We start from the raw sequence: 57,671 nt of genomic DNA, 5'->3' as shown, positions 1-57,671 counted from the left end.
CGCTTCCACCTTTCCTTTAATATCAAGGAGATTTCTGAGCTTACGGTTACCTATGAAGTCTGGATAGATGCAGATGACGGCACCTTAGGTGGCTGGAGGCAGTGCGAAGCTGGCGAATTGAATTAACTACTAAAATTAACTGGGCATGCCGAGGTATTTCTGCATGGCCAAGTTAGCAGGAGCTAACACTGCATGACTGTCGATCTTTTGTAGGCCTAAAGATCGATAGCCTATTTTTACTGCGGCAATGTTTTACTCTACTTGTTTCTCAAGAATTCGAATTAGAGACAGCACCTTAAAAGCTCGTTTGTTTCCACTCATTTACTGTGTCTAGAGTAAATTTCTGGTCGGTGTCATTGTTGTTGCGCTGATAAATCTGTAGTTGTTCCCCGTAATCAGCGTTGGCCACGGGAGTGTCAATACAGTATTTCCAGTTTTTGTCTCGATTTTGAATAATACCGCTTTCCAGCACCTGCAATTTTTCTGAGTTCCCTCCATCACAGTCCCAAAGGTGCATCTTGTTACCGCCAACTGCGGTACCGGAGTTGAAGTCCATACAGTACTTATTGTTGCCTTGAGATCTCAACTGGCCCTCAGTCATATAAACGAATTGTTGTTCGTTGCTTGAATTACAGTTGGTCGGGGGCAGGTTTGAGCCATTGCTGTAACCTTGGGGGACATTCACACGCAGATTGCATTTTTCTGTGGGGTGGATGCGGAAATAGCGAAGCAGGCTTCACCTGACACCAATAACGAGAATATCCTTACAGGAAAAATCCAGGCATAGGAAGGCGTGCGAGGTGTAGTTATTCAGCCTGATTCCATACAGATATTCATACTGCTACGCTGTTCACTGGCAAGTATGACCATTGTGACTTTTGTGCGGTGCTTAAGTATTTCGGACCATGTTTTCCAGTATGGCTATTCATATTTTTTTTCATAAATCCATTGTTTTTGAATTTCTCTCTTTTATTTGTGAAGTTATTAAAACTTTCAGGTTTTTTTTTTGCTCTGTTTATTTTTCTGTTGAATGGTCGACTTTTGTTGTGTAGCTTTGCGTCGCAGTTGTAGACTAAGCGGTAGTATAAATGGATTTTTATCAGTCCAAAAAGGACGTGGATGCGGGGTTGTTCGCATTTCTATTGGTGGTACGTATCTATCAGATTCCCGTCAACACTGAACAGTTGTACCATTTATTTTGGTGTGGGGGTTTAATCTTTTCTGAGGTAGAAGTTGTTCAGCCAACAAGACATCTGGAGCTAAAGGCGCAAACTTTCAATACGTTTTTAGATAAGCTTTCCAGTCCCTCTTTACTCAGCATTTATTTATTTGAAAGTGGAGCTTTCATCAGGTTTGATGGAGGCAAAGAAGTAAAATCTCTATTTATTCCAGGCGTGAAAGCTAACCAACTGAAAGAAAGAATAACCCATTCTTTTCTTTACGAGGTGGTGACGTTATTTTGGTTTTAAAGCGAGCATAGCTTCGATGAGGAGAGGAAATATTTGGAGGTAGTCAATTTTTCGAATTATACCTGTCGTGCTCTTTGCAGGAATTTTTCTATAAGTATCTTTTTGATATCTGAGTTTAGTTTTTCTAGAGTTAATTTTGTGAATATGGCTCGTCGGTCTTTTCGAGGGCTGTAAAAGTATGGATGATGTATGGATACAGGCTTAAATTGCTTAGTTGCAATTGCGCGTTTTCACCAGCTGCCCGCTGAACCCGATCAGTTGAAGCATGAATTTGTTAAGTCGGGGAAAAAATTCTCCGATACCGAGATATTATTAGCAGCTAAGTCTTTAACGCTAAAAGCCAAACGGCTTACCCTTTCTCTGGCGGATATAAAAAACAGCCTATTACCTGCCATTGCCAAAGCCCAAGATGGAAGTTATTTTATCGTTGCGCGTTCCTCTGGCGACGATCTAGCTGTCTCTTCTAAGAGTCGAACCGGAGACGAGCCGGGTGCTAGCCTGCTGATTCATGATTTAAGGGAAGATGCTCCGCGATCTATTGGCGCACGTGAATTTGCGTCCCTCTGGTCTGGAGAGCTAATTGCGGTAACACGACGTCATACCTTGGCCGAAAGCTTGCAGCAAAGGTTCGATATCTCTTGGTTTATACCATCACTTGTCAAGTATCGTAAGCTATTTGCTGAAGTGCTGATTGCCTCCTTCTTCCTTCAATTATTCGCCTTAGTGACACCATTGTTCTTTCAGGTGGTGATGGATAAAGTCTTAGTGCACAGAGGGTTCACCACACTGGATGTTTTGGCGGTAGGGTTCGCTGTGGTTGTGGTGTTTGAAGCTTTGTTGGGTGGTATCCGCAATTATATTTTTAGTCATACTACCAATAGAGTGGATGTAGAGCTGGGTTCACGTCTCTATAATCACTTGATGAGCTTACCGCTAGCTTACTTTGAATCTCGTCAGGTAGGCCAGAACGTAGCCCGTGTCCGTGAGCTGGATACCATTCGTAATTTTATCACCGGTACGGCCCTCACTCTGGTGATAGATCTATTTTTTGTGTTCGTTTTCCTGGCGGTGATGTGGTACTACAGTTCGACATTAACATGGGTAGTGTTAGCCACCATTCCATTTTACGTGTTGTTGTCAATATTTATTACCCCGATTCTACGTCGTAGGTTAGATGAAAAATTTAAACATGGTGCTGCCAATACTGCGTTTTTAACTGAATCAATCACAGGTATTGGGACGGTTAAATCTGTTGCAGTTGAGCCACAGATGCGACGTAAGCTGGAGGACCATCTTTCCAGCTACGTGCATGCTTCTTTTCGAAGTCAGAATCTTAGCAATGTAGCAGGACAGGTAGCGGGGCTGATAAATAAGCTGATGACTCTCGGCATTATCTGGATCGGTGCACATTTGGTGATTGATGGTGGCATCACTGTAGGACAGCTCGTCGCTTTTAATATGCTGGCTGGCCGGGTTAGTGGTCCCATTCTGAAATTAGTTCAGTTGTGGCAAGACTTTCAGCAAGCCGGTATATCTATTGCTCGCCTAGGAGATATTCTTAACACGCCTAAAGAGCCAGGCTTTAACCCTAACCGGTCGCGTTTACCTTCTCTCAAAGGTACTGTCTCGTTAGAACATGTAAAGTTCCGTTATCGTTCTGATGGGCCAGTGATTCTTGATGATATTAACCTGCAGATAAAGCCCGGCGAAGTGATCGGTATTGTTGGTCGCTCAGGTTCAGGTAAGAGTACTATCACTAAGCTGATACAACGCTTGTATATCCCCGAGTCGGGTCGTGTTTTACTAGATGGAGTTGATCTGTCCATGGTCGACACAGCTTGGTTGCGCAAGCAAGTAGGTGTCGTGCTGCAAGAAAACTTCCTATTTAATCGTACCATTCGCGAAAATATTGCTTTGGCTGACCCCTCTATCCCTATGGAGCGTATTATTGCTGCTGCCAAAATGGCAGGTGCTCATGACTTCATTGTTGATCTGCCGGAAGGTTATGACAATATGGTGGGTGAGCAGGGCAGTAACTTATCTGGAGGTCAGCGCCAACGTCTGGCTATTGCCAGAGCCCTAATAGGCAATCCACGTATTTTGATTTTTGATGAAGCCACTAGTGCTTTGGATTACGAGTCAGAACGTATTGTACAAGACAATATGGCAGCCATTTGTAAAGATCGTACCGTGTTTGTTATCGCCCATCGGCTAAGTACTGTTAGGCAGTGTGACCGTATTATTGTTATGGATAAAGGCCGGACTGTAGAGCAAGGGAATCATGATCATCTGATTGAGCAGAATGGTTATTATGCCAAACTCTATAGCTACCAAAACCATACTCCCAATCTTAAGCCAGTTACAGGAAAGTTTGAATCAACAGGGCGAATACCTTTAGAGCGTCCCAAATTTCCACTTGTTCTTGAGGAGGAAATTTAATGAATGCATGGAGTGTATTAAAAGATGCTTGGTTGAATCGAGATAAATTAGGCGATCAGCATAAAACTCAAGAGCTGGCAGCATTCTTGCCACCAGCATTAGAAATTCAGGAATCTCCACCAAATCCACTAGCTAAATGGCTGGGGCGATCTCTTATGCTGCTTCTTGTGATAGGTATTGCTTGGGCGTGTGTTGGCGAGATCAATATAGTAGCATCTGCAGAAGGTAAAATTATCCCTAGTTCTCGGGTAAAGCAGATTCAGCCACTGGAAAAAGGTGTGATTAAAGCCATACATGTAACTGAAGGTCAGCGAGTTGAAAAAGGCCAGCCTCTTATTGAGCTAGATAGCACTGTTACTGGTGCTGATAGATCGCGCCTTGCTGGAGAGCTAAGTAGTGTGCAGTTTAGAAAATCTGTAAGTAAAACTTTTCTGTATCTACTTAATACATCTATTACCACTAGTAATCATGACCTAAGGTCATCACCTACCTTACTAGAGCCGCCTGCTGAGGCAAATGAGTATGATATTGAGCTTAACAAAAGACTTCTCTGGCAACGGTGGGAGCAATACGAAAGCCAACGTAAAGGCTTACAAAGCTCTTTAAGGCGCACACAGTCTGAACAAGGGGTGAGTCAGGAGCAAATCAAAAAATTGCAGCAAACTTTACCGATCATTACTAAGCGCAGAGACTCTATGCAAGCTTTGCAGAGTAAAAATTATGTATCGGAAAATGAGTTGCTGGAAGTAGAGCAGGAGTTTATTCTTCTGGTTCAAGATTTAGCTTCAGAAAAAAAACGCCACCAGAAATATATTGCTGCTGCAGAAGAAATTAAACAGCAAATTAATGTACTTGAAGCTCAAACACGTAAAGAGCAGCTGGCAGAGATCATGGCGGCTAATAGAGAGATTGCCGTATTACAGGAAGAGCTAACCAAAGCCTCTGATCTGGATAATAGGCAAATTCTCTATGCGCCAGTATCGGGACAGATCCAAGAATTAGCGATTGCTACTGTTGGTGGCGTTGTCACTGAAGCTCAACAACTCATGCTGTTAGTGCCAGAGGAAGAGCAATTAGAAGTCGAAGTTTTTTTGGAAAACAAAGACATTGGCTTTGTTGAAGAAGGTATAAAGTCAGAAATAAAGATTCATACCTTTCCATTTACTAAGTACGGCGTAATAGATGGTCAAGTAATGACCATATCTGACGATGCTATTGTCGATGAAAAACGAGGTCTTATTTATAGCATGCGGGTGTTGATGGAGAAAAATACCATTGTTGTAAATGGCAGAGAGGTCAAGTTGATGCCCGGCATGGCTGTTACAGCAGAAATGAAAACTGGAAATCGTAGGATAATAGAGTTTTTCCTGGCGCCTTTGTTAAAAGCCAAGAGCGAAAGTATTCGAGAAAGATAGCATTTTGGGGGCGGTGATTGAAAGTTTCACGAAACCTGTAAAATTAAAAATTCTAGGTTGTAATAAAATAATAATAAATTGTCTAGTGAAGGGGGTTTAAACGCTATTTATTTTTAATATCAATCCAGGCTAGAAAAACTTGGAAGGCAAAATGAATCAAAAATAATCTAATGTCAATTGAGAATATTCCTGGATGGATGTCTTAGATACTGATTATCAAAATAATAGGTTGCCAAAATCTTAACTGAGAAATCTCCTTGGGATGTAACTAGAGTTGGAGTTGGAATTGATTTTAACAAGATTTTTATGTGTGTTCGTTGTATCTGTAATTGTCGCTTCAATAATACTTCTATTAAATTTCTCAGTGAAAAACTATTTGGGTTATTGCTCAGAGACCGATAGTTATATGACAGAAGATCAAAAAATTAAGAAAGGGATTCAATATATAATAAATACTTACCCACCAATAATTGATTACTATGAGTGGAAAAACAAACCCAATACAATAGTTAAAAGAAATCGCCCCCCTGACCCTGTTTATTATAAATCTATTGAGCAGTTTCAATCAATAAATATGAATTGCTGTTCTTTGTCAGATACAGGAAAGCAGGGATATAAGCCGCACTGGCATGAAAAACTAATAGGACGTTTTAACACATTTGTTCATATTCCATACCTGGTTAGGTATCGAGATAAAAATAATGACTTGATCGTTAGTGAAACAGAGTCTTTCGTGGCCTTAACGAACTGTGGAACGCCTTGGTCGGGCATTTAGACTATTCATTATACAAGGATTTAAAATCATGACTGTACTTAGCTCGGAAGAAGTTACCAATCTTTACCTATATGGTACCACTAATACACCAAGTGACTTGGCAAATGATTCTTATACTCGCACATCGGGTGCAGGTCCAACACAGCATTCAGTTAATATAAATGATTATATGGATTCTGGTCCAGGGCGGTTCGCTTCACCCGCTTTTTTTGAAATAGTTAAACTTTTTTTTTCACCAACAACATCAGGTTTGCCACCGGGCAGATATAAAGAGAACGATAAGACGTTCCGAGACATGATAGGAACCTCTGAGGCCATAATCAAACAGCAACAATGGGCATATGATGATGGTGCAGGGGACTACGAAGACCGGGTTTATGTATGGAATACTGTTGCATTTGAAATTGATGACAACGCAACATTTGTAATCGATGCCAATGGGAATCGTTATATCGAGAATTTTGCTGTCATCCCGTTCAGCAATACTGGAACAGAAAACTTTGATTTTGGTTCGGATGACCTTACAGCCATCCTGGGTAATCCATTTTTAGAGAAGACAGTGGATCCTAGTGGTATTGGTCATCAAGTAGAAATTGGATTTACAGGTTCACGTACAACCACAACATATACATACAGTGATTATCAAAACGATACTGCAAATGCTATTCTTCCAAGTCCACTATTGTTAGCATCCTTATATGGAAAAATGGAAACGCTAACAGATAGACTGTTTGCGAATGGTGTAACTCAATTTTTAGATGGCGACAAGCCACTATTATATGGCTCAGACGGAAACGATGAGTTATCGGGTTATGAAACTGTAACGGGCGTAGATTTGAGTGATCATCGCCAATTAAAAGATAAGGTGCAAAATGGTATCTCCTACTTTGGTGGAGCTGGAGATGATACGATTACAGGCACTACATATGACGATAAAATGGATGGAGGAACCGGTAAGGATACATTAAGCGGTGAAGATGGAAATGATGAAATAAAAGGAAAGGGTGGTGACGATATAATTTATGGTGGTAAAGGTGAAGACACCATTGAGGGAGATGAAGGGAACGATCAGATTGAAGCCGGTGATGATGATGATACCGTATTAGGTGGTGAAGGCAAGGATACTATTGAAGGTGGCAATGGAGAAGATGTTATTGAGGGAGGTCAGGGTGAAGATACCTTGTACGGTGATGATGGCAATGACACAATTAAAGGCGATGAAGAAAATGATGAGATTAGGGGCGGTGAGGGGGATGATACCCTCTACGGAGGAAGTGGAGATGATTTAATATTAGGGGGTAATGGTAATGATGATCTATATGGTGACGAAGGCGCCGATATATTAACCGCTGGCGATGGAAATGATCGCTTAAATGGTGGTGATGGTAACGATATTCTATCTGGCAACGAAGGCGATGATAGAATGATGGGCGGTGACGGTGATGACGAAGTGCTTGGAGGTGGCGGCAGTGATATCCTAGCCGGGGGCAAAGGCTCTGACACGATTCGTGGTGATGTAGGCCGCGATGCATTGGGAGGTGGAGCTTACTATGACAAGCTTAACGATATTTACTGGTTACAAGATGATTTTGTTTCGGATCGTTTAGAAGGCGGTAATGGATATGACTTCTATTTTGTTGACACTTTGGATGTCATTAATGATTTAGATGGTCGTGGAACTATTTACTTTCAGTCAAGTGCCCAGGGGGATCTCCCGGGATATGCAGGTGGTTTATGGTGGCGCTTAAGTTCTGCGTATGAGACAGAGTATGGCAGTGGTGTATTTGAATCTCACAATCGGTGGACCGGTGAAACGCTACAATACTCTTTAAGTGGGTCAACGCTGTCAATTAACGGAGAAGTAACTGTTGAAGGTTACTCGGACGGTGATTTAGGTATCCGACTGATTGAAAAAAGTAAACCAAAACCACCACCTTTGCCCAACCCTCCACCAACTCCAGCGAGCCCCTTAATACTTGACCTAGATGGTGATGGTATTGAAACTATCGGTCAAGATCAAAACGTGCACTTTGATTTAGATAATTCCGGTTTTAGTGAGCTAACTGGTTGGGTCGCTAAAGATGATGGACTTCTAGTATTCGATAAAAATAATAATGGTTTAATTGATAATGGCTCGGAGTTATTTGGTAACAATACGGCACTTAGGGCGGGAAATAATGCCGAAAATGGTTTTGTTGCATTGGCAGAACTCGACAGCAATTTAGATGGAATAATCAGTAGTTCTGATGATAATTTCAATGATCTGAGAGTTTGGCAGGATGTTAACTCCAACGGAGTTGTAGATTCGGGTGAACTAAAATCACTACAAGAACTAAATATTGCAGAACTTGGGTTGGCTTACAGAGACTCGAACAGTACTGATGTATTTGGTAATGCGCACGCACAAATTGGTAGTTATAAGTTAGGGAATGGTGTTGAGCGTGAAATGACGGATGTCTGGTTTGACACAAATACTCAGGATAATGGCAATACTGATTCCACAAGCATTCCTGATGATATTGCGGAACTACCTGGTATTTCTGGATCGGGTAATGTTGCATCATTACACATTGCTATGGCCAATGATGAAAGTGGTCAGCTAAAAGCCCTTGTGGAACAATTTTCACAGGCCAATAGCGTAGATGAACGAAGTACTCTTCTAGAGTCTATTTTGTTCCAATGGGTAGGTGAAACAGGTGAGTATGAGCAACACTATCAATCTTTAATTGATAGGAGAAAGATTCACACACTGGAAGCATTTTATGGATATGAACTGCCAGATCCTCGCGGTGGTGGATGGCAATATACCGAACTGTATGAGCGCTTATTCCAGCAGTTCTCCAGTACCATATACAGCCAACTAGTGGGGCAGACACACCTAAAGGAATACTACGACACCATTGTGTACACATCGGATGACCAAGGTGAAACGACAATTAACTTTGATGTGTTAACAGAGAAACTGCTCTATGACCTAGGTGACTTCACCGAAGCCGACAGTCAAGATCTCCTAGCCGAACTGTATCTGATGATCGATGGTTTAAGTCCCTATGAAGGAACTTCATTCAGTAACAATGAAGGCCAATCAATTACGGCATTTAAACAACAGGTTAGAGATTATATCGGAATAGATATTATTGATACTCTGTTTGAAGGATACATTGGACAGATAGATCAAGATCTAGAAGCAAAATTGAGATTATCAGCCGAACGGTTACTCAATTTTGTTGCTGGTGCAACAATGTATGATGATCAAGTGGTTGGGACATCAGAAAATGATTGGCTGAACGGCTTAATGGGTGATGACGAGATTGAAGCCGGTGCCGGGGACGATACAATTCTTGGTGGCTTAGGCGATGATCGATTAAAGGGTGGTCTGGGTAAGGATCAGTATGTTTATAGCATTGGGGATGGTAATGACTCAATTTATAACGATAGCTCGGACAATGCAGCGGATTCTATCTTAATTCACGGCATAACAGAGTCTGAGCTAATACTCAATAGGCAGGGGGATGATCTCCTAATTCGATTCCAAAATACGGGTGGCAGTATTAGAGTCGAAGGACAATTTACGAATGAAGGTGTTAACAACCATCACGTTCAAGAGCTTGTACTTGACGATGGTTCAAAAATTGATATTCGAGTCGATACCTTTAATTCAGTAAACCAAGACATTACTGAAAATTCAGACGTTTATCACGCCACATTAAATAACGACTCCATTAATACACTAGGTGGAGATGATGCTCTATTTGGCAAAGGTGGTGACGATAACCTTTCAGGTGGTGCTGGCAATGACCGAATCTATGGTGATGAGGGAGATGATACAATAGTTGGTGGTGATGGTCATGACTTTTTATTTGGCGGTGATGGTGATGATGTACTGATTGGTGGTACCGGGAATGATATCCTAAGGGGGAATGAAGGTAACGACCGATTTAAGTTTAATCTTGGTGATGGCATTGATGCTCTTTCAGACGGTGACGGTAATAACATCGTTGAATTGGGTGAAGGTATCACTGCTACTGACTTAGTAGGCAGTCGAAGCGGTAATGACCTTATTCTAGATTTCGTCGGAAATTCAAGCGATCAAATTACTCTATCGGAATTCTTTAAAGGTAATACTTATTCTCAAAACTGGTCTCTTACCCTTTTTGATGGTTCGCAATTATCTAGTGTTCAACTTGCCCAATTAACGTTGATAGGCACTGAGAATAGTGACTCTTTAACAGGCCTTTATACAGATAATACAATCATTGGTAATGGTGGGAATGATACGATAAATGGAAATCAATTCTCCGATACTATTATTGGCGGAAAGGGTGATGATACTTTAAAAGGTGGAAGAGGCTCCGACACCTATATTTATACAGTTGGTGATGGTCACGACTTCGTTCAGGATTATGCGAGTGGTGATGAATCGAATGTGTTGAAATTAGGAGCTGGGATTGAACGTTCGGACTTGCTAATTCGCAAGGTAAGTAATCATCTAAATATTTCCTTACCCACTTCAAATGGTAGTTTACAAGTCTATAATTATTTTGCCCCTGGTGATCAGTATCAAATTTCCATCGAGTTAAATGATGGCTCATTTGTTACCTATGATGATGTGCTGGCTGCAATATTGGTGAGTACAGAAGATGCTGATGTTATCCATGCAATGGATACTAGTGACGTTGTTCATCTTTTAGGTGGCGATGATTCTGCTTATGGCCAAGGCGGTGATGACCAAATCTACGGTCAGGATGGCAATGATCATATATTAGGAGGGGATGGAAGTGACACTCTACTGGGTGGACTTGGTCAAGATAACTTAGCAGGTGAAGCTGGGGATGACCATGTTGATGGTGGTGCTGGGAACGACGCAATAGATGGTGGAGCCGGAAACGATACGCTGCTCGGTGGAGATGGGCAAGATATTCTAAATGCGGGCGAAGGTGATGACGTCCTCAATCTTGGCGAGGGTGATGATATTGCTTATGGCGGATACGGTAATGATACATATCTTATTGCCAATGTGGCAGGAACTAATACTATCTGGAATATAGATTACGACGGTGAGAACTCAATTGATACTATTCAATTCGCACCTGATGTAGCACCGGATATGGTTGCATTAGTTCGCAACGGAAATGACCTAAATGTACAGATCCCCCTTGGTTTAACGGTGGTTAAGGACTTCTTCATTTCCGATGCGACTGATCAAACCCGATTGATCGATGTATTGAAATTCGAAGATGGTACAACTTGGGATATTGATTCAGTTAAACTCAGAGTGCTAGCAGGCACGAATGAAAATCAAGAGCTAATAGGCTATGACTCTGATGACAACATTAGTGCTGGCGCGGGTAATGATATCGTTAAAGGCAATAGCGGTAACGATCAGATAAATGGAGAGGATGGTGATGATACACTTTATGGTGGTCTAGGAAACGATGTCCTAGCAGGTGGCAAAGGAAATGACCTTCTAAAAGGCGATGCGGGGGATGATCAATTTGTGTATTCGAATGGAGAGGGTAATGACTCAATTACAGACTCTTCGGGTTCTGATTCACTCTATCTGCCTGACTTAAACAAAGAAGATTTGATATTTCGTAGAGTTGGTGACGCAATGATTGTCCTGAATAAGCAGGAAGAATCAGCACGCCAAATTAACCATCCTGAATCTCAGAAAAATGTCTTGCTAAGAATCGAAGGGCAATTTAATTCAGATGGCTCGATTCCTGGAACCGCCATTGATTCAATTGAATTTTCCAGTGGTGAAATACTTTACTATGCGGATATTCTATCGCTTGTCTTAACAGGAACAGATTTAAGGGATGAAATTGAAGGCCATGCTTTAAATGATGTAATTCAGTCGGGCGCAGGTGATGATCAAATTACTGCAGCAGATGGAGATGACCAAGTGGATGCAGGCCTTGGTGATGATGTATTAATAGGCGGCAATGGCAATGACTATCTCAATGGTGCAGAAGGAAATGATGACATATCTGGTGACAGTGGATCGGACACACTTTACGGCGAAGCCGGTGACGATACGCTAAAAGGAGGAAATGGAGACGATGTGCTTTATGGTGGCGCTGGTCAAGACCGACTGTATGGTAATAGCGGCAACGATATATTGAATGGTGGGGATGATAATGATGAGCTATACGGTAACGGTATTTTATCGGGCGATGCGGGAGATGACTACATTGAAGGTAGTGGCCAGTTAAATGGCGGTGCTGGCAATGATTATCTCCAAAGTTTAGGGGAGGATACCTTAAGCGGTGGTGATGGTAATGACACATTGGTTGCTACTACCGATGTGTGGGATTTTCGGTCCAACGATATGACTGGCGGCAAAGGTGATGATACGCTTTATGGTTCAAATGGATCAGAAACATATCGATTTAATTTGGGAGATGGGAAAGATCTGATTATTGAAACCAGACCGGATGAGATATTTAGTAATATTGCTCCATCTAATGATGTTCTAATATTTGGTGATGGTATCAGCGCAAATGATTTATTATTTGAACGTCATGGGAATGACATGCTGATTAAACATACCAATGGTTCAGATCAAATTACCATTCAAAATTGGTTTGTAGAATTTGATACACGTGCTGATTATTTCAAGATTAATGAATTCCAGTTCTTTGACGGATCAACATTAACCGATTTGCAAGTGGAAGATATTGTTGTAACCCATGGAACCTCAGGTAAAGATATTTTAACTGGCTATCGTCAATATGATGATGAAATTCATGGAGGTGAAGGCAATGACGAAGTGTGGGGTCGTGAAGGTAATGACACCATTTATGGTGATGCTGGCGATGACTACCTTGATGGTGATGAGGGAGATGACCATTTATTAGGTGGTGAGGGTGCCGATAACCTCGTTGGTCGAGTGGGTAACGATACACTGGAAGGCCAAGCAGGCAACGACAGCTTGCAAGGTATGGAAGGTAATGACACGCTAAAAGGCGGCGATGGACAAGATAAATTAACTGGTGGTGCTGGTGATGATCAGCTAGAAGGTGGTAATGACCGCGACTTAATTAATGGTGACGCAGGTAATGATACGCTAGATGGCGGTGCTGGTGATGACCAGCTAACTGGTGGTGAGGGTAACGACCATTTCATTGCAGGTACAGGCGATGACATGATCGTTGTTTCAGATAACCATGGTCACGATACCCTGGATGTTAGCGCCGGTGGAGTAAATGGTATTTTGTTCAGTGGTACCTTAACGAGAGATCGCATAACTTTTAACCAAGATGGCGATGATTTGTTAATCCAGATTGACGATGGATCATCGCAAGCAATCCGAGTCTTAAACCACTTCTTAGGAGGTGAATACGCTATTGATTGGGTACAACCTTCTGGCGACTCCCAAATTGCTACTGACAAAATCAACCAACTTGCAGCGGGGCAAAGTAATGGTGAATTTGACTCTGTGATTATAGGAGCAGACTCTGATGAGTGGTTATCAGGTACCTCAGGGTCTGACCTTATACAAGGCCTAGGTGGTAACGATATTCTAGTGGGTAACGGTGGTGATGACCGTTTGGAAGGTGGTGATGGCAATGATCGCTACTACTACTATTCCGGTAACGGTAAAGACACTATCCTTGACGATGGCGATGGCCAGGATGTCTTGTTCTTTAATGATGTTGCTCCTGATCGTCTTAGTTATCACCAAGATGGTAACGATTTGATTGTGCTTGTGGATGGTGATTTTGAGCAACAAGTTCGGGTAGAAAACCATTTCCTCGGTGGGGACTACGAGATAATGGTGCAGCCGAATGGCGGCTTCACGCTCACACCCTCTACAATCGCCTCGCAACTAACCACGTTGCCTTCTGGTGATGGTTCTCCAGGCACTGGTAATGGAGGTGGAAATTCGGGTGGGGATAACTCTAATGGAGAGGGGGAGGAAGGATCTTCCGGTGGCACTGGTATTGATTTAAGTGGAGATAATGATCTGACCGGCACCTCCGGAAATGACGTCTTAATCAGCGGAGAAGGAAGTGATTCTTTAGCTGGCTTAGCCGGTAACGACCGCCTAGTAGGCGGTGTGGGTAATGATACGTACATCATTGGCGCTGCCAGCGGTCAAGATATTATTGTTGATGTGGATGGTCAAAATAGGATTCGCTTTGTTGATGGCATTACCTTCAATGATGTGGCCAGCGGTCTTTATAAATCTGGAGACGATCTGACACTTCATATTGGCGGTAGTAGTAATCAGGTGACTATTCGTAATTTCTTCTCATTAGCCAATACTATCGAAATAGTGGAGTTCGAAACGGGTGGCCAGTTAACCGCAGATCAATTGTTCGATGTCTTTGGGCTGGCAGTACCAACCGCAACTGGTTCGCCAGCTAATAATCTAGTTCTGGGAGATGGTTTGAACAATACAATGGAAGGTGATAGTACCGCTGATATTTTACTCTCTGGGCAGGGCGACGATACTCTGTATGGTAAAGAGGGGGATGACCAATTATATGGAGGCGCTGGAAACGATACCTATCTGATTGGTGCTAACAGTGGCAAAGACACTGTCATAGATACTACTGGTACCAATATTATCCGCTTTGTTGATGGTATCGGCTTTAATGATGTCGCCACTGGTTTGACCAAGTCGGGGGACGACCTCATACTCAATGTTGCCGGTGATACAAATCAGGTACTTATTGAGAATTTCTTTGCTGTTGCAAACACCATTGAAAGATTAGAATTTGAAAGTGGTGGACAAATCACTGCGGCTCAGCTTTTTCATACGTTTAGTGTCGCGGCGCCTACAGTCACTACAGAGATGCATGATCCACTGACTGATATCTACACTGGTGGTGATGGCAATGATACTTTGACGGGAAGTAGTCGTAATGATCAGTTAACAGGTGGCAAGGGTGATGATATCCTGAATGGTGGAGCTGGTAGCGACCGTTACTTCTTTAGTTTAGGTGATGGCCAAGACACAATCACTGAAAATAGCCCTTCAACGGATACGGATGTGCTGGACTTTGGGAGCAGTGTTTCTATCGAAGAGCTTTGGTTTAGTCGTAGTAATGATGACTTAAAAATCAATGTTGAAGGCTCGGATGATCAGGTCACCGTCAGTAACTGGTATGGTAATACAGACGCTCAGCTTGATGAAATTGAGGTAGGCGATTCAGTATTACTTAATAACAAGCTTGAGCAACTTGTTACAGCTATGGCGTCTTATACTGTTCCATCGGGGGCTGGCAACGTCATAACTCAGGAAACCAAAGACGAGTTGTCATCTACTTTAGCGGCAACTTGGCAGGGGAGATCATAGATCTGTAGATGTAAGAAACAGGACGCATTGCGTCCTGTTTCTATTTAAGTTAGGGACACCTAAAATAATCAAGTCTGAACTACTGCAGCTGATACCTATGCAAAGATGGCCCATTGCAAGCTGTATACTACCAAAACACCAATCACTACAGCAGACTTCCTTAATGACCGTGTATTACCCTTTTACGCCTCGCATGATCTACCGGTACTGCGTATCCTAACTAACCGTGGTACAGAATATTGTGGCGAGCTGAAGCAGCATGATTATCGGTTATACCTGAGTGTGAACGAAATAAAACACACCAAAACAAAAACCAGGAAGTAGCGGTTTAATAATTCCACAGCTGAATTCAGATATGTCATCTATTGTTGCAATATACCAATCTCGCGAGCAGTTTCCAGAATTGGTTCGTACATGGCGTTGTCGGCCTTAATAAATCTTTTGCGGGGAAATGTGGCAAGCAGTTCAGGATCTCGCATATTCAAAAACGCTTGTTGTACTTTGTCTGTAAATCCCTCGCCCCAAGTGTTGTTGACATCGCCTCTAATGGTCCAGTTGTAATTCGGATAGCCTGGGGTCTTCCATATTACTTGTACTTTGCTGTCATCGACCTTGCCGGCTTTCTGTTCGTTTTCCCACACCTTGTAGTTTATGGCACCGATTTGATATTTTCCCGATTGTACAAGATCCAGAGTTTTGGAATGATCTCCACCGAAACCCACCCGCTGAAATACTTCGACGGGGGGCTTGCCTAAGGTCTTGCGAATAAAGTATTCCGGCATAAGGCGCCCGGAGGTTGAATGTTTTGAGCCAAAGGTAAATGTCATGCCTTCAATGCCGTGAGGAAAGTCTTTTGAGGGTTTTAGCCCTGTACCTGTGTTGGCAATGAAGTAGGTGATGAAGTCTGCGTCTTCTTCTCCCTGGGTAATAGCCTTTGCGCCAGGCTCGGCAGAGCGTGCCTGTACCCCAGAGAGGCCACCAAACCAAGCTAGTTGCACTTTGTTATTTTTAAATGCCTCAACAGCATCGCTGTATGACTTCACCGGTATGTATTTGACCTCAACGCCTAACGTATCTGACAGGTATTGCGCGACCTTGCCAAAACGTTTTTGCAAGCGGGTCACATCCTGATCCGGGATGGCGGTAAAGATAAAAGGCTTTGGCTTCTCCTGCGCCAACACATGAGATAAGCCGCCAAGAATAACCAGGCTTAGGATGAGTGCGAGCAAGCGATTGAACATTAGATTCTTCCTTTGCGAAGCTGGATTCTGTGTTTTCAGATAAAAGCGTTGAGCCTTTATAAGGGGATATCAAATTGAGATGACAAGAAAGCCAATACAATCTTAGATTGGTATAGGTATGCATGCCATGCTGTAGTGGCGTATGCGCTCAGTTAACCCTATTGGGCAGGTCTGATTCCGTTATGCCTTGAAGATAATGCTGGGCCAGTACAGATACTTTAAATGGTCGCTGCCAGCGCGTAATAACCTCTTCAAAAGTTCACTTCTCTGTCGGTTCGGCACAGATATTCGGTGCTTTATGGGAGTTATTAATCATTACAGCATAGGCTGTAATAGACAACGCGGAGGCCTCAGCAAGATTATGCGTGCGACTCTTAATCTATTTACCCCTCTGAGTGAATGAGAATGTAGAGAATTCTACGAGGTACCGCTGCTGATTAGGTATTGGCAGAAGCCCCCCTGAATCAGCCACGTTTTCCACCTCACAACCAGAGCGGTTTTTACTTTCAAAATAAACTTCAGAGAAATACACAAATTAGGGTACAGTCAACGTGCTGAGCTACTTTTTTTTGACAGAGACTTCAGATTTTCAATTGTCTCCAAATCGGCACTAAACCATATTTGCAATGGGTAGGACTCAAGAATAACAACATCTTTTACCTGCCCCAATTGTTCCAGGCGTTGCACTTCACGCAATACCGGATCTGGTGTCTTGAGGCTGCCTCTCACCATCACACGTTGCCATTCGGGTTCGTCATCGGCCATTATCCCGCATGCACCTAGAAAAAAGATCAAAGGAATAAGCATTCTCATATTATTAACAAAGGCGCCCAAGGGCGCCTTTTCCTGAACTTGAGTGTGGTATTTTTACTTTATGGGTAAGTCGCAATCCAATCCTGTAGTGTAGTATACACGGTGCTGGTTAAACGTGTTCCGCAGTTCTGTGAGGGCGACCCAGTGGTGTGGATTCCGCGAACGGTGTTATTAGTATCTTTAATTCCACTGCCACTTTGGCCACCAGCTGTATCTAATGTATAACACACTCTATAGGTACTTGAGGATGTACTACCTGAGTCAGTCCACATAGTAGCAAATGGCTTATCTCCTGGGTATCCAGTAACACTATGGGTTCCGCTCGAATAGACCCCCCACCCTGAATATCCATTGTGAGGTGGTTCCGCTAATACAATAATTGCATAGTCATAGTTAGTGTCTCCATTATTATGCCATGCAGTGGTAGTCACAGCATTGCTCCAGGTTTCACTGCCCCAGGGTTTATAACTGCCAGATTGGGCCACGGTAAAATCAAGAGAGCTGAACCAGTTGCCGGAGCCATCAGAAACACAGTGCCCTGCCGTTAAGACATGCTTTGCTGTAATCAATGTACCGGTACATCCCACATCAATGCGGCCATTATACCAGTGGGGATTTTGCACAGTATTAGTGATTTGAACTCTGTCGTCAGCGCCTATTACAACTGTGGGTAGCAGTCGCTCCTGACTATCGACCATGGTGGGCAATTGTCCTTTTGATGAAAAAACACTTGAATCCAAGCCTTGAGATTCAAAAATCGCTATCGCTTGCTCCAGTAATGAAAGCGATTTTTCATCTACTTCTGCAATATATTGCTTGCCGTCAGGAGTAACTGCAATGGCACTTAAAGCTGAGGTGCGCTCTATTAACGTATATTCTTTCTTTACAGCGGTCTCGTCCACTACCGGCTGCTTGGCAACATTATGCCCGCTTATAAAACTTGCTGTTTGGCCTATTTCAACAAAATTGTACAGAGGATCTGCATACGACGCCCCTGAGAGTACTGCCAGTGCAAGAAAAATATGAGTTCTGTTCATATCTAATCCCTCTAAATTAATAGATGTTAAGTAGCGGTACGACCATTTTTTGTTTTCACACTTAATTCTTGTGCGGGCGCATAATATAGTACTGTAGTACATGTTTACAACTCGATAATTGTGAGTTAGAGGATAACCAGCGCCAGTTTTTATAACAAAAATTACTCTGAGAATTTCTAGGAATAACTAACATTCCTAATGTATAAAATTGGAAGATCTTGCGACTGTTGGTATTTATTAAAATACCATGCAAATAATTAAAGATATTCTTTCAGTCAAGTCTGTGGATAGCCGTTGTTTCGTGTACTATCGTATGCACGAAAAAACACTAATCGTAATAATTTCACATCAAATTTATGTAAGTCATACTTGATAATCTAAAAATGTTAAATTAATCGACTTGTGACAAAAGTAAAGTCGTCTATCTAAATTGCTCGGCAAGCAAAAATCATGTATTAATCATTTTTTTTGCAAATATAATTTTATCAATTTTGAGTCGGAAGGCTGGCGCTATGAGTGATCCAGCGTCAAAAGAGATAGGGGTAAATAAAATAAGTAAGCTGGTAGGGGTGAGTTGTTTTCTGAATAAGTCGCACGATAGATATCACTTAAAAATTGTGATAATTCTGAAAATACAAAATTTAGGGATCTGTAATCTAAGTGAAGGCTTTTATGCCGTTGCGCTGAATGGTAAACCCCTTTAAAGAAAGAGATAGAATGGCATTTAAATCATTTTGAGTATCACAGATGGGTGGCAGAGGAATTTGGGATAGGTGTGATTATATTTAGAGTGGCTTAATGCGCGAAAATTTTTCTGATTAACAAGGTATGGGGCTAAGAAATGTTGGCAAACCAGCAGTACATGTTCCTAGCGTTTGATCTGCTATTTACAAGGCTACCGTATCAACTCCGCTGAACCTACCAGGTGTATAAAATGACCTTCAAAGTTGCGACTTAAATAGAGCCAGTATTTTGCTGGGATGCCAACCACTCGAGGGGAGGGGGGAGGTTCAGAGTATCCTAAGAAGACACCTGGGATATGACATACTTAACCGAACCCTTGCCACCCTCACTTTACTCTCATCTGCCATCTGCCATCTGCCATCTGCCATCTGCCATCTGCCATCTGCCATCTGCCATCTGCCATCTGCCATCTGCCATCTGCCATCTGTCATCTGCCATCTGCCATCTGCCATCTGGCAGGTACAGGTTTCCATAGGTTTCTGCAGACTACCGCTTCAGCTTAGCATCAGCTGGTACGGTCGAACTTGCAAGTCTGAGATAGCTGCAAGATGTACTCGGTATCCAACTCAGAAACCAAGGTGCATTAGTCACCGATGCATGGCATAAACCAGAGGTCGGTAACCTTTCTTATTTAAGTCGCAATAATAGTGTTTAGAGCTGTTTACTCAGAGAATGAAAACTTAGCCCAGGTCGAGTTATCGTTTTCTACCGCTTTTGCAGGATAAAGATATTCTGTCCACTTGCCATCCCGCTTAATATGTACGCCAAACATGATATTCCAAGTGTTACCTGGAAATTTTTTCCGTAATATTTGAACTTGTCTGTGTAATCCTCTAAAGAATTTTGGGCGCTTTCCATCTTCGGTATCTTCATTGCCAAAATACGGCACCCAGAAACCAGTCCAATCTTCTAGCTTCCACGTTCCAGATTTGCTCCATCCTTTGTCTGTGCGCACTTGCTCTCCCATTTGAGCGGAGAGATGGAACTTGTGGAGATACCCAGTTTCCGTATGTTCTATGTAAAGATCTAATACCGTGGTATCCCCTTCTATGCCCTTAGCGCAAATGTAAAAGGAGTCTTTATCGTGTATTAGATTGATCGAAGCCTGTGCTGGCAGGTCGATCTTTGTGGCTGCTTCCCATTCATCGCCGCCACAATGGCCGTCTAATAGCACTACTTTACTGGTTGGTTTGATGGCGGTGATTTCAGTAGTATTAGCTTCAGCCGTAATGAATGATAGGGTGGCGCTCAATAATAGGAATTTTGATAGGTTTTGCATATGAGTCTTCAGTATGTTTCGATTTATGATTTCATAACAGTTCACTTCAATTAAAATTCGCTCTTTTGGAGTAAAGTGCTGGAAGTGAACTTAAGCTCATCGGAATGAAAACACTTGATGTTCCAATGACTATTAGCTGACTTTTTGCTGATGTAACCCCAGGTGGTCACCGATTAAAGAGGGAAAAGAGGGTGTTTAACCTGCTTAAAAAATCACTTTCCAGTCAGGGTATTGAGACCTTTACTCTTCAATCATTTCAAAAAAGGGCCAGCATAAACTGCAATTGTTAATAGTTGTCTAAAGTTTACCCAGCTTGAAATATAAAAAATATAGGCACGAAAATGATCTTATTGGATTTTATTAAGTTTGTTTCAGTGTCAAAGCGGCGTAAAATTGACCGATATTTATCGGTATTTTGGTCGTAATTGAGTGAGCCGATTAAAAGAGGCTTCAGAGATTCAAGAGAACCGCAAATTTTCTAAAAGACCCATCCCCTCAAAGGAGAACGGTAGCGTGAAGTAAGAGTAAGTAAAAGGCGCTGACCCAGGGTGCGCGAACACCCGGGGCCAGCTAACCAAATTGATAACATGACTATCAAAATGGCTATATGGATAATACGCTAGAAACCCGCTCGTCTTCAATAAAGTCGAGAACATTCAGTAGCTTGGAGCGTATCCCCAAGCTCTGGGAGCGTTGCGCCCGCCTTTTCTACTTCTTTGCCTATCGTCCTCGTGCACCTCCTCCTATTTCCTCCAAACGTTGAAACCCAAGCATCCCCACCCCGGAAGTGTTCAAAGTTTGTCTATAGAAGGAAATGAATATGCTGGTTTTAAAGCGGCGGACAGGTGAAAACTTAAGGATTGGATCCAATGTCTCAGTCACAGTGCTGGAGGTTCAAGGTAATCAAGTGAAGATAGGCATAAGTGCCCCCAAGTCACTGCCTATTCACCGTGAAGAAATTTATCTGCGGATCAAAAGGGAGCAGAAGGTGAGGGACTGAATATGCCTAAGGGGCGGGGCCATTCTCATCAACGGCCTCTAGCTCTTGCGTGAGGAATGAACGACCATTCCAGTTTATCAGCCTGAGATAGGGGCCTTGCTGAAAGGTAGGTGCTTGGATACAGTTTGGCGCTTACGGCCAAGAGCACAATTCTGGACACCTATAGCTTATGACGTAAATCAAAAGCGGTTCATAGATCACATTTCTACTAATTCTGGACATCCAAAGATTAAGAGAAACCTATTTTCCCACAGCAATCGACACACTTGGCGATAGCGAGGGGGGCCAGCTGGTTGTATGCTGGTTAGCTTCCACACAATCAAGCCAGGAACGCCATCGGAACCCATATCAGCCAGCTGACTCTGAAAGAACGATACCAGATCGAAATCCTCAGCGGCCAGAGCTATTCAGCACGAGCCATTCACAACAACTCAGTTGTTCATACGAAACCATTACCCGCTTAACTGGCGGCCACGCTTGCCGCGAAAAGGCAAGCCCTATCTGGCGGTGTGTAAAACCATAACAATTCGAGAATGGTGCTGAATTCGTGGGCCACCAGTCGATCGTGCTTAAACTAGGTTGCAATATATTGCCAGGCCGTATCACGCATGGGAACATGGGTTAAACGAAAATACCAATGGGTTGTTGTGGGGCCCCTTCCTAAAAGGGATGGAAATTGTCAAGCTACCGAAAAGCCAGATTGACGATGCAGTGTTTCTTGTTAATGCCCGGCCGAGAAAAATGTTAAATTATTGGAGCCTACTGGAATTTCTGGTGGGTAAGCGTTTGGGGCTTATGTTGGTAATCTAGGTTTTGCTTCTTAAAAACTAGGTCAGTTGTATTTGGTAAGCTGATAAGTAGTACTCTTGTTTAAATTTCAGGAAAATACAGTTGTGAAAATTGATTTATTTTTAATTTTGCGTGATACTGCAAGAGTATTTTCCATAAATATTTTTAGTGCTTTTGATTCAGTTGGAATCTTTTGTGTTTCGATAAGGTGGCTTGGTTTTGCCGAATTATTCGGCTTACTTATATCCAATTTTATGGCGGCACCCTCATGACTGTGCCATGTCTTGGTATTTATGGGTTTAACTTTTCCATTAGATATCTTGTAAAATTTGGATTTGGTACAGTCGTGCTATTGAATTGAATTATCACGGAAGTAGTTTCTAGAATTATTGGTGTATTCTAATCTTCCATTTTTTGTGGAATTTTATTCAAAAGAAGGATTTTCTAGATGAATTTTACTGTCATTTCAATAGCTGTTTTTCTTGCATCTATATCACTAGGTGTATTAGCTGAGTCACAGATTGAGCTTGAGAGTGAGGCTGGCGACTATATTGGTCAGGGATTGAGCTACCTATACGATGACGATAATGCAAAAATTTCTTACAAGAGAAACTATGACAACGGAATCACAGTTTCTATTTCGAACCTTGCAAATGAACCATATTTAAGCTGGACATTGAATTTAGCTGCACCTGGTGATGAAGAGATTAAAGTCGGCAACTATTTACTAGCAGAGCGCTTTCCTTTTCAGGGTGCTGATAAACCTGGACTTTCATTTTCAGGGCAGGGGCGTGGTTGCAATACTGTCTCAGGAGAGTTTGAAGTTTATCAGGTTTCTTACGATGACGATGGGGATTTGACTTCGCTTCATGCTGGCTTTGAGCAACATTGTGAGGGAGGTGACCCATCATTGAAGGGTATTGTTTCTTATAATATCGCTGCAGAAAGTGATTCAATTGGCGTTAATGTAAATGGGATGGCACCAAACAAGCTTATTTGTGAAAATAAAACTTCTGGCCAGAAAATTACTGCAACAGTTGATGGATTGTCCCACGATTGTAAACAATATGGACTGCAAGTTAACCCGGGTGATGATATATTTATCAAAGTCCGTGGTATATCAAATTAGTTTTGATTGAAATGAGCGCCTTTGGCGCTCTTTCCTTAGCTCTTGGCTCAACCCAGAGCTAATACTTTAAATTCTCAATTTTTCTATGCTAAGCATAAAGAATGATCAATACCTTTGAGATGGAAGTTTTGGTTTTTATTGGCATCTCTATTCTGTATTTGAATCTGAACGTGATTCGTATTTCGTGGATCGCTTCTATCTATATATCTACTTGTGCCTTAGAATCTCCATCGCAGCATTATGCCTAGGCACTCCGGTAACCCCAGCTCCCGTGTGACTACCGGAAAGACTAAGATACGAGCTCTGAATGGGTGTACGGTAATCCGTAAAACCCGTAAAGGGCCGGTTACCCCACAATTGGTCCAACCCTAAGGCGCCATGGCGGATGTCGCCCCTGATCAAACCAAACTGGCGCTCTAAATCTAGCGGAGAGTGGATTTACGCGGCGATAGATGGCATCACGGAAATTGGGGGCATAGCTAATGACGGTATCGATAATGGTTTCCGCTGCCTGCTCACGATAGTCGTCCCAGTTTTTGCCATCCGATAGTTCTGGAGCGAATTGCTGGCAGAATAAACTGGCGACATGTTGGCCCTCGGGGGCCAGGGAGGGGTCGATGGTGGAGGGTATCAATATCTCTACAATGGGCTGCTTCGACCAGCCGTATTGTGTCGCATCCACGTAGGCCCGCTCCAAGTAATCCATGGTGGGGCCAATGACTATTCCAGACTGGTGGTGTGGTTGTAAATGAGTTCCGGGTTTGCAGGTGAAGTCTGGCAGTTCAGATAGTGCCACATTCATACGGAAGGTGCCGGAACCTACCTTGAAACCGCGCACACGGCGGCGGAACTCTGGCTCTAGATGCTGCTCGCCAATCAACTGGGAGTAGAGTAGTTTGGGTCCAACATTAGCGATTACTTTGCTGTCGGTAACGGTTTCCCCGCTGCTTAGCCGTACCCTGGTAGCGCGATTGCCATCAATCAACACCTCCTTAACTTCAGCTTTTATGCGAATGGTGACTCCGAGATGCTCCGCTTCTTTAAGCATGGCCTGGGTGATAGCACCCATACCACCCATTGAATGACCCCAAGCGTCTTACGATGTTCGACACCCACCAATTGGAAAGCATTGAGATGGAAGTCAAACGCTTGCCTCAATTGGTTGGTTGTCAGAGATTCTGCGCAGAAACAGGTGACATGCTGCTCCCTATAGCCTATCGAGACAGTTGATAGGAGCTTAGGCAAAGAGTTACACAGCATGTAAGTCACTCCTGTTGAATTGGCTGAGATTAGCAGGGGGGAAAGAAAGTGTTGGCAACTGCGTAACCCATGCACCTCGCGTTTATTCGGATACAGTTGCCGGCCCCTCCAGTCTACCGGCTTTAAATAGTGGTTCAGCTGAAAAAACAAAGCCTTTGGGCATATCCCGGTACCCTTCGCCCACCAGAGGTAATAGGCTTTAGGGCTGTTCAGTTGATATTACAGCGTGAATACGTTGCTGGATCGAGGTGTAATTGGGACTGTGATATCAAGAGCAAAGGTCTCGGTCAGTTTTTGCATCCTGCCCTCAACCCGCTGGTGCTCATAGCCCTTATCGGACTCGGAATCCCTACGACTAAGGAATGCCCCTCGCACATCGCGGCAGACACAATGATAATAAGGTGCCGTATTCCAGGTTAGGTTTTGCAGTTCATTTAATAGCTGTATATGATTCGCGGCCACTGATTGTAAAGAAGCGCAAAGTGGCTAAAAGGCCACGATTTATGCTGCTCAGGTACTACCGCACTAAGTACACAGGCTTGGTGAGTGAAAAGGATTGGGATATGGGATCGCGAACAACGGCATTTAATTTAAAGCTTATACTGGCAGGTCTCACTGTGGCTTTATTAGGTTGCGGAGGGGGAGGAGGCAGTGACTCTTCACCTGAACCCGAGCCACCAGCCCCCCCACCCGTGACGTATTCACTTTCAGGGGCAGCCGTTAAGGGGCCACTAAGTTTTGCCACTTATAAGATTCATGAAGTTTCTTTTGAAGCGGAGGACTTAAAGGGGGATGTTGTCACGAGAGGTGAAACCACGGAGTTAGGTAAATTCACTGAGGTAGGCTTAGATCTTCCGGGTAATGGTTACTATCTAATTGAATTTTTGGCTGGTGATGCCACGGTAGACCTAACGACTGGAATGGCTCCAATCCTTCCTAGCTTGTCGACAATTGTTGAATCTGAAGCTCTCGAGAAATCTAAAGATATCTTCGCAACACCGCTAACAACCATCGTAGTTGATCTGATCCGGCGTGGAAATATCGAAGATAAGCAGGGATTGACCGATGCTTTGATATCCCAATCCCTGATTGTTAAAAGTCAGTTAGGCTTTGACCTGCTAGATAAGGTAGACCTTTTTCATACGCCACCAGTGGCTTTTGGGAATGAGGCCGATCTTGATGGTATTTTGAGCTACCGTACCGCTTCTGAAGCTACCGCGTCTCTTGTGTGGGCTTTAAAAAACGAGACAGATATAAGCACTTCAACAGTACTGGAGTTGTTAGTTTCAGATCTAACAGATGGGGCATTAGATGGCCTTGCCGAAGATCTTGATACAAGTACCACGCAGGCAATACAAGATAATTACGACTTTGTGTCCAGGCTGAACGTTGGTGAGCTACCTGTGCCCAACACCTTTGATCCCGAGTCTTCAGGCACTGAAACTCCTCTCAAAGTTGGTGGTTTAGTTAAGCTCCTTATTCATGAAACACGTCAATATGACAGTTCAAGAGAGATCTCAGCCTGGGGGGGTAAACCAAAATACTCCATTATCAAAGCTATCGGAGCCGACTTAGATGGGGATGGTACCCCCAATGACGTTGACAATGATATTGACAATGATGGCGTAGAAAACGAGAACGACGCATTCCCTTGGGATAAAACAGAGTCATCAGATCTGGATGGTGACGGTGTTGGTGATAATGCTGACCATTACGATCTTGATGCGTTGTGCTCCCGGATAAATGAAGGTGATGGGGAGATCTGTTTCGCTACTCTGACCGATACACTAGCTTTGGATGAAGTATTTTCTGATGCGAATGGTGTTATATATCTCGGGTTTTCTGAAAATGGGGTTTATGATTTTTACCAGTGGAGTTCAGAGACTCTAAACTTCACTGGAAAATTTGATCTAGTAGTTGATAATCAAAATCCCGAGATTGTACGTTACCATGATGTGCATAAGAGAGTATATCTTGCTTATAGTGATGGCTGGATCCGATATTTTTCAATTGATACACCTGAAAAAATAGTTGACCTCATTCAGATGCCTGTTGGTGCAACCGGACTAGCGGAAGCGGGCAATTATTTATTGGTTCAAGATGGTCTGGGAGCTCGGAACTCACATCATGTCTTGTCTAAGGATGGGAGTTTGTTAGATAGCAAGGATCTGAATAGGTATTCTCAATATTACGCTTGGAACGATGTAAATAGCCGGCTTTATCATTTTAGAGACGGCACATTCCCTAATGATATACATTTTGAGGAAATCTCTCAGTCGAACGGTACTATAGGTGTCCAAGGGGAATCTCCTTACCATGGTGATTACACTATCAGAGGCCCGATTCTGATTGTAAACGGTGGTAATGGAGTGCTACTTGGTAGTGGTGATTATTACGAAGCCAGTGATTTGAGTTTAATTGGTTCCCCAGTAACTAGTTTTGATTATGGGTTTTCCGATAGTAGTGTGATTGTAACCCTATCAGCGTCTGTTACTAATAATAGAAGCTCTTTAGTTGCTTACAATAACAATTTTGAAGCGTTTTTTTCTGCTACCTATTCTGGACTTCCTGAGAGCTTAGTACAGTTAGCTGAAGTGGCCTTAGTCATTACTTATACTGAAAATCATGGCCGTAAGTATCAGCTCGTTGAGCTATTAGATGATATAGATGGCGATGGAGTTCCGAATAGAGAGGATGCATTTCCAAACGATAGCGCTGCATCAATTGATTCTGACCTCGATGGCGCGCCCGACTCATGGAATGATGGATATGATCCTTCTGTGGGAGAATCTAGCTTAAGCCTCGATTTATTTCCTCTGGATTCAGCCTGCTACCTTGCAGGGCATGGCATAAATGGTGTTTGTGATATTCAAGGGCAAGTGCAGGTCAAAAATGTAGATGATATTGCTCGAAGAGGAGACGTGCTTTATTTACTGGATGACAATTCCAGCTCAATCTGGAAGTGGGATACGACAACTGGTAAATATTTAAATCCTTTACATTTGGGGCACTTTGAGAGCAACGGTAAGGCGATGTCTATTAATGTCGCCAATCCATCCTCGGTATTGGTTAGTTTTGAGAATGGTAAACTTCTTGAGTTTAGTGAAACTTTACCCATAAAAAACCAGGAGGTGGCCTCGTTTGAGGGGAGTCTGAAGGCATTAATAAGTGCCGGTGATTTCTATGTGGCAGTTGCTGGAGGTGGTCTAGATAGCGCTTATTTGAATTATCACTTGCTTGATAAAAGCTATGTGGCTAGAGATAGTTACAATTGGGTAAGCAGGCCAAAGGAGCTATTTTACGGGGAAGAAACTGGCCGATTTTATTATTCTTCTTCTTATGGAGATTTAAATAGCTTTAATATTGATAGTGATAGAAAGGAGTTTTCCGGGTATCAATATTATTACTTCGGAGAGTCTTTAGGTGCATGGCTGTCACAATCACCGGATGGTAAATTATTTGTGACTGGAGAGGGAAGTGTTATCCAGGGATACCCTGCTAACCCCTTCGTTAGTGCACTTGATTTGAGCTCTTTATCTGAGGATGTGGGCGCAGAGATACAGCTACTGGATTTCGCCTGGAGCGAGAGTGTTGCTGTTGGCCTGGTTAAGGTAGACAGGGAGTATCTTTTAGCAGTTTTCAATCATGACCTTAGTGAGATTCTATTTAAACAGCATCTCGATATCGATACCTATATAGACCTCATTGCTGATGAAAATGGTGTAATACTAATTCATCAATCAATTGGCAATGAATTGAATATTGTAAATTATCGGTATGAATCTGATGCCGATAACGATGGTTTGCCAATGTGGTGGGAGTTGACCCATGGTTTGGATGACACTGACAAACTAGATGCCTTGAAAGACTCGGATGCTGATGGTCTAAATAATCTTGAGGAGTTCTTAGCCGGCAGTTCGCCTTTGATGGCAGATACGGATCAGGATGGGTTGTCAGACTTTGACGAGGTTACCACTTATTTTACCAACCCATCTAATAGTGATACAGATGATGATGGTATGCCGGATGGCTGGGAAGTGCTATTTGGGCTGAATCCGTTAGATGCTTCCGATGCCGATAGCGATTTGGATAATGATACGTTTTCTAATCTAGTTGAGTATCTTTTGGGCTCTGACCCAACAGTAGAATTATCTTTGCCCTCTCCAATTGATGAATTCTATTTCTCTTTTGAGGATCAAGAGTTACCGGATGGCTGGGTTCCACAAGGTAGCCCACAAATTGTTACTCAATCAGCTAGTGATGGGGTAGTTAGCCTATTTGCCGAGGGTAGTTGGGGTATTTCGACAACTAATTACTTTTTACCTGTAGAGCTTTCACTTCAAGCTCGGACTACCTGCTATTCCATCTACGATGCCGAATTGGTTATTGAGCTAAATGGTGAGAAATTATTAGGTGTATCTGTCTCCCAAACATCATGGGAAAAGATATCTGTTCCCATTGCTGAGGGTTACCATACATTAGATGTGAGGATTGAATCCTCAGCTAACGATTGCGGAATTTTGATTGATGAACTGAAGGGGGTTTCTCTTCCTACAATTTTTGAAGCGGGAGCCTCTGGAATTTCTATTTTTGAAAATCAGCTTTACCTACTTGATGTTGATGGCCGTGAAATAAAAAGTTTCGATATTCCTGATCCAAAAGATGGTAATTACGCATATGCACAAGATACGGTGATTTTGGATGATGGAAGAGTGGCGATTTTCAATGGGACATTTGAGCCTTATTTAAGTGTGTATACGCCAGAGTCAAACCTTTGGGAGCACTATCCAGCGCCTGGTTGGAGTATTAGGAGTTATGGCGGTATAGATGCTGTTGGAGAAAAAGTTTTCGTCACCAATCAGTCAACCAGTGGCAGCCCTAGTCAAGGGTATGTAAAGTTTGACTTGGCGAGTGGTTCTGTGAGTTTTGTAGATGGAGATTCATTTATAGATCTGACAGTTGGCGAAGATGGCCACCTTTACGCATTAAGCGGTAGCCAGATTTCTAAATTTAATCCGGAGTCTGGAGTTCTGCTCTCCAATATACCTATTGAAGCTTCACAAGCAATTGCCGTAGATGAGGCTGGTAATATTTTTTCAGCCACCTGGAATGGTGAGATACATCAGTTTACGGCTGGTGGGGTTCTGCAAAAAACATTATTCGTTGGCCAGACATTTAATGATCTAAATATTCGTAGTAATGGGGAGTTAGTTGCTGCTACAGCATGGGACGGGCTATATAGCGTTACGGCGGACTTAAGTAGTTTTACCAAGCTAGATGCGCGAGGTAAATTTGTTGATGTTATACCTGATTTTGACTCTGACAGTGATGGACTCCCTGATTGGTGGGAGTATGGCTTTGGATTAGATCCGAAGAATGTTGCTGATGCGGGCTCTGATTTGGATGGGGATGGCTTATCTGCGTTGCTGGAGTACACCTTTGGTACTCATGCGGACAACCCTGATACTGATAATGACGGCGTTAACGATGGCGATGAGCTGTTGATTTATGGTTCTAATCCTTTTGTTGCGGATACAGATGCTGATGGTTTGTCTGATGCAGCAGAGGTGGAATTAGGTACAAGTTTATTGGCGCAAGATAGTGACAACGATGGGCTTACTGATTTTACAGAGGTGAAGGAACTCGGCTCAAACCCATTACTTGAAGACACAGACAGTGATGGTATGGGAGATATGTACGAGTTCGAGTATGGTTTGGATTTGTTGGCAGATGATAGCGTTGGTGATATTGATGCTGATGGCCTGACCAATCTGCAAGAATATGCCTTGGGGTCTTCCCCAATAGATATAGACACTGATGGTGATTTCCTTTCGGATTTTGAAGAGTCGAATACCTATGGTACATCTCCAATTATTGCTGATACTGATGGCGATCATATGCGGGATGGATGGGAAGTGCTTTATGCGCTAGACCCCATTGATGCTGACGATGCAGCAAATGATGAAGATTTTGATTCTTTTACAAATGTTGAAGAGTTCTTCTCAGATACTTCACCTATTGATAGCAATAGTTACCCCTTACCTGTGGTATGGGCGACATATCAAGGCGGAGCAGCGCATACTGGTTATACACCGCTACAGCTAGATGTAGATAATTTCTCTCACCATTGGTCCGTGACATTACCTAATATGACGAAGTTACACCCGGTAGTGGTGGCTGATGGTAAGGTCTTCGCATCTAATGATTCCTATTTTGCTGAGCATAGAATTGTTGCTCTGGATACAAGCACGGGAGATTTGGCATGGGAGCGCGTTTATGATGGTATACATTCTATAAATCCCCCAGCTTATGACCGTGGAAAAGTCATTTTTCAAACTGGTGGTCATGGGGATTCCTTTATACGAGGGCTTGACATAGATGATGGCTCACTATTGTTTGCTACTAAATATGAAAATCAGTGGACAACTTATATGTCTCCAACTGTATATGATGGAGGGATTTATACTGCGGGGGGGTATTACGGAGGACTTTACTCATTTGCTCTGAGTGATGGATCGGAGTCCTGGTTTACATCAACAGCTCGTTATGAAGATTTTACCCCAGCTGTAGATGAAGAGTATGTATATGCATTTATTACTGATCTACAAGTTTTTTATCGTGATTCTGGTGAATTGGCTTATAACATTGAATATCCTAATTTTGACTGGAGAGGATACAGTGTAAATTTGGCTACAGTTTTGACTAGATATAACCATGTCCTGGCAATTCAATCGGGCTCTTTAGTTGTATTTGATCTCGATAAACGCAACATTTTGTGGGAGAAAACTTCTGCTGGATTTTCAGGGCAGCCAGCTTCTAGTGGTGGAATTATTTACGCCTTGCAGTCTGGCATTTTGAAAGCTATTGATGAAGAAGACGGGAGCGAAGTGTGGGCCTGGGAGGCGCCAACGTTGTTAACTTCAAATATTGTGGTAACCCGAACGCATATTTTTGTTGGGGGTTCCTCACATACTTATGCCATTAATATAGGTACTCAGGAGCTGGACTGGAGTTTTGAATCTTCCGGGCACTTAAGTCTTGGTGATGACGGAACCCTGTATATCGCTGGCTCTGAGTTGACTGCTATTTCGCTACAGTAACTGAATCTTTAATTTGATTGGGTTTTGTTTACTGGGACGGCTGTTGGTATGGTGGGGTAACTCACCATGCCATCAGTATTCGTTAGCTTGACGCAACCATAGTCTTATAAGGCTGCTGTATAGTGGTCCAGTTAGGATTAAGATCTACATAGATCATACAGGCTGTCAGCGCTCTCCCATTATGGCCCCTGCACTTGCCAATCTGCAAGTGCAGGCACTCACTCAAATAACGTCTATACCCACTAATTTCTTGAGTGGTTAATCATGACCTGAGCACTATTGTGAATAGTGGCCGCACTGGGTTTATAAGATCAGTGCGAGCCAGTCTTATTTATCTCTCAGAATCTCCATTGCAGCGTTATGACCAGGCACTCCAGTAACCCCACCTCCAGGGTGAGTACCGGAGCCACAGAGGTACAAGTCCTGGATCGGTGTGCGGTAATCCGCAAAACCCATAAAGGGGCGGTTACTCCATAGTTGGTCCAGCCCCAGGGCGCCATGGAAGATGTCGCCACCGATCAAACCAAACTTGCGCTCTAGGTCCAGTGGCGAGTGAATTTGCTGCGCGATGATGGCATCACGGAAATTGGGAGCGTAGCTGGTAACGGTATCGACAATGGTTTGCGCCGCTTGCTCTCGATAGTCGTCCCAGCTTTTGCCGTCCGATAGTTCTGGAGCGAATTGCTGGCAGAATAAGCTGGCGACATGGTGGCCCTCGGGGGCCAGGGAGGGGTCGATGGTGGAGGGGATTAATATCTCTACAATGGGCTGCTTCGACCAGCCGTATTGTGTCGCATCCACATAGGCCTGCTCCAAGTAATCCATGGTGGGACCAATGACTATTCCCGATTGATGGTGTGGCTGTAGGTGAGTTCCGGGCTTGCAAGTGAAATCTGGCAGCTCGGACAGAGCCACATTCATACGGAAGGTGCCTGAACCCACCCTAAAACCGCGTACTCGCCGCTGGAACTCCGGCTCTAGATGCTGTTCGTCAATCATCTGGGAGTAGAGCAATTTAGGTCCAACATTGGCGATTACTTTGCTGGCGGTAACGGTTTCCCCGCTGCTTAGCCGCACTCCAGTAGCGCGACCGCCATCTATCAAAACATCTTTAACCTCGGCATCTGTGCGAATAGTGACTCCGAGGCGCTTCGCTTCTTTACCCATGGCTTGGGTGATAGCACCCATACCGCCCATGGCATGGCCCCAGGCGCCTTTCTCGCCGTTTACCTCGCCAAATACATGGTGCAACAATACATAGGCAGAGCCGGGGGTGCTGGGTGCGGCATAGTTGCCGACGATAGAGTCGAAGGCGAATGCAGCTTTGACATGGTCATTTTCAAACCAGGCATCCAGCACGCTGGTGGCATTCTTGGTGAACAGATCCAGTGCATCACGGCGGGCTGCCATACTGAGCTTTTTAGCCCTCATGCCAAAGCTACCAGCACGAATCAAATCCGCAAACCCGCCACCCACGTTGGGGGGAGAGCGTAGCAATTCTTCTCGTAAAATATCCGCTACAGTTCCCAGCATGGCATAAAAGTCGGGCAGGGTGGCTGCATCCCTTTCTGAGAAGCGGGCGACCTCTGCCTGTGTATCTGCGAGATTCTTATGAAAGGAGAGGTTTTCGTTACCTGAAAGCGGAAAAAAATTTGACTGCGGCCGTAACTTGATTTCCAGGCCGTGCTCATACAAGTTAAGGTCTTCGATGATTTTCGGGTTCAGCAGGCTTACAGTGTAGCTCGCTACAGAGTTTCTGAACCCTGGATGGAACTCTTCAGTAACTGCAGCTCCGCCAACAATTGACCGACGCTCCAGAATTGTTACTTTTTTTCCCGCTTTGGCTAAATAACAGGCGCAGACTAGGCCATTATGGCCGCCGCCAATAATCAGAACATCCTTCATTATTATTCTCTGAGTGGATAAAGATCAGTTCAGATTGTTGTCGAAAAACGTAAAAAAATAAAGGGGTACTTGGTATGGATATGTCGTAATGTAAAATGATTTTTTGCTTTCACCATTTTCAAATATCATGAAATCAATTGGGATTTTTTAAAGCTAATTTCTGGGTGTTATTGGGTAAATGACCCCAGTATACCGTCACCAAATGTTTGACATTGCTCTGATTCTGACAGAGACAGCCTGTGAATCTATCTTGAATAGCCGGTTCAATTCTCCTGGTCTCTGTGATCTCCATTAAAGCTAATGGCTGTAATTTAGATACTGTTTTACAGTTAGCCCCTTACAAAGGCCGATTTTCCTGAATGGCTACCAACCGGGGTGTTAGTATCATTGTATCGGTGCCCTTGGTGTATGGGTAAAGGGCGGTAGGGCTGAAATAGCAGTTTGCAGAGGACCCAGAAAATTAATGGAGAGTAGGCATAAATTAGAACCGGAGCAAAAGCGTTAAAAAATGGTTGAAATACTATTGTCTGTCAGCCCTCCAAGTTATCCGTGTACAATAATTGATTGTAATAATGTGAATGTAGCGGCTGGCAGCTAGTGCATCACATAAATTGTGGGGTTTTGCATTCCTGCTGATGGTTTCTGGTTTGAGGCGTACTAAATAACATTTGGCGTATTTGTCATTTTCCAGTATTGAAATTCCAAACTTTCCTCTCATTAATTTAGCTATTCCGTCTCAAGATTTTTATCATTTTTTGAACAAAAATTAATTTCGCAATGAATCGAGACTTCATTGTAAGTGCCGCAGTGTTCTCATTAATCCAGTATTGAGGTTAATGGTATTAATAATTAAGTGATAGTTGTATTAATTGTTGGTCCGCTCTGTATATCCTCTGGTTGATGACTGCTTAATAGCTTTATCTTTGCTGAGACCTGAAGTTTGGCATGATGATTTTGGTGTATAGCCACCTAAATGCTATTGCCCCCATTTTGTATTGCAAACTACAGTGCAGGCATTTGATATAAATGATTTACTCTCAAATTATTAAGAGTAGATGGCTCCTTCAGTATGATTGTTAACAGTGGGTAAAGGATGTTTATGAAGAAGTTAACCCCCCTGGCTGCAGCGATGTTAGCCGCATTTAGTGGTAATGTTTTAGCGGATAATAATACGGCGATATTAACTCAGATTGGCTCTGGTAATATGGCAGTTACTGATCAATTGGACCCAACAATACAAAATAATTTAATAGTACAGACTCAAATTGGAGATTCTAATGATTCTGACGTATCCCAAACGTCCGGTGCTACCAGTAGTATTGCCACACACTTACAAATAGGCACTATGAACCGTGCCACCTCTACGCAATCGGAGGCCACTACAGGCACTGCAAGCATAAATCAGACTGGAAGTATGAATGGTGCAGCATCAACTCAAAGTATAGTTTTCGCAACTAGCGTGTTGATTAATCAACTTGGATCTGGAAATGTGTCTTCTAGTATTCAAGCCAATGATGCTGCTTTAAGTGCAGCTATTATTGATCAAGCCGGCAGTATGAACATATCTCGAGTTTTTCAAACAGGGGCGACAACGACAAGTATCGCATTAACAAATCAATTTGGTGAAATGAATAATGCATTCCTAATACAAGATGGGGTTATAGGTAGTACTGCAGCAATAAATCAAACTGGATTTATGAACTTTTCAAATATAACCCAAAAAGATGAATCTGCATTAAGTATTGCAAGTGTGAATCAGACAGGAGATGTAAATGTAGGAAATATTAGTTACGAAAACAATGTTATTTCAAGTGTTTCGGGTATTAATCAAGTAGGTGAAAATAACTCAGCCAATATTAATCAAGAGGAGACCGCAGCTAGTAGTGCCATTATCAATCAATTTGGCTCTATGAATGGATTTGAGTTGGAGCAGGAGGCTGTAATTGCTAGTAACACCTTTGTCAATCAAGTAGGTTCTATGAATGAAGGCGAGATAGCACAGAAAGAAGTTACAGCCAGTAGTGCCTTGGTTAATCAAATAGGATCTTCGAATGATATTGACGATCTTAGTCAAGAAAACGTTTTAGCAAGTATTGCTTTAATCAATCAAGTTGGCTCTTTGAATGAGGCTGCCCTTTTTCAAGTTCAAGTGACAGCAAGTAGTGCCTTTATTAATCAAGTAGGCTTATCGAACGAAGGCATAATTGAACAAGAAGAGAATGTCTTTGCAAGTATCGCTTCCGTGAATCAAGTTGGTTCCATGAACGAAGCTGAGATTATTCAAGAAGAGGCCACGGTTAGTAGTGTCTTTGTCAATCAATTTGGCTCTATGAATGAGGCTGAAGCTGCCCAAGATAGTGGGGTGAATGCAAGTAGTATCCTTGTTAATCAAGCAGGCTCTATGAATGAAACTGATGTTTTTCAGGAGGAAGGAGTAATTGCAAGTAGCATCCTCGTTAATCAGGTGGGATCGATGAATATTGCTGAGGTTGGTCAAGAAGAGGTCGCAGCAAGTGGTATCTTCATTAACCAATTTGGCTCCATGAATATAGCTGGGGTTTCACAAGAGGAGGGAGTGATTGCAAGTAGTATCTTTGTCAATCAAACAGGCTCTATGAATGAGACGGAAGTCGAGCAAGATGATGGAGTAATTGCAAGTACTATCCTAGTCAATCAATTAGGCTCTATGAACGAAGCTGAGGTTGAGCAAGAGGCGGTCACGTTTAGTAATGCCTTCGTCAATCAAGCAGGCTCTATGAACGAAGCCGGAGTTGAGCAAGGGTTGGTTACTGCTGCTAGCGCCTCTATCAATCAAGCAGGCTCTATGAATGAAGCTGATGTTTTCCAGGAGGATGGAGTGGTGGCAAGTATTGCTCTTGTCAGTCAACTCGGCTCTATGAACTCTGCTGAGGCCGGCCAAGGAGATGTCGTGATCGCAAGTAGCGGCTTCATCAATCAAGTAGGGCTAGATCATGAAGCCGCTCTTAGCCAAGAAGAGACTATTGGCAGTATTATTGTAATTAGTCAAATTGGCTCTATGAATGATACGGAAGTTTCTCAGGAGGGAACCACTACAAGTGGTGCCTTTGTTAATCAAATAGGCACCGAGCAATTTGCTTTTATTGAGCAGTTTGGCGGAACTGTATCAACTATTGCCATTATTAACCAAGCCGGCAGTATGAATGAAGGGGGTGTTGAACAAATAGATGTCATGGAGAGTATTGCTACTATCGATCAAGTCGGTAATATAAATGATGGCGATGTTGATCAAATTGGGGGGACCTCCTTTAGTGTTGCTGCAGTCAGGCAGGTTGGAGAAAGGAATGATGCTGATATTGGGCAGGATGCAACGAATTTTTCCAGTGCTTTGATATCGCAGGTTGGTTCTACAAATATGGCAGGTATTATTCAAACTGGAGCGACCCTTAGTGCGGCAGCGACATTTCAGGTGGGTAACGATAATAGCCATACAATCACTCAGGCAGGTTTTGGGAATACTGCTATTGCTGTACAAATTGGAAGTGGAAACATGGGTACTATCATGCAATAGTAATTGCTTTAAAATCTTGAAGTAACTGTATTTACAGTACCTGGATACTTTTTATAGAACAAAGTACTCCCACTTTTTGGCCGTAGTCTTTACTGCGGCCTCCCCTTAAACTTCCTTTTTATAAGCGGTGTTATACATCCGTAAGACCTATCCACGTTTCATAAACACTCTATATAGTTAGATTTCGGCCAAACATGCAAGTATGGTATAGGCAAACTGACTCAAGTAGTAAGAATATGAACATAATTAGAAGCAAAGAATTTACGGCAGAGAAAGCCTGAGAAGCCAAGCATATTGCCAACATGAATGGGATTACCACTAGGCTTCATTGGACTGATCAACACTATAAATGGTACATCAATGATGGGGAGGAAGTGTTTACTGTTTTTAATATCTACATCGAAATGAAATACAAAATAGATGGTAAAAAAGATTCTGCCATCATAAAAACAGGGGATATTTTCTATGCTTCAGTAGGCATAGTACACATGGCACACCCACAAGGCGAAGCAAGGGTCTTGGTGATAGAGTTTGGGGGCAGTGTATAGTAATTCAAATAGTGACACCCCCGTCCTTTGTGCCTGTATCTGGCAGCTCGCCACCAAGTAAATTTTTGATTAATACAGCATATTTATCATCAAGTGCGCCACGCATTTTCTACTGGAAGTGGATTCACGGGTGTTCCGCGATATAGTTAGACCGCCTGCAAATTACTACCGGCAAGCGTGATTCGGTGCATTAAGCGGAACTGCCCTTGGTAATCATTTTCGGCGGAGTGCCAGGTACTCCGGTTATCCCAGAATGCAACCGAGCCTGGCTCCCAGGGGAAGCGGCAGGTATAGCCATTGGTGAGTACGTGGGCGAACAGGAAGTTCAGCAGCGGCCTGCTTTCCTCAGGCGTCCAGCCTTCAAAACACAGAGTAAACCCTGGATTGACGTAGAGAATCTTACGCCCGGTATCGGGGTGCTGGATTACTACTGGGTGCACCGCCTCACCAACATCGTTGACGCCACCAAGTTGCGAGGCCAGGTCCGTGGACTGATAGTAGCCGTCCTCGCCGTAGACGTGCACATTCGAATGTACGGCCCTTAGGGTTTCCAATGTCGTCTTTAGCCCATTAGACAGGCTGTCATAGGCTTTTTGCAGGTTGGCAAAGTGTGTGTCACCGCCGGTCTCGGGCAGTTCCCTGGCTACCAGTATGGAACCCAGGGCGGGCTCCTGATCATAAGAATGATCCGTGTGCCATCCGCCTCCGATATTGGTTTCCTGATCCGCTTCCTTTCGTACCTCAGCGATACCGGGGTATTCCTGTGTGTGTGTGAAAAACTTATTGATAACAATCTCGCCCCAACGGTGGGCGAAGGCCAGATGATCCTCCGGGGATAGGGACTGATTGCGAAAAAATAGAACACCGTAATCGGCGAAGGCCCGGCGCAGGTCGTTGAGTTCGACATCGGATAAGTTGGCCAGCTGCACGCCTTCCACGAGTGCACCGCAGCCTTTAGAGTACTGGGAGATATTCATGACAGGTGTCGATTCAGTAGAATGTTTCCATATGATAAATTATTCCGAGACAGGTTCAAGCTTGCCTGATACAGAGAAATCGACATTTAGACTTAATGGAATCCGTGCCAGTAAAATGGATAAGATTTATCAAGTTTATTGACAAATTAATAATACCTTCTGGTAATAATCGTTAGAAATCAACAGGTTGAAATCACCAGCTACTTCTATATTTTATTTACAATAATAAGACCAGTGCATATGCACAGGCGGGCTGCAGGGTGTTGGGAGTAGAGTAAAGTTTTGTAAAATATTGCAATTGAAATAAAAAATTAGATTTTAAAAACTACGTCGATTACATACATCACATGGCCTTTTTTGGCCCGTGGTCATATCTCGAGTGAGCAACTTCGTCATTACCAACATCAAGGTGTGCTTGGAGATGGGGTTTTAGTACGTATAGAAAGTTTGATTGGTCCTAATTGAGTTTTCTAATATTCATGTCTTTCTCTGCTGATCTGTACAGTTTCCCTGTAGGCTCAACAAATCGATTGCTTTAATAAATCTATCCAATTGCATTGGATTACTTCTTCGATCATTGGCGCGCTTTTTATGCCTGGTGGCACCTAAAATAACCTATTGATTATTCTGTTTGATAAAGATTTAGGTCATTTTCTGCATTAAGTTAAATTTAATGATTATCTTCGTTGGAGTTATAGGAAATACTGATTCAATTTTATTTCCAGGCTGTGACTAAAGGCCATGCAAAGCTTAACTGAAATATTGTTGGATAACACTGTGATTATATGTTCCTTGGGTATGACCATCTTCTTTTTAAAAAAGTGTTAATGAGAACTAATGACAGTTAATGGAGTATAGTTATTTTCTATGTCTTAAGATATTTATGTATTTTGGAGGTGTTGCTTGCTTGATAAATGGTTTTCCTCAGGTGGAGTGAATTTTCTACATTAATCAGTTCTTTGTTTCAGGTGTTCTATTACCTGATCTATTTGGTTTTTATTCTCTTTTAGCAGTCTGTCGGCATGTATTTTTAGAGAGTCCATTGATTCATAATCGAAAATTCCGACAGTCGGATTAACTACTTTTACATTTAGGTAGTCATATTCAATTTGATCTGGGGATAAGAGTTTTGCTATTTTCAGAGTGTATAGCTGTTGGTTATCCATTGATCTTTGTACATCAGTGATGAGGTCATGCATCCAGCGTAACTGCCCCCAATTTTTCACTTCTTGGTAGCCAGTGTGCGCACTGCTCAGTGGAGATGTACCGGAACCCAGAATCAGAACATAGTATTTCTTGTTTGGGAATTCTTCCATGATATCCAGTAATACCATACTGGTGGGGTTGTTGGTTGATATCCCGGCATCAGCAAAATAACGATAGCGAAAATCTTTTTTTATACTCAAAAAGTCAACTGGGGGAAATATAGTCTCGGCGCTGGATGCGGCGGTGACCAGCTGGTATAGACTGTTTGAGGGTAGGTTGGCGACCTCCTTACCACGATTTTTGAATAGATGTACTTGTCCAGTATAAATATCGAGAGAAGGTATAATGACGTACTTCTCTAATTCGGTGAATTTAAGATCTTCCGTATAGTGAAATTTCATTACTTGATGTAGACGATCACCCATGAATTTTGGGGAAAACATTCCTGCACCGGTCAAAAGCTTGTGGTACCAAGGTGTTGTAAAAAGGTACTTGCTCTCGGATTTGTAGAGCTTTATAAGTAGATCTACCTTTGAGCCATAGTCTCCATATTTATCACTTAATTGTTTAACCGGTACATTGAGTCCCGTAGCAATAATTGCTCCCGTGGAGACACCACTGAAGACATCAAAAATCTCATTGATCGGTTTTCCTACTTGCTGCTCAATATATTGCAACACATAAAGAGGAATAAGTCCCCGTACACCGCCACCATCAAGGATAAGAATGTTAATGGTTTCCTTTTCCTTAAAGCGCGTTTCATTGATTATTATTTCTTCTGTAACGGGTGTTCTATAGAATTGTGTTTTTTCGGTAAAATGATGATTGTAGACATAGGCAATAATGCCAAAAGTTAAGGTTAGCAGGGCAAAGATAATTGTTAGTCGCCAAGCTTTCATTGTGTCACCTGAGTATTTGAAAACAATTATAGGAATCTATGAAGGTAAAAGTAATTTTGCTTTTTTGTTCTTTCTACTTATGTATTTTTTATTTGATATAAGTACTTGTTATTAGTTAGCTTCACTTTTATTTGTCTTTCTCTGGTGGGCTGTCATTTTGATGTAGCAATAAGACACTGGTGGAGGTGGTCTAAAAGTAGGGAGGTGACCAATAATTCAAAATAGTTGAAATTATAATAACCTTTGGAAATATAGTTAGGCATTGGAATAAGCTTAAAGTCTTTATGCGACATTGCTCTGTCACTTCATCAAAGTGATCTCCTACCAGGGAAGCCCATCCCTTTCTCTGTCCAATAAGCCTGTTTGAGGTGTCTTTTGAAAAGCAATGGACCATTAGGAAAAAATTAAATGATCAGAATGACTCTTTCATGGGTGCTTAAGTAGCTTGAGATTCTGCTGCATAAAAAGGAGCTGGTGGGAATGGTCGGGCGATTTAGAGTGAGCTAGAGTGGTGTTTCCCTGGTGGAAGCGGCTCGGTATATTTGAAGATGACACAGGCGCCATCCTCCATTGCATTAATAATAAATTCAGGAAATTTCTAAGTTAACGGCGAAACTAATCTGAATGTATCGCTTAATTAACTGGATTATCCTTTGGCTTCCAATCTCAAACCTCATTGGGGATCACTATGAGTAAGTACATGTTATTGAAAATGTTTCTATTAATGACGTTTTTATCTGCGAGCGGAACTCAGGCGGCTTCGGTTTCTAGGGCTAATGGGTATGATCAGTTAGTTGATGCATTTGATGCGGCATGGGTTAGGGTTGTCAATAGTGGTAAATACCGGGGAATAATTCAGGGTTTTCCCGAGCCGATTCCAGGAGTAATTGATGCATCAGATTACATTCTCAATCAAGCAGATTGTTTGCCAAACCCTGAGGTAACACCTTTTCCTGTGAAGCCAAGGGGGCGATTTGCCAAGATATTGGCATCTGGTCAAATACGTCGAGGTTATGTAGCCGGAGCGCCCTGGTTTGTGAGTTCAGGAGCAAGTACGTCTGATTGGTTTAATAATGGGATGTATGGTTCCAGTATCCTTGATGACATCCTTATAGAAATCCTCAAGGAAATTTCTGAGAATTATGGTATTCCACCAATTGAAATTACCTCGACTGAAATTCCATTTCCATTCAATACAACATCGGCTTTACAGGATGGTATATTTGGTACTAGCCTCAATAGGTTTAGTGATACCTATGAAATGTTCGAATTTGTAATGCAGCCTGGTGTTACAGTTGATCTTATCGATCAGTTTAATGCTAAGGGAGGGGAATCTGAAAATCTTCGGCGTCTAAAAGGGCGACGGGCAACATGCACAATTGTCAGCTCTGGTCAATTTATTCATGTGCCAGTTGCTTCTACCTTCTCCATTAGCTCTATTGATGATTTGCGAGCCAATGCAAATATCAAGATATGCACTGGAAATCTTTCAACTCAGACTGCTAATCAGTATTTTCCTGAAAATGAGGTTATAACAAAGCGCGAATTTGATATAAAGGAGTGCTATGAAGCTATCAGGGATGGGGATGCTGATGTATTCTTCAATTCTCTGCCAAAAAATCCACCTCCAGAAATGGTCGGTGTTATTGGGGCACCAATTTTCCAGCCTTCTGTTGATGCAAAAATTGTTGCAGGGACACCATACTGGTTTAAAGGTGAAGGTGTGCGTTGCAAGGCCGTAGCTATTCCAGGCCCATTTAATTTTGGTACATTTAGAGAGTGTGTAAAAAAAGTATAATAATTAATCAGGATGCTGCTTTTTATGTAAGTCTGATTCAATTTATAAAAAACTTACAACCCAATTATGTAAAGCCTCATTGCTTGAGCGTGGATGCCAAGCTGCAACCACATCAAAGCTCACAGGTCTTTCTGAGAGCTTAAGTGGAACCAGGTTTGAGCCATCCAGCGCTCGAGAGGGCAGAAAGGCAATCGCTTCAGTTTTCTCCAAGTAGAACGGCACAATAGAAAAGCAGGGCGCGGAAATTACAAAATTACATTTTAAACCATGCTGTTCAAACCATGTGTCAATTGACCCACGAAAATTTGGTCTGGTAGGCGATGCAATGATCTGAGGGTAGTTAGCAAGGTCTTTTAGGCTTAATTTTTTCTTAGCTAGGGGTGATTTTTTTGAGACAACACAAATATGGTGGTCGGAAAACAACGTCTTGGACAGGTAGCTGCTGGGCACAAATTCAGGAAATGCGATCACCAAATTGATTTTTCCCATTTCAAGAGAATGACCTAGATTATTCATATTTAAATCTTGAATGATGATTCTCAAGCCCGGGGCCTGCTGTCTTATTTTTGCGATGACTTCAGGTAATACCACCTGTTGAGCGTAGTCAGTAGCGGCAATGACATAGGTACCCTCAATACATTTGGGATCAAATGACTCAGGCTCTAATAGTTGCTCAAAACTCAGGAGTAATTCGTCAATCTTGCTGCCCAGTTGCTCGGCATAGGGTGTCGGCACTAGCCCGTTGCTCTTACGTAGGAATAGTCGATCCTTAAAGATATCTCTCAGTTTCCTCAGTTGATCACTGACTGCCTGTTGAGTCAGGCCTACCTTCTGGGCAACACGGGAAGCATTTCGCTCCCTTAGAAGAGCCTGTAGCAACCTTAACTGTTTTATTTCCAACCTATCTATATCTTTCATACTTGTATCTCTTACAAGTGATAACTGTTTTTAATTGTATCTCTAGGTGCCTACTATATCTACTCACTGACTAGGATTAGTTGAAAATAACGAGAGGTAGAAATGAAGAAGGTTATTGTAATTGGCGCATCAGGCAAAATCGGCCAAGCCGCTTTGAGTGGGTTGACGCACCATCAGGTGATTACCGCCAGCATGTCAGGTACGGGATGTGACCATCAAGTGGATATTGGCAGTGAACCCTCTATCCGTAAGCTATTCGAGCAGGTTGGTTCATTTGATGCTGTTGTCAATACGGTTGGGATTTGTGAGTACGCAAATTTTACTGATATGAACGAGGATCAATGGATGACTACGGTGCTCAGTAAAATGATGGGACAGATTAATCTGGTTCGTATTGGTCAAGAGTACATTAATGATGGTGGTTCATTTTCCTTGATAACTGGCATACTAAGTTCCAAGGCAATTCCCATGGCAATCGCTGATGCGACCACCAGTGGTGCTATTGATACCTTTGTGAAGTGTGTAGCCTATGAGTTACCTAGAGGAATTCGTATAAATTCAATCAATCCAACGGTTATTGAAGAGGCATGGGATGTGTATGGAGAGATGATGTCAGGATTTCAGCCCGTACCTGGAAGCTTAGTGGGCAAGGCGTTTGCACGGTCTGTAGACGGCTTTATTACAGGTGAGGTCATTACAGTCGATGCCTAGGTTGTTATGATTTTCTAAGCTGTAATTGACAGTAAGCGTTTTAAATGATCGCAATAGGTTATGCTGTTATCCTCATATGACCTTGTGTCGTCCTATAGTAAATTAAATTAGGCAGACTTTTATTTTGGAAGTTTTTTTAATTTCTTATGAGCTCTCTAGGGGCTAGGAGTCACTGCCAGAATAAATATGTACAGAAAAGCAATACCAATGAATATGATTAATTCTTCGAAATCACTACCACTACTATAGTATATTAATCGCCAGCCAAATAGAGCGAACTGATTACTATTTTTCCTGAAATATTTAAGTTGGAAATATATTTTTAAATGTACGTTACCGCTGCCAATTCTCTAAATAGTTAGGTTGTTGGTATGGTTTGATAGAGATGTCAGCTTTATGCGCTGTATGATAGGAGGTGGCCTTGATTTTTTTGGTTTAATTGATGATCTTTGAGAGATAAGAAACCAAGGTGGGCTTAACGTGATCTTTAGCATTTTAGCTAACATAATAATCTTTCAGTAAGGTATATAATAATTTTGAGCTTGTTGACACTTGTATTGATAAGAATGTTGATCTTATAAATTTAGCAGGATAAAATCCCACTATTTAATCCGCATTTAAAACAGCTTGATGATTTTTTGTTTATGGCGTGTCGGTGAAATGAAATAGAGATAACATATGGCAACTTTCGTCTTGGTTCATGGGGCTTGGCAGGGCGGCTGGTGTTGGAAGAGGGCAGCATCGCTGCTGCGCAAGGCTGGTCATGAAGTATTCACCCCCACTTTGACTGGCCTTGGAGAGCGGGCTCATCTTTTGGATGATAAGATTGACTTGGATACACATGTCCAGGACGTTCTTGGAGTCCTTCATTATGAAGAACTCTCTGACATTATCTTGTGTGGTCACAGCTATGGGGGAATGGTAATTACCGGTGTTGCCGATAGAGCACCCCAACATATTTCTTCACTTGTTTACCTTGATGGATTAGTGCCAACTGATGGACAGAATACCCTGGATCTTCTGCCCACTGAAGTTGGGGCTAGTTTACTGGAAAGTGCCAAAATTTCAGATTCAGGCTTTCGGGTAGCGCCGACACCAGCTAAAGAGTTTGGGGTTAATGCTCAAGATCGGGCCTGGGTAGATCGGTTGTGCGTCGATCATCCTCTTAAGTCCTTTGAGCAATCAATTCGTTTGAAAAATAGAGAGACGCTGGTACGCAGACACGTATATATCTATGCCACTGGCTGGAGTCCGGGCATTGGCAGGCCATTCTTCGACAGAGCCCAGCTGGACGCTGAATGGCAGGCAGTTTCTTTGCCTTGCGGTCATGATGTGATGATAGATATGCCTCAAGAGCTAACACAGATTTTAATTGCCTCCATATAGTTTTGTCATCAGCCCTTTCACTTCCAGGAAGCTATGTCGTATTTATTGGGGTATCCCTGAATGACAGAAGACAGGATTAGACCTGACTCGCAGTAGTAGACACGAGTCAGGTCATCTTCTCGATTTAGAACATGGAATTAACCATTTCTTTTGTTTTGGACTTTCCTGAGCCGTGGCTGCGATCATCCCAGGTGACTTTTCCGGTAGCCAGATCAAGCTTTACACCTTGATGCCCAACATAGTTATCACCTTGACGCAGGCTCATCTCGTCAAAAACCCCCTGGCTGGTGAACGTAAATTTTTCAAGATTGGAGATATTAAAATTGACATCAAACATTCGATTAAAATCCAATACACTACGTACTTCATCAATCAGGGCTTGAGTATGTCTTAGGCTGGAGCCGTTTCCGCTCATGGTTTGATAAGAAGAGCTGCCATTGAGGGACACACCACCAAATACCCAGCCTCTCCATTTTCTTCCTGGCGCAATAGGGCAGACCGCTGCCATTATCTCAAGGGCATCAGCCCTTACCTGAGGGGCTTGCATTGAGCCAGAGAAGTGAGCAACTACACCTATCTTTCTGGGGGCGCCACTATAGAGTACTAGCCCCACGCAGGAACCGTAACCATCAGATCGCAACTCTCCTGCGTTGGTACCTGTTACCCAAGTGCACTCAGGTCTGAAGCGATAAGCGGCATAACCACCTCCCAATTGTACTGCCATAGCGTAGACTCCTTATTGGATATTTATCGGGCATGTGACCGATCAGTCGGTACCAATATAACGATAAAATACTTGAGTGCCTTGATCAATATCAGCGGATTACACCTATAGTCTCTTATCGCCAGTTACCTTTTAATACCTCGCGGTTATCGGGATAAATCTTTGGGAGTTGGGAGGGGGATCTCATCTATTGTTTGCCGGTGGGGTATTAGCATGTATTCGGTGGCTACTTAGCACATAAAGATGGATGTAAAACCCAGTCGGAAGAAATGTGTATTCGCTCTGCACATGCCGAGTGTATACATGATACGGTAGAGTTCAGTGTTGTGAGTATGGAGTCAAAAATGACACCTGGTATTAATCTTCTCAAGAAGGCCAAAATTACCCACAAGATACATGAATACCATCATGATTCCTCGAGCAAATCGTTTGGCTTGGAAGCTGTCGAAAAATTGGGGGTACCGGAAGCGAGAATTTTTAAAACTTTAGTTGCTATGCTCGATAGCAAGGAGCTAATTGTTGGGGTAATTCCAGTATCTTCGAGCTTGAACTTGAAGCAGTTAGCAAAGGCTGCCGCTGCCAAGAAGGCAACTATGGCTGCACAATCAGATGTTGAGCGTTCGACTGGCTATGTGCTAGGGGGTGTGAGCCCGTTAGGACAAAAGAAGAAGCTAAAAACTATCTTCGACCCATCAATTAAAGAGCACAACACCATTTATGTCAGTGCTGGTCGTAGGGGCCTGGAAATTGAGTTGTGTCCTGATGATCTTGTAAGGCTGGTTAGTGGCGTACTTGCCGATATAGGTCAGTAGACTTTTAGCTGGCTGGTGCTCAGAATTAAGCTGTATTCCAAGTCTACCTGTTGGGCTCAGAAAATTCCTTTTTATGTGGTGACCCGCCACCTGGGTATCCATACTTACCAGTAAATTCCAGGTTGGTTCCGTAATCTATTTATTATCAGGCAGATAGGGCAAAACGCTTAGTTTTGCCCTTAAAATATATTTAATTACAACTATGCCCATCTACATCCGATCCATCTTCAACCACATTACAGTTGGGGCATCGGAACCCGCCACCTGGTTGATCTCTATAATTTACGTAGCTCCACCCACTAGGTGGATTATCAGGTGTATATTTGGTGCTTACAGGTCCGGGTCCTGGATTTGCAGGATCCAGACTGTCATCGCTACCGGTGATTTCAATTTCCATATTGATTATCCATAGTTGTATTTGGGGGCTTGGATGTGGGAAGCGTTAAACAGAATACTCAGTTAAACTACTTCCCCGTATTAAAGCGAATCAATTATAAAGAAAAAATCGGAAGCTATTTCATATCTGCCTGTGACATGCTCTTACATAATGGGACGGTTGTTCATAGAAGAAGTATTTTTGTCGTGTATAGGATCATGGGCCTTGAGGGATGAGTAAAATATGTCCTGTTGGTATGCAGCTCGTACTATTATTCTGAATTAGAAGTGCCATATCATGGATATATATTCATCATTTAAAAGTCTGCATATACCTGGATCTGTTTGGGGTAAGAATTCTAGAGATTTTGCAAAGTTGGATTATAAAATACTGATTGTAGCAAGGTCTAAGATGGTTTTGCGCTTCTGAGGGGGGCTCTATTTGTTAAGCGCCCTTGGTTGGCAAAAGGTATGATCTGAAGCTTAGTTATTCGTTGTAATAAACAGCCGGATTGATAGTGCTGGTTAACCCGGGAGCTTAATTGCCCTGGATGCATACTTATAATTGGCGCTCAGGAAGTGTGTAAGAAATATTAGCCGCTACCGGTTATACAATATTACAATCTTTTTCTGTTGGGCGACGTAGTTCCGGAATTCTTGGTTGGTTATGGTATTGTGGTAGGGTGGTGTATAAATTATGGCAAGCTCTCTTGATCCCGGATTTTAAACCTTGCCTTTTTGATGTTGGTGATCATGTGTATAGATATGCTTTAACAATATTATTTTTTTTCGCGTTGGCTTCATGTGATAAGTCAAACGATATGCTTGCCACAAACAGGTTGGGCTCTGAGGTAGATACTGATGAACTAACTGAGGGCGCTGCTGATGTTGATAATTCAGGCTCCCCCTCAGAGAGTCAGTCCCTAGAATCGACTGAAGGTAAGCGGGCGGTAAGTGAAGAGCCGCAGGATGTAAAGGCATCTACTCCTGAAATGAAGCGTAAGCCTATAGATATAAGTGTAGTCTTTGAGGAGGATATGGATTCTGGAGAGGCATATGACTTTTCCAGGAAAAGTAGACTTCCCGATCTTTTTAATCAGCAGGCAAAAGAAGATGGGATTACATTTAGCGGTAAACTTATTAGTGATCCTGAGAATCCAGATTATTTCGATTCTGTTGAGGGTGCAGAATTTTCAGTGGAAGTTAAAACTCGATAATTATTTGAATAAATTCCCTGAACGCTATATGAATTTGTTGGAGTATTTGGTGATGTTTGCGCTGCATCATCAAACATATGAGTGATGATGCTTTTGTGCCAGTATTTTTTTTTCTAGGTGCACCCAGAAACCTAAAGTGATCATTTTAGTTGCTGTGTGAGCTGATGGGTTGCCCATTGAGCAACTTCAAATTGCCTGTTATTGGTTGTTCAAATTTTTTACCTATCTGCCAAACGGAAAAGAAATGAAGCTAAAGTCTCTATTTTTTCTTCTGTACTTTTCAGCCATATATACTAAATAATTTTTCTTAGGTGCCGTATTAGGTACCTCCGTTGCACATATGGTCGAAAACATCATGCCAAAAACTGTCTGATCAAAGCTGGGGTAACGTTAAATTCTTAATCAGATTGGATTTTTTTCTGTCGAAAATCAGGCCTTTTGTAAGTTGCCCAAGAGTTAGTACTGTGAGAGGATGGGCCCAGTTTGATCTCTATCAATAAGTAGGATATGAAATATGGCATGGCTTTACTTGGTGGTGGCCGGTATATTTGAGTGTGGTTGGGCAATTGGGCTTAAATATACGGAAGGCTTTACAAAGCCTATACCCTCCCTTCTGACTGTCTCAGCGATGGCAATCAGTTTTTGGCTGCTATCAATTGCGATGAAATCAATTCCAGTTGGTACAGCATATGCGGTGTGGACAGGTATTGGGGCTGTAGGTGTCGCAATATTAGGTATGTTGCTATTTGGTGAGTCACGAGAACTGATGAGAATACTGTGCCTTCTACTCATTGTGTCTGGGATAGTTGGGTTGAAATTGGTCTCCCCCTCACATGGTAGTTAATGAATAATAAATTTATCTTTTCCGTATGACCTGCCACACCTATGGCGATATGTTGCTGTTCGTGTGGCCTGCATAAGCCTCTTAAAGTCCCCGTTAAGTTTCTTTCTATAATATAAAACTGACCTGAATTGACATCAACTTTTGACTTGCTTCTAATCCTGGTTGATTTATTTAGGAGGTATGGAGGATGTTTTCTTAATTGGGGGGAGGATGATTTTCAACCCGCGGGCAGAGTCTGGTCAGGCTGAAAATTGAGTCAGATTTATAGGTCTATGTTGACGGGGGTTGTACAGTAAAAATATTGGATATGATTTTTCACTGAAGGCTAAAATAAGATACCCGTTAACCGGTAGATATTTTAAGGAAATACTTTGTGGTAGTTCGGGTATCATATCTTAAAGTATCCTTAATAGCCTCGCGAGAAGTAAGATATCAAGTTGGAAATACTACCCAGCATAAGCACAATTTGAGTCCAAAGAAGTATTTTGCAACGAGATTTTGAGTTTCTAAAAGGCTTTCCAATTTGGAAAATGGCAACAATTATTATTCCCATAATAATGGGCGCTAGACCGCCGCCTATACCAACAGCAATATTGCCTGTTTTTAGGAATTGGCCGAGAAAAGATGCGGTAAAAGCTAGTGTCACAGCTAGCCAAGCAAATATAGTGAGAGTCGCACCTGCTTTCGCCGAATGATTTTCCCCAATTGTGCTGGTATTTGATGCTGGAGTGATGTGTGGATTATTTTTCATCGATTTTTACCCATTATTTATGTCTACCTGGTACAAATTTTAGTTTAATAAATTAACCATGAACTATATTAAATAATAGTCTGCATAGGTTATCACGTTAACATATTGTTGTTACTACGCCTTATTACACTATCCAGCTGGTTGATGCTTAATTCCAATATCCATTGAATGTCTTGCTGATACAAAAGCGCCAGTTAACAGTTATGTTGAATCGATCACAGTAGATAGAATTTTGACATGAGTAGTTGCCGGCAGGGATTTATTAATTTCTGCCAGGGCCAATCCTGGATGAGATTTCTGGTCAGCGAGTGGTTTAAGTCTGAGAGTCCTGACGGTTAATAGTCATAGTTGTCATACCCGGAGGGGTATTCAGAATCAAACTTATCGAAGTAAAAATCTACCCTGTTACCTTCACGGCACACAATGTCGCAGTGGCTTTGGTTTTCAACGCAGATATTTTGATCTCTCTCATTATCGCGAATGCACTTATGGTAGACATCTCTACAAGTATTTACACAGCGGCTGACCACCTCTCGTTCATAGATAGTTTCTGTCCAGGCTAGTGCTGGAGTAATTATGATTGTTATTGCTGTTAATAGTATTAGAGTAAATCGCTTCATAGACTTTGTAGTCATTAGAGGAGCTTCTTTTGTGTCGACCTGATTTTGAACAATAATGTTGTTCAGGTGAAGGGGCAAAGAGGCTTAAGATGTTTTTGTAATTAAGGAGGTGAGATTAATATCTTCTGAATTCCAGCTGTGTTTATGATGAAGTCTTCTTTTCTGATTGGGGCCTGCTACCTTTAGTTTTTCTCCTGTTCCAGGTGCTTAATAACCATATCGATCTTCGAGCTATTCTCATTGATCAATCTATCGGCGTGGATTTTAAGGGAGTCGATCGCTTTATAATCGAACATGTCAACTTCGGGATCTGTAACTTTTATGTTCAAATAATCGTATTCGATCTTTCCTTTGGGCGCTAGCATCTTAGCAATTTGCAGGGTGTATACTTGTTGCTTATCCATAGATCTCTGCACGCTTGTAATTATGTCTTGAATCCAGCGCATCTGTCCCCAATTTTTCAGTTGTCCGTAGGTGGTGGTGACGCTGCTTAGCGGGGAGGTGCCGGCGCCAAGGATTAGGATATAGTATTTTTTATCTGGAAATTCCTCAATCACGTTTCGAAGTACCAAGCTTGTGGGGTTGTTTGCGGCTATTCCTGCATCGGCAAAATAGCGCTGGCGAATGTCTTTATCTGAGGTCATAAAATCCACAGGAGGAAATATAGTTTCTGCACTGGTAGCTGCTGTAACCAATTGATAAAGCTTATTTGAGGGTAAATTAGTAATTTCTTTGCCCCGATTTTTAAATAAATGCAGTTTGCCGGTATGGATGTCTAGCGTAGGTATAATTACGTAGTTTTCCAGCTCGGTGAAGGTGAGATCATTACCGTAATGGTCCTGCATAACGTCATGTAAGCGATCGCCAAGAAACCTCGGTGAAAACAGTCCGGCTCCAGTTAGTAGCTTGTGGTACCAAGGGTTCGAAAACAGATATTTACTCTGTGATATATACAGCTGGATTAACAGATCTGTTTTTGACTTGTAATCACCATATTGCTTGTGAAGTTTTTCGCTGGGAATGTTTAGCCCTGTAGAAATAATCGCACCAGTTGATACTCCAGCGAAGATATCAAACAATTCATCGATTGGCTTGCCGGTTTTTTGTTCAATGTGTTGCAGTACATATAGAGGAATCATTCCGCGTATGCCACCACCATCAATAACAAGGATATTGATCGTTTCCTTTTCTTTCAAATACTGACTGTCAACAATAAATTCTTCTGAGACAGGAGTGCTATTAAAGGTAATTGCTTGGATAAGGTGATTATTATATACATAGGCAATAGTGCCAAATGCCAATATGATCAGGGTAAATAGTATTAAGAACCTCCTGGCCACCATAGTATCAATCAACCTCTATACCTTTACCATAAGCATATTGAGTTTGTAGAATATGTGTAAGCATATAGTTTATGTAAAGGTGTAGTAATTGATCTAATAAAGCGGGAACTCTTTATTTCTAATTTATTTGGCGAGGTGAGCCAGGGGGATACTGGCCAGCAGTTCGAGTTTAACCAGATTTTGATGGTTTTTTTTGAGACTTGCCAGTCCAAGTGCGCTGGCTTAATAGTTTCCAGGGCTGTGCACAGCTAAAAATACCTAAGTGGTCATTAATTGGTAGGCGGGGAGAAAATCACCAATAATGAGCCAGATAAGGCCCGCTTCAAACAAGGAAAAGCGAAAGTGGTATAGATGAATGACCATTCTTTTCTACCTGATAGTCGATTACTCTATTGGTAAATAGATATCTGTGACCATTTCGCTCTCATTTTCTTCGGGAAAGAATTTTACCCTTTCGAAAAAAACCGGAAAGTCTCGCAACTTGAAACTGGATGTTTCCAGCCAATTTGAATACAGATATTTCACTGCTATGCCAATGGAGTCATCGCTCCCTACATGCCTGATTACAGCACACTTACCAGCAGGAATGGTTTTGTTTTTGATACCGTGATCGTTGCCGCTGATGGGAGAAGGGATTGAGCAGCAGATATCAAAGCGGAATTCGCCCGGCGATGTTGTGGTCGGGTCGCTATAGGCAAGATTGAATGTCCTGCTCACATCTGGCGAGAGCTTGTGTGCCTTTCTCCACTCAATGAACGTTCTGATGGTTGTACTAAGCCGGTTGGGTGAACCTTTGTGCGCCAGAGCGGCTACCAGGGTCTCAGGGAAGTCTGAAATAGTCACTTCGAAATTTGTCTTGCCGCTCATTGCCTGATTCCTCAATACCAGTATCGGTGCATAGTGTGTGTTCCAGGTATCCCAGTTTGGTTTTTGCCTGAATTTGGAGGGGCTTTGCCCAAAGTGCTTTTTGAATGAGCGGGAGAATGCTTCATGGCTTTCATAGCCATTTTCCAGGGCTATATCGACGATCTTTTTGTCTGCCCGGTAAGCCAGGTGGTAGGCTGCTCGTTTGAGCCTCAATAGTCTGACAGCTGTCATTACGGATACGCCAAAGTATGCCGAGCACTGCCGGTGGAAGTGGTACTTGGACAGGTGGGTGAGTTGGCAGAGCTTATCGATATCCAGCTCAGAGTCGAGATTGACTTCGATATATGCCAATACTTGTATAAATCGTTGCCGGTAACCACCCATGTTCGCCTTTTCCCCTTTGCTGAAGACATACTATATCGGCTGGAGTGGCAGGACTTGATCAAAATTGCTGAGTTGGGGCTAGAGGATCACAGTTATTTGTCTGCTTTGGACCGGGTGGGGGGATCATATGGGTAAGTGGAGGGGGCTGGGCCCCCATTTTGATACTTGCGGGTGCTAGCAGGGGGAGGATGATCTTTTAAAGGTATTGACCATCGTTTTGGCTTCCTTGAGGCTCTTTAGGTAGTCCTTCAGAGAGTTTACCCCGGCTTTAACTCCAAGTGAGCTCAGTTTCATAACGAGGGAAAAGGCAAGTTCTGATTTGAGGTGGGGAGTGAATGCCAGGAATGCCTTAAAGATAGAGCTGTGTATTCTGCTTAGTAGGCTCTGTATTTCTTTGTTATTGGTGGAGATCTTTTCGGCCTTCTTTTCGAAGGCCTTCAACTCATCCAGATATACTACAAACAAACGAAAATTAAATACAACGGTTCTGTGTTCCTTGTATCCGGCAATGATAGTGCTTAGCGCATCATTGATTTTTCTGAGAGCGATATAATCTGTTCTGGAGAGAGTCTCATAGGAGTTGGAGAGATACGTGAGGGTATCTCTCCTCAGCTGACAAAACTCAAATAAGTGTTGGTCGTGCTTTCTCATCTCCCAAAGCTGGTATATCTGGATTGAAATGAAGAAAAGAGCAACTGCTAACAGTATATAGAGCACTACTCAAACTCCTTTTCATTAACTGGCTTTCTCGATGCCACTTTTCTGGTGGGCGGGGAATAGGAGAAGGCGTTATCCATCAGCTTCAGGAACCTGTCTCGATACTCTCTATTATCTGCCGCTAGTCGATCAATTTCAACTTGGCGATCTTTCAGTCGTCCGCTGTACATCCAGAAAAGTAAATAGTGCGCAAAGATGAAAAACACGACAAACAGGCCATTTTTCAGGCCCATCTCTTGGATAAAGTGGAGTATATCTTTCAGGGTGTCGGTCATGTAGTCCCTTAAAGCCAATTTTACTGAATCATGCGCATTTTTAACTATTGAGACTATTGAATCAACTTGATGCGAGATCTATCTGGCACTAAATGAAGGGCGGACTCGGATATCGGGTTGGCGAGAGGGGCGGGCAATTTGTACCCTGACCCTCTTTGGCTGAATGAGGCGTACTAACTGGTGGGACCTTCCTGTGCCTCTGCCGGGCTTGTTTTCGTTTGAGCTTTTTCATTCTCAGCTTTGTTCTTCTGTGGGTTTTTAATCACGCCTTTCTGAAGAATTAAGGTGTTCGGATAGGTGATTAGCTCCTCTCCCTTTCTGATCAGGACATGGAAGAGAGTAATTTCCTCAATAATGCCGGAAATATCATCATCCTTATCCATGACTCGGATACTGTCGCCAACCCGGTAGGGAAAGCCAAAGAAAATAATAAGGCTGGCGGTAATATTGCTGAGTATCGACCACTGAGCAAACAGCGCTACGCCGATTACGGCGAATACCGAGGAGAGAAAGATGGTGATCTGGGTATACTCAAACCCGAGTGCGCTAATCAGTAAGGCCAGATGAAATAGTAGTAGCGCAATGCTTATAGTTTTTGAAATATATTTCAGGCGGTAGAGCTTGACCGCCCTGGCGCTGCCAAATCTCCGGATAGCCGAAGAGCTTAGTCTCATGCAAATAAAGTAAGAGGCCACAATCAGTGCAGCTATTAATAAATTCATACGTGCTATCTCATACTGTGTCGGAGCCAACTGGCCTGGGCGCCAGGCTGTCTTTTTAAGGGGGCGGTGGCAGGAGTAATTGGGCCCCGGTCTCTGCCTATGGGGGCGGATCATAGTTCCAGTGGGCCAGGCTGCCAAGTGGATCGAAGCATAAGATACGGCTTTAGATTGGCCCACAGTGCCCGGTGCAAGTTGTCAGTGAGCGCTTCCTGGCCCTATGGTCACCCAATTCCCTTGCCGGCGCCACTTTTCAGGCTCTAAACTGTATGGATATACAGTGACGGTGTTCCCTTATGAAACTGACCCCATTTTACGGCCACGGCGTTGCCGCAGGCTTCCCATCTCCCGCGGATGATCACAGGGAGGACTCGCTGAGTCTCGATCAGCATCTCATCACCCGGCCCGCCGCCACTTTTATGGCACGTGCCAATGGAGACTCCATGCAGGGATTGGGTATTTTCGACCGCGACCTTCTTGTGGTTGATCGCTCGCTGGAGCCGGCTCAGGGGGATGTTGTGGTGGTTGCCCTGGACGGGCAGCTCGCTTGCAAAGTGCTTGATCGATACCGGGGGCGCCTGCTCTCTGCCAATGACAGCTACCCGCCAATACCTATCAGGGAGGGCCAGGAGCTTGTGGTTGAGGGGGTCGTGAAGGCCTCTATTCGATACCACCGGCCCTGCTGAATGCTGGCACTGGTAGATTGCAATAGTTGTTATGCCAGTTGTGAACAAATATTCCGCCCGGACCTGCGAGGCAGGCCGGTAGTAGTGCTGTCAAACAACGATGGTTTTGTAGTGGCGCGCTCCAAAGAGGCCAAGCTATTGGGTATCGGTGACCTGGAGCCCTTTTTCAAGATTGAGCCTCTATTGAGGCGGCACAATGTTGCGATTTTTTCCAGTAACTATCCGCTCTATGGCGATATCTCCCACCGGGTAATGACAACCCTGCGGGACTTCAGTCCCGAGGTGGAGGTGTATAGCATTGATGAAATGTTCCTCAACCTGAAAGGCCTGCAAAAGGATTGGGCCGAGTATGGGCAGTGTATACGTCAAACCTTGTGGCGGGATGTGCGCATGCCGGTGGGAGTGGGGATTGCCCCCAGTAAGACACTGGCCAAGCTGGCGAATAGGGCAGCGAAGAAGATCACAAAATGTCGAGGGGTCTGTGTTTTGGATAGCCCACCGCGATGGCAGTGGCTGCAGAGGCGAATGCTCGTCGACAAAGTGTGGGGCGTTGGTAGGCGCCTGGCAAAGCGGTTGCAGGAGTTTGGTATTGAAACCGCCTATGATCTGGCCCAGGCCAACCCCAAAGTCTTGCGCAAACGCACCAATATCAATATTGAGAGAACTATCGAGGAGTTGAATGGTACTCCCTGTTTCAGCCTGGAGGAGCAACCTCCAGCCAAGAAGCAGATTTATTGCACTCGCTCATTTGGGGAGAAGCTCACCGAACTGCAGCCACTGTTACAGGCTACCACGCTCTATGCCAGCCGGGCTGCGGAGAAGTTGCGCGCGCAGGAGAGCTTGGTCACAGCGATTCATATATTCCTGCATACATCTCCTCATGAGCCCAATTACTATAGTCGTAGTACTGTGGTGCGGTGTCCCTATCCCACGGATGACACTCGGCTGATCGCCACTTTGGCAAAGCGGGCTATTCAAGAGCTCTATCACCCGGGCCATCGCTTTATGAAGGCCGGAGTGGGACTGGTAGAGATGGTACCCAGGGCCTTGGGGCAGGGTGATTTATTCACCGCCGGACAGCCATCACGCGCAGGTGTGATGATGCAGGTCCTCGATAGGGCTAACCAGCGTTTCGGACGTGGCACTTTGTTTCTGGGTGCTGAAGGTGTGCATAAGCAGTGGAAGATGCGTCAGGCTTATCGGTCACCGGCCTACACCACGCAATGGCAAGCCTTGCCGCTAGTGAAGGTCTAACGGGCAGGCAGCAGCATCAGGATTTCCATGTAAAATATTGATATTGAGTGCACCGCAGGTGTCGCAATTCAGGACTGGTGTGGGGGTGGGCTTTAATCGCGTGTGGCAGTGAAAGCAGAAACCGGCTATGTGGGTCTTATGGATAGCCAGTTGCTTGGCAGAAATCATACTGGGCAGGCCAATAGAGGAATAGAGCTTTTTAACCAGCTTCGCACTGACTCTATTGCCGGGAAAAGCCCGAAAGATTACCTCTATTTCTATCATCGCAGAATCTTTGATCTCCCAACTTTGGCAGCAGTGATCGCAGTGAATAAGCATAGGCCGGTTAGTGGAAGTCCTGTCTTAATAAAGAATAGTCTAGTTGGGATTGCGTATAAAACGGCGGGCG

At 43.2% G+C, this 57,671-nt stretch carries 39 protein-coding genes and 1 pseudogene (2 of these 40 cut by a window edge); 22 read left to right on the top strand and 18 right to left on the bottom strand.

Going from position 1 to position 57,671, the window contains the following annotated elements; genetic code table 11:
• Positions 1-126 carry the 3' portion of a hypothetical protein gene (locus GL2_RS20705; RefSeq protein WP_143732616.1) on the top strand. The gene continues 171 nt to the left of window position 1, outside the view, so 126 of the gene's 297 nt are visible here — the last part of the coding sequence; the start codon falls outside the window, past its left edge; its stop codon occupies positions 124-126.
• A 169-nt stretch (positions 127-295) separates the two neighbouring features.
• Here the strand turns inward: GL2_RS20705 and GL2_RS20700 are convergent, their stop codons facing one another.
• On the bottom strand, positions 296-685 hold the full coding sequence (locus tag GL2_RS20700) for a ricin-type beta-trefoil lectin domain protein (protein ID WP_172621227.1): 390 nt from the start codon (positions 683-685) through the stop codon (positions 296-298).
• Positions 686-1,088: 403 nt separating this feature from the next.
• On the opposite strand from GL2_RS20700, the gene GL2_RS20695 reads away from it, so the two are divergent.
• The 6 genes and pseudogenes from GL2_RS20695 to GL2_RS20670 all read left to right on the top strand — a co-directional run.
• Positions 1,089-1,469 (top strand): hypothetical protein, encoded by a 381-nt coding sequence (locus GL2_RS20695; protein ID WP_143732614.1) that lies wholly within the window; start codon positions 1,089-1,091, stop codon positions 1,467-1,469.
• 189 nt (positions 1,470-1,658) lie between these two features.
• On the top strand, positions 1,659-3,908 hold the full coding sequence (locus GL2_RS20690) for a type I secretion system permease/ATPase (RefSeq protein ID WP_143732613.1): 2,250 nt from the start codon (positions 1,659-1,661) through the stop codon (positions 3,906-3,908).
• A complete protein-coding gene (locus tag GL2_RS20685; protein WP_143732612.1) occupies positions 3,908-5,323 on the top strand; it encodes an HlyD family type I secretion periplasmic adaptor subunit in 1,416 nt (471 codons plus the stop codon). Before GL2_RS20690 ends, GL2_RS20685 begins: the two co-directional genes overlap by 1 nt.
• Positions 5,324-5,729: 406 nt before the next feature.
• A complete protein-coding gene (locus tag GL2_RS20680; protein ID WP_143732611.1) occupies positions 5,730-6,098 on the top strand; it encodes a hypothetical protein in 369 nt (122 codons plus the stop codon).
• A gap of 28 nt (positions 6,099-6,126) precedes the next feature.
• The gene (locus GL2_RS20675) at positions 6,127-15,405 is read left to right on the top strand and encodes a calcium-binding protein (protein WP_143732610.1); all 9,279 of its coding nucleotides are present in this window, start codon (positions 6,127-6,129) and stop codon (positions 15,403-15,405) included.
• A gap of 81 nt (positions 15,406-15,486) precedes the next feature.
• A pseudogene (locus GL2_RS20670) lies at positions 15,487-15,717 on the top strand (IS481 family transposase); the annotation flags it as partial.
• Between the two features lie 50 nt (positions 15,718-15,767).
• On the opposite strand, the gene GL2_RS20665 reads toward GL2_RS20670, so the two are convergent.
• The 4 genes from GL2_RS20665 to GL2_RS20650 all read right to left on the bottom strand — a co-directional run bounded on the left by GL2_RS20665 (position 15,768) and on the right by GL2_RS20650 (position 20,519).
• A complete protein-coding gene (locus tag GL2_RS20665; protein WP_143732609.1) occupies positions 15,768-16,646 on the bottom strand; it encodes a putative selenate ABC transporter substrate-binding protein in 879 nt (292 codons plus the stop codon).
• Positions 16,647-17,192: 546 nt separating this feature from the next.
• Positions 17,193-17,411 carry a hypothetical protein gene (locus tag GL2_RS20660; RefSeq protein ID WP_143732608.1) on the bottom strand — a complete coding sequence of 73 codons (219 nt, stop codon included), beginning with the start codon at positions 17,409-17,411 and terminating at the stop codon, positions 17,193-17,195.
• Between the two features lie 107 nt (positions 17,412-17,518).
• Positions 17,519-18,598 carry a serine protease gene (locus tag GL2_RS20655; RefSeq protein ID WP_232053699.1) on the bottom strand — a complete coding sequence of 360 codons (1,080 nt, stop codon included), beginning with the start codon at positions 18,596-18,598 and terminating at the stop codon, positions 17,519-17,521.
• Positions 18,599-19,901: 1,303 nt separating this feature from the next.
• Positions 19,902-20,519, bottom strand: a complete 618-nt coding sequence (locus GL2_RS20650) for a hypothetical protein (RefSeq protein ID WP_197736490.1) — start codon at positions 20,517-20,519, stop codon at positions 19,902-19,904.
• 820 nt (positions 20,520-21,339) lie between these two features.
• Here GL2_RS20650 and csrA point away from each other — a divergent pair.
• The 3 genes from csrA to GL2_RS20640 all read left to right on the top strand — a co-directional run bounded on the left by csrA (position 21,340) and on the right by GL2_RS20640 (position 23,437).
• On the top strand, positions 21,340-21,519 hold the full coding sequence (gene csrA, locus GL2_RS20645; RefSeq protein ID WP_143732606.1) for a carbon storage regulator CsrA: 180 nt from the start codon (positions 21,340-21,342) through the stop codon (positions 21,517-21,519).
• A gap of 893 nt (positions 21,520-22,412) precedes the next feature.
• Positions 22,413-22,580 carry a hypothetical protein gene (locus tag GL2_RS21595; RefSeq protein ID WP_172621226.1) on the top strand — a complete coding sequence of 56 codons (168 nt, stop codon included), beginning with the start codon at positions 22,413-22,415 and terminating at the stop codon, positions 22,578-22,580.
• A gap of 176 nt (positions 22,581-22,756) precedes the next feature.
• Complete coding sequence (locus GL2_RS20640) at positions 22,757-23,437, top strand: hypothetical protein (protein WP_143732605.1); 681 nt, start codon at positions 22,757-22,759, stop codon at positions 23,435-23,437.
• Positions 23,438-23,783: 346 nt separating this feature from the next.
• Here GL2_RS20640 and GL2_RS20635 read toward each other — a convergent pair whose 3' ends face one another.
• Positions 23,784-24,515 (bottom strand): NAD(P)/FAD-dependent oxidoreductase, encoded by a 732-nt coding sequence (locus GL2_RS20635; RefSeq protein ID WP_197736489.1) that lies wholly within the window; start codon positions 24,513-24,515, stop codon positions 23,784-23,786.
• A gap of 724 nt (positions 24,516-25,239) precedes the next feature.
• On the opposite strand from GL2_RS20635, the gene GL2_RS20625 reads away from it, so the two are divergent.
• A complete protein-coding gene (locus tag GL2_RS20625) occupies positions 25,240-31,797 on the top strand; it encodes a PQQ-binding-like beta-propeller repeat protein (protein ID WP_172621225.1) in 6,558 nt (2,185 codons plus the stop codon).
• 327 nt (positions 31,798-32,124) lie between these two features.
• On the opposite strand, the gene GL2_RS20620 is transcribed toward GL2_RS20625, so the two are convergent.
• On the bottom strand, positions 32,125-33,702 hold the full coding sequence (locus GL2_RS20620) for an NAD(P)/FAD-dependent oxidoreductase (protein WP_143732603.1): 1,578 nt from the start codon (positions 33,700-33,702) through the stop codon (positions 32,125-32,127).
• Positions 33,703-34,801: 1,099 nt separating this feature from the next.
• On the opposite strand from GL2_RS20620, the gene GL2_RS20615 reads away from it, so the two are divergent.
• The gene (locus tag GL2_RS20615) at positions 34,802-37,252 is read left to right on the top strand and encodes a hypothetical protein (protein ID WP_172621224.1); all 2,451 of its coding nucleotides are present in this window, start codon (positions 34,802-34,804) and stop codon (positions 37,250-37,252) included.
• 302 nt (positions 37,253-37,554) lie between these two features.
• Positions 37,555-37,800, top strand: coding sequence for a cupin (locus GL2_RS20610; protein WP_197736488.1), 246 nt, complete (start codon positions 37,555-37,557; stop codon positions 37,798-37,800).
• 146 nt (positions 37,801-37,946) lie between these two features.
• Here the strand turns inward: GL2_RS20610 and GL2_RS20605 are convergent, their stop codons facing one another.
• Positions 37,947-38,777, bottom strand: coding sequence for a TauD/TfdA family dioxygenase (locus tag GL2_RS20605; RefSeq protein ID WP_143732601.1), 831 nt, complete (start codon positions 38,775-38,777; stop codon positions 37,947-37,949).
• Between the two features lie 947 nt (positions 38,778-39,724).
• A complete protein-coding gene (locus tag GL2_RS20600; protein ID WP_143732600.1) occupies positions 39,725-40,882 on the bottom strand; it encodes a patatin-like phospholipase family protein in 1,158 nt (385 codons plus the stop codon).
• 688 nt (positions 40,883-41,570) lie between these two features.
• On the opposite strand from GL2_RS20600, the gene GL2_RS20595 reads away from it, so the two are divergent.
• Positions 41,571-42,680 (top strand): hypothetical protein, encoded by a 1,110-nt coding sequence (locus tag GL2_RS20595; protein WP_143732599.1) that lies wholly within the window; start codon positions 41,571-41,573, stop codon positions 42,678-42,680.
• A gap of 42 nt (positions 42,681-42,722) precedes the next feature.
• On the opposite strand, the gene GL2_RS20590 is transcribed toward GL2_RS20595, so the two are convergent.
• Positions 42,723-43,598: a LysR family transcriptional regulator gene (locus GL2_RS20590; RefSeq protein ID WP_143732598.1), complete on the bottom strand. Its 876-nt coding sequence runs from the start codon at positions 43,596-43,598 to the stop codon at positions 42,723-42,725.
• Between the two features lie 102 nt (positions 43,599-43,700).
• Here GL2_RS20590 and GL2_RS20585 point away from each other — a divergent pair, with 102 nt between their 5' ends.
• Positions 43,701-44,309, top strand: a complete 609-nt coding sequence (locus GL2_RS20585) for a short chain dehydrogenase (protein WP_143732597.1) — start codon at positions 43,701-43,703, stop codon at positions 44,307-44,309.
• 678 nt (positions 44,310-44,987) lie between these two features.
• On the top strand, positions 44,988-45,695 hold the full coding sequence (locus tag GL2_RS20580; protein ID WP_143732596.1) for an alpha/beta hydrolase family protein: 708 nt from the start codon (positions 44,988-44,990) through the stop codon (positions 45,693-45,695).
• Between the two features lie 124 nt (positions 45,696-45,819).
• Here GL2_RS20580 and GL2_RS20575 read toward each other — a convergent pair whose 3' ends face one another.
• Complete coding sequence (locus tag GL2_RS20575) at positions 45,820-46,419, bottom strand: hypothetical protein (protein ID WP_143732595.1); 600 nt, start codon at positions 46,417-46,419, stop codon at positions 45,820-45,822.
• A 344-nt stretch (positions 46,420-46,763) separates the two neighbouring features.
• Here GL2_RS20575 and ybaK point away from each other — a divergent pair, with 344 nt between their 5' ends.
• The 3 genes from ybaK (at position 46,764) to sugE (ending at position 49,667) form a co-directional block, all read left to right on the top strand.
• Entirely contained in the window at positions 46,764-47,231 is a 468-nt protein-coding gene (ybaK, locus tag GL2_RS20570) for a Cys-tRNA(Pro) deacylase (protein WP_143732594.1), read from the top strand.
• A 1,085-nt stretch (positions 47,232-48,316) separates the two neighbouring features.
• A complete protein-coding gene (locus GL2_RS20565) occupies positions 48,317-48,823 on the top strand; it encodes a hypothetical protein (RefSeq protein ID WP_143732593.1) in 507 nt (168 codons plus the stop codon).
• Positions 48,824-49,337: 514 nt separating this feature from the next.
• Positions 49,338-49,667 carry a quaternary ammonium compound efflux SMR transporter SugE gene (sugE, locus tag GL2_RS20560; RefSeq protein ID WP_143732592.1) on the top strand — a complete coding sequence of 110 codons (330 nt, stop codon included), beginning with the start codon at positions 49,338-49,340 and terminating at the stop codon, positions 49,665-49,667.
• 406 nt (positions 49,668-50,073) lie between these two features.
• Here the strand turns inward: sugE and GL2_RS20555 are convergent, their stop codons facing one another.
• The 7 genes from GL2_RS20555 to GL2_RS20525 all read right to left on the bottom strand — a co-directional run bounded on the left by GL2_RS20555 (position 50,074) and on the right by GL2_RS20525 (position 55,346).
• Positions 50,074-50,418: a hypothetical protein gene (locus GL2_RS20555; protein ID WP_143732591.1), complete on the bottom strand. Its 345-nt coding sequence runs from the start codon at positions 50,416-50,418 to the stop codon at positions 50,074-50,076.
• A gap of 335 nt (positions 50,419-50,753) precedes the next feature.
• Complete coding sequence (locus GL2_RS20550; RefSeq protein WP_143732590.1) at positions 50,754-51,053, bottom strand: hypothetical protein; 300 nt, start codon at positions 51,051-51,053, stop codon at positions 50,754-50,756.
• A 167-nt stretch (positions 51,054-51,220) separates the two neighbouring features.
• Positions 51,221-52,393, bottom strand: coding sequence for a patatin-like phospholipase family protein (locus tag GL2_RS20545; protein ID WP_232053698.1), 1,173 nt, complete (start codon positions 52,391-52,393; stop codon positions 51,221-51,223).
• 372 nt (positions 52,394-52,765) lie between these two features.
• Positions 52,766-53,632 (bottom strand): GyrI-like domain-containing protein, encoded by an 867-nt coding sequence (locus GL2_RS20540; RefSeq protein WP_143732589.1) that lies wholly within the window; start codon positions 53,630-53,632, stop codon positions 52,766-52,768.
• A 174-nt stretch (positions 53,633-53,806) separates the two neighbouring features.
• The gene (locus tag GL2_RS20535; protein ID WP_143732588.1) at positions 53,807-54,349 is read right to left on the bottom strand and encodes a hypothetical protein; all 543 of its coding nucleotides are present in this window, start codon (positions 54,347-54,349) and stop codon (positions 53,807-53,809) included.
• Complete coding sequence (locus GL2_RS20530; protein WP_143732587.1) at positions 54,349-54,624, bottom strand: hypothetical protein; 276 nt, start codon at positions 54,622-54,624, stop codon at positions 54,349-54,351. The genes GL2_RS20535 and GL2_RS20530 overlap by 1 nt, the downstream gene beginning before the upstream one ends.
• 173 nt (positions 54,625-54,797) lie before the next feature.
• Complete coding sequence (locus GL2_RS20525; RefSeq protein ID WP_143732586.1) at positions 54,798-55,346, bottom strand: mechanosensitive ion channel domain-containing protein; 549 nt, start codon at positions 55,344-55,346, stop codon at positions 54,798-54,800.
• A 293-nt stretch (positions 55,347-55,639) separates the two neighbouring features.
• On the opposite strand from GL2_RS20525, the gene GL2_RS20520 reads away from it, so the two are divergent.
• The 3 genes from GL2_RS20520 to GL2_RS20510 form a co-directional block, all read left to right on the top strand.
• Entirely contained in the window at positions 55,640-56,029 is a 390-nt protein-coding gene (locus tag GL2_RS20520) for a LexA family transcriptional regulator (protein WP_143732585.1), read from the top strand.
• Positions 56,030-57,283, top strand: coding sequence for a Y-family DNA polymerase (locus tag GL2_RS20515; protein WP_143732584.1), 1,254 nt, complete (start codon positions 56,030-56,032; stop codon positions 57,281-57,283).
• A gap of 102 nt (positions 57,284-57,385) precedes the next feature.
• Positions 57,386-57,671 carry the 5' portion of a hypothetical protein gene (locus GL2_RS20510; RefSeq protein WP_143732583.1) on the top strand. It continues 50 nt past the right edge of the window, so 286 of the gene's 336 nt are visible here — the first part of the coding sequence; its start codon is at positions 57,386-57,388; the stop codon falls past the right edge of the window.

The sequence above is a fragment of the Microbulbifer sp. GL-2 genome (assembly GCF_007183175.1).
GTDB lineage: Bacteria > Pseudomonadota > Gammaproteobacteria > Pseudomonadales > Cellvibrionaceae > Microbulbifer.
The sequence above is the reverse complement of the archived record's forward strand: the minus strand, read 5'-3'. Positions and strand labels throughout refer to the sequence as shown.

Coding starts and splice junctions, on each gene's coding strand:
- GL2_RS20605 (WP_143732601.1), bottom strand. CDS start 38,777: ATGAATATCTCCCAGTACTCTAAAGGCTGCGGTGCACTCGTGGAAGGC.
- GL2_RS20620 (WP_143732603.1), bottom strand. CDS start 33,702: ATGAAGGATGTTCTGATTATTGGCGGCGGCCATAATGGCCTAGTCTGC.
- GL2_RS20695 (WP_143732614.1), top strand. CDS start 1,089: ATGGATTTTTATCAGTCCAAAAAGGACGTGGATGCGGGGTTGTTCGCA.
- GL2_RS20590 (WP_143732598.1), bottom strand. CDS start 43,598: ATGAAAGATATAGATAGGTTGGAAATAAAACAGTTAAGGTTGCTACAG.
- GL2_RS20595 (WP_143732599.1), top strand. CDS start 41,571: ATGAGTAAGTACATGTTATTGAAAATGTTTCTATTAATGACGTTTTTA.
- GL2_RS20685 (WP_143732612.1), top strand. CDS start 3,908: ATGAATGCATGGAGTGTATTAAAAGATGCTTGGTTGAATCGAGATAAA.
- sugE (WP_143732592.1), top strand. CDS start 49,338: ATGGCATGGCTTTACTTGGTGGTGGCCGGTATATTTGAGTGTGGTTGG.
- GL2_RS20555 (WP_143732591.1), bottom strand. CDS start 50,418: ATGAAAAATAATCCACACATCACTCCAGCATCAAATACCAGCACAATT.
- GL2_RS20530 (WP_143732587.1), bottom strand. CDS start 54,624: ATGACCGACACCCTGAAAGATATACTCCACTTTATCCAAGAGATGGGC.
- GL2_RS20600 (WP_143732600.1), bottom strand. CDS start 40,882: ATGAAAGCTTGGCGACTAACAATTATCTTTGCCCTGCTAACCTTAACT.
- GL2_RS20660 (WP_143732608.1), bottom strand. CDS start 17,411: ATGGCCGATGACGAACCCGAATGGCAACGTGTGATGGTGAGAGGCAGC.
- GL2_RS20675 (WP_143732610.1), top strand. CDS start 6,127: ATGACTGTACTTAGCTCGGAAGAAGTTACCAATCTTTACCTATATGGT.
- GL2_RS20665 (WP_143732609.1), bottom strand. CDS start 16,646: ATGTTCAATCGCTTGCTCGCACTCATCCTAAGCCTGGTTATTCTTGGC.
- GL2_RS20610 (WP_197736488.1), top strand. CDS start 37,555: ATGAATGGGATTACCACTAGGCTTCATTGGACTGATCAACACTATAAA.
- GL2_RS20525 (WP_143732586.1), bottom strand. CDS start 55,346: ATGAATTTATTAATAGCTGCACTGATTGTGGCCTCTTACTTTATTTGC.
- GL2_RS20655 (WP_232053699.1), bottom strand. CDS start 18,598: ATGTACTACAGTACTATATTATGCGCCCGCACAAGAATTAAGTGTGAA.
- GL2_RS20585 (WP_143732597.1), top strand. CDS start 43,701: ATGAAGAAGGTTATTGTAATTGGCGCATCAGGCAAAATCGGCCAAGCC.
- GL2_RS20515 (WP_143732584.1), top strand. CDS start 56,030: ATGCTGGCACTGGTAGATTGCAATAGTTGTTATGCCAGTTGTGAACAA.
- GL2_RS20640 (WP_143732605.1), top strand. CDS start 22,757: ATGAATTTTACTGTCATTTCAATAGCTGTTTTTCTTGCATCTATATCA.
- GL2_RS20575 (WP_143732595.1), bottom strand. CDS start 46,419: ATGGCAGTACAATTGGGAGGTGGTTATGCCGCTTATCGCTTCAGACCT.
- GL2_RS20540 (WP_143732589.1), bottom strand. CDS start 53,632: ATGGGTGGTTACCGGCAACGATTTATACAAGTATTGGCATATATCGAA.
- csrA (WP_143732606.1), top strand. CDS start 21,340: ATGCTGGTTTTAAAGCGGCGGACAGGTGAAAACTTAAGGATTGGATCC.
- GL2_RS20615 (WP_172621224.1), top strand. CDS start 34,802: ATGAAGAAGTTAACCCCCCTGGCTGCAGCGATGTTAGCCGCATTTAGT.
- ybaK (WP_143732594.1), top strand. CDS start 46,764: ATGACACCTGGTATTAATCTTCTCAAGAAGGCCAAAATTACCCACAAG.
- GL2_RS20650 (WP_197736490.1), bottom strand. CDS start 20,519: ATGCAAAACCTATCAAAATTCCTATTATTGAGCGCCACCCTATCATTC.
- GL2_RS20580 (WP_143732596.1), top strand. CDS start 44,988: ATGGCAACTTTCGTCTTGGTTCATGGGGCTTGGCAGGGCGGCTGGTGT.
- GL2_RS20690 (WP_143732613.1), top strand. CDS start 1,659: ATGGATACAGGCTTAAATTGCTTAGTTGCAATTGCGCGTTTTCACCAG.
- GL2_RS20550 (WP_143732590.1), bottom strand. CDS start 51,053: ATGACTACAAAGTCTATGAAGCGATTTACTCTAATACTATTAACAGCA.
- GL2_RS20520 (WP_143732585.1), top strand. CDS start 55,640: ATGAAACTGACCCCATTTTACGGCCACGGCGTTGCCGCAGGCTTCCCA.
- GL2_RS20680 (WP_143732611.1), top strand. CDS start 5,730: ATGACAGAAGATCAAAAAATTAAGAAAGGGATTCAATATATAATAAAT.
- GL2_RS20635 (WP_197736489.1), bottom strand. CDS start 24,515: ATGGGTGGTATGGGTGCTATCACCCAGGCCATGCTTAAAGAAGCGGAG.